Source organism: Paenibacillus sp. RC21 (genome assembly GCF_044907935.1).
Lineage (GTDB): Bacteria > Bacillota > Bacilli > Paenibacillales > Paenibacillaceae > Paenibacillus > Paenibacillus terrae_A.
The window spans coordinates 57,672-115,342 of the sequence record NZ_JBIYCS010000001.1 but is presented as its reverse complement, the minus strand read 5'-3'; the positions used below and the strand labels follow the sequence as shown (position 1 = coordinate 115,342).

The following is a 57,671-nucleotide window of genomic DNA, read 5'->3' as shown; positions in this document are numbered from 1 at the left end:
GACGGCAAAGTTCATGTGGGCTTCCTGCGCTGGGCAGATCCATCTATACATATCACCTCTCAACTCTACACCAACGAATCACTCATCGCCGTACTTCCCGCAACACACCCGCTAGCCCACCACTTAACCTTGTCTTTACGTTCTTTAGCGGAAGAATCTTTTATCTTGTCTCCACCTCATATGGGAGCGTCTTTTCATGACCTCATATTAGACTTTTGCAGACAACACGGCTTCCAGCCCCAAATCGTACAGGAAGCCGTTCAAATGTATACAATCGTTAACTTGGTAGCTGCTGGTATAGGCATATCCATTGTTCCCTCTTCCGTTTCTGTTTTCCAACGCAGTGATGTCGTATTTCGTTCTTTTCACGAAGATTCTCCGTCCGTCCCACTTTACGCTGCATGGAAAACAGATGCGTATGACGCTGTTCTGACTCGTTTTCTGGAGGTGGTTGAAGAAACAGCTTGTAGTGAGCAATTAGGCATGTAAACTACCATCAGCGCCTAATCTTAACCCGTTTTACTCGGATCAAGTTCAACAACGCCGTTTAAAATACTGTCAATTTGTCTCATAATCTCCCCTTCGAGACGGACACCCGCAGCTTTTACATTCTCCTTCACCTGCTCTGGCTTGGAAGCACCGATAATAGCTGAGGACACTTGCGGGTTTTGTAAAACCCATGCTACTGCAAGCTGTGGTAGCGTCAAACCATTTTCCTGTGCAATCGGCCGGATCAGCTCCACTGCCTGAAGGACCTCTTTACGTAACCATTGCCCGGCCAAGCGTTCGAAAAATGGTGAACCTGCTGTCGTAGAAGCACGTGAACCCTCGGGAAGCGGCTTGTCTACTGCATATTTCCCAGAAAGAATACCCTGTGCCAGAGGTGACCAAACGACCTGTCCAATTCCTTCCTGCTTACAAGCGGGAATCACTTCAGCTTCAATAATACGCCAGAGCATGGAATATTGGGGTTGACTTGCCACGAAGGGGACCTTTAGTTCTCTCGCTAAATCCGCTCCTTGCTTTATCTGGTCTGCTGTCCACTCGCTCACCCCTACATACAAAACCTTCCCCTGACGAACCAAATCGGATAATGCCAAAAATGTCTCTTCTAGCGATACGGTTGGATCAAAACGATGTGCATAATAAACATCAATATAATCCGTCTGCAAGCGTCGAAGGGAAGCATGGCAGGCCTCCATAATGTGCTTGCGGGATAGCCCTTTATCATTCTGTCCGGTACCTGTTGGATGAAAAACCTTTGTGCATAGTTCAATACTTTCACGTCGTATTCCCTTTAAAGAATGACCTAAAACCGTTTCCGCCATCGTTTCTGAATAAACATCAGCGGTATCAAACGTTGTGATTCCTGAATCTAATGCAGCATAGACACATGCTTTCGCCGTGGTGTCATCCACTTGTGCACCGTGGGTTATCCAGTTCCCCAATGCTATCTCGCTTACCCTCAAGCCGCTTTTTCCAAGTTTACGATATTCCATTTTGAATGCCTCCCTTCCATATAAATTTGATTATAGCAAGCAAATTTTAATATTAGAAATATATAATAAACTGATTATTAATACGAAAAACATATTAATTAATTCATTCAATACATTTGCATAATGATAGGTAGCTTCGAGTTTCCAAGTCAGGACATGAGTTGTTTCCACGACCGATGTACTGGAATAAATACGAAAAAACAAGTCTCCAGTGCTTAACGGAGACTTGCTTGTTTAAGTAACGACGGAAAAACGATTCACGCAATATACTTGTTTCGTATTTTAAGATTTGCTTTGTTCAATTTGCTCGGCCAGCTCGTTCAGATAGGTCCAGCGCTCCATTTGATGCTCCAAATGCTGTTCGGCCTTTGTTTGCTCAGCCATAAGCTCTTGTAGTCGTGCGGAATCATTGAAAGACTCTTCCATCTGTCGCTGGATGCTAGCCAACTTCTCCTCAGCCTGTTCGATCAATTCGTCAATTTGCTCATATTCCCGCTGTTCCTTAAAGGTGAATTTAAGCCTGGTTTTGCTAGTCTCCTTAACTGAATCCGAAGCATCCGCAGACTTAGACGTGGAAGACTGAGCAAAAGAAGTACCCGCGGGGACAGGCGGATTCAAAGCGGATTGAGCATTTTTACTGATCCATTCTGCATACTCGCTGTAATCGCCCACATGCACACGTACCTGTCCTTCTCCTTCGAATGCCAGTACCTTGTCTACTGTCCGGTCCAGGAAATACCGGTCATGAGAAACGATAAAAACAACACCCGGAAATTCATCCAGATAGTCTTCCAGCACGGATAGAGTCTGAATATCCAGATCATTCGTTGGTTCATCCAGTAACAGTACATTCGGTGCGGACATCAGCACACGCAGCAGGTACAAGCGCCGTTTCTCGCCCCCTGATAACCGGGAAATGACCGTCCATTGCGAGCTTGGCGCAAACAGAAAACGCTCCAGCATTTGCGCGGCTGTAATAGCCGAACCATCTGCTGTCCGGATCACTTCGGCTTCTTCCTTAATGTATTCGATGACACGCAGCGATTCGTTCATTTCCTGATGCTCCTGGGTAAAATAACCGAGCTTCACGGTCGGTCCCACAATCACACTGCCTGAATCCGGTTCTACGCGCTGTGCAATCATTTGGAGCAGAGTCGATTTTCCGCTACCATTGGGACCCACAATCCCGACCCGGTCACCGGGCACAGCGATATAGCTCAAATCCTGAATCAGCTTACGGGAACCTACCGATTTGGACAGGTGATCCAGCTCCAGTATTTTTTTACCAAGACGCGTCGAGGCTACCGACATGTCTACAGACCCGGAACGGGCTTCCGGCTGCTGATCCTTAAGCTGTTCAAATCGTTCAATACGCGCTTTCTGCTTGGTCGAACGGGCTTTTGCCCCCCGGTGAATCCAGGCTAGCTCATTGCGCAACAGGTTTTGCCGTTTTTGCTCCGAAGATGCTTCCCGTTCCTCACGTTCCGCCTTTAGCTCCAGAAAACGGGTATAGTTGGCCTCATAGCGGAAAAGTCGACCATGATCCAGCTCCAGCATGACAGTTGCCACTCTATCCAGAAAATAGCGATCATGCGTAATCATCAGCAACGCGCCGCGTCTTTTCTGCAAATACTGCTCTAGCCATTCAACCGACTCATTATCAATATGGTTGGTAGGCTCATCCAGAATGAGTAGCTCACAGGGCTGGATCAAAGCTGCTGCCAAAGCAACACGTTTACGCTGTCCACCAGAGAGCACTCCCAGACGTGCCTCAAACTGCGTAATACCCAGCCGGGTCAGTATGTTTTTGGCCTCACTCTCCAACTGCCATGCCTGGAGCGTATCCATTTGCTGGCTTGCCCGCAACAGGCGGTTTTGAAGCTCCTCGCTGCCCGGATTCAGCTCCAGCATCTCCATCGTTTCCGTATATTCGCGCACCGCCTTCATTTCCGGCTGGTTGCCGTGGAAAATATGTTGGAGTACCTTCACCTCGGGGTCAAACTCCGGATTTTGCGCCAAATATTGAATGCGTACACCGTTGTTGACCGCAATATTGCCATCATCCGGTGGCTCCAAGCCGGAAATCACGCGTAAAAACGTCGATTTCCCAGTGCCGTTCACACCGACCACTCCTATTTTGTCACGCTCATCCATGCCAAAGGAAGCATCCTCAAACAGCATTTTTTCGCCATAGCTTTTCGTTATATGTTCAACGGTCATAATATTCATACGGATTCCCTACTCTTCCCCTATTTTGTGATGCATCTTGTTTATTTTAACACAGTCACACCAAATGATTAAAAAAACCGTGATCTGAACGAAGTCAGTACGGTTTCTAGCTTTACAATATCACGATCTGCGTATCCCGCTGCCGGCTTCACAGCCGTACATAAACAAGTTAGTCGCAAATTCAGCCGTCTGATCCACATCGCATTCACAGAAATCTTTATCCAGTAAAATGTCCATTTTGAGGCGCTCCATCATGCCAATGAAAGCCTTCGCATGAAGCTCAGGCTGCTGCACACCCTCCAAAGCCAGTTTGTTTTTGACCATATCGGTATAATCCTGAATAAATCCGCGCATAAACTCCATTAAATCAGGGTCATTGTTCGGGGTCATAAAAAACAACTTGGTATGCTGCTTGCGCTTGTAGTAGTAATGTAAGTGCAGATTTGCCATTCGCAGCAGTCCCTCCTCCAAAGCGCGGTTAGCCAATGCGCCCTGCATTTCAGCCAGGTATTGCTCGCAATCTCTGCGCGTGACCGCTGTAAACAGCTGTTCTTTGCTTTTGAAGTACAAATATACCGTGCCTTTGGCGACACCCGCCTGTTCTGCAATCTCGGAAATCTTGCTTTCATAAAAGCCTTTGGTGCCGAAGACTGTGTAAGCGGCGTCCAAAATGGCCTCATATTTATCTCCATGTATACCGCCCATCTTCGCACCTCCCTGTACTAGAGTATAAACAGAATGCCTGCCAGAGCGACCAGCCCCCCGAAAATCGAACTGATGCTATTCACTCTATCATTGCTCATCCAACGCCAGCCCCGCACATAGACCGTCGGTTGTCCACAGTGCGAGTCTACCTCTACTTCCCGGCCGCAAACCGTGCAGGAACGCATCATTTGCACCGTAGCACCGAGATAGGAATCGGCGAAGGCCCCCGCACTACCAGATATTCCGCCGATCAGTGCCCACAGCCATAGCGGCAAGCCTGGCATTCCTATGGCGTGTCCAAAGACCCATGCTCCTATTCCAATCAGAACTCCCCCAGCCAAGGCCGCAGCTGTCCCTAGAACAGATACACCTCCCGAGGTTCCGGGTGCCAGCACCTTGCCATTCAGTATCGAGCGAGGCGGCTTGCGGCTCAGGCTGCCAAATTCCGTTGCCCACGTATCCGACGTGACTGTAGCCATGACGCCAACAAAAGCCAACTGCCAGGCAACATGAGGCCAGATCGCATAGCACAGGCATAACAGCATACCTAATCCCCCGTTGGCCCATACCTGACCAGCATCCCGATTTCCGGTTTTGGCATACGATTTTTCAAGCTCTGCCTTGCGCTCCTTTTTGAACCTCGACAGCAAGGTCGATGTAATGAAGAACAGGAGCAAGGTCCCGAACCAAAACAGGTTACCTGCACCATAATACACGGTTCCCATCAGCACAGCCGCCGCAAAGCCCGATAAGGTTAAGGATTTTTTATAAAAAGCAGCTCCCGCCACTACTGCAGCGCCAAGCAATCCGATGATCCAATCCATGATATACCCCCACTTTGAAATGAATCTCTCGTTTTTCATTTTTCAGTTCGTAATTTATTGTACAACGCTCTACACTTATATAAAAACCGTGTCCCATGCTATGGCACAGGACACGGCCCTTACATTCTTGCCTGCGGAAATCCCCCCATACTGCCCAACTACCAAGAGAACTCCCTTTTTAACCAACTTAATTGATGCAATCACACGAATTAACTTAACCAATTGTGCAGCTTCCTTGATGGTCAGTTCCCCAAAATAGCTCGAAGCGATCTCCACTCGTTGCAGGCCCTACACCTGCCGGAGTGCCTGTAAAAATAATATCGCCTTCACCCAGTCCATAATGGGTCGCTATGTAATCAATGATATGCTCGATGGAAAAAATCATATCCTTGATATGGCCACGCTGTACTTCCTGCCCATTTTTGAGCAATGAAAAATCCTGCTGCTCCAGCGTGTCCAGTTTCTCTAAAGGCAAGAACGGTGTAACGGGAGCAGAAAATTTGAAACCTTTAGCCGCCGTCCATGGGTGACCCTTTTTCTTGAGAACGCTTTGTACATCACGCAGGGTAAAATCAATACCAAAGGCAAATGCACTCAGAATCGTTTCCGCAGACATACCCGGTTCGTAATTACGGCCTACCACCACGACCAGCTCTGTCTCATAATGAATGTCTCCTTGATCTTTAGGAAGCTCCAGTGTTGCACCATCCAGCGGTACTACCGCATGGGAAGGCTTTAAAAAAATCATCGGTTCTGTAGGAACCTCATTTCCCAGTTCCTCGGCATGCAGCTTATAATTGCGCCCGACACAGTAGACATTACGAATTTCTACGTTCATTACGACCGTCACCCTTCCCGCGTATATAGTCCAATTATTTAATAAATAGATTACGTATATAGTGCCACATCCGGTGCTTGGAATGCAAAAAAACCTGCTCCCAGCGATCCGGCCAATTGGTACAAATCATCAATTCAGGATGTAATGAGGCCAATCTTCGCATAATGCTACGGTCATCCACTGTCCACGCCATGACAGTGATACCGCGTCCGGTCAAGTCTTTCATCAGCTTTCGGTCCAAACGCGGGTAGCCCATGGATAGAAAAGAGCATTGCAGCCCTTCCAACTGCTTTGCCAGATCATCCGGACGAGCATCAATAATCAGCCCGGTACGGATACCTGGAGCCAGCTCTTTGGCCCGACGTAAAGCGGAACGCTCAAAAGAGGTCAATACCACTTCATTCTCCATATCCCGCGCCACAATTTCACGGAGTACCGCCTTCTCCAGCCCCGGATACATATCCCCTGCGGTTTTTAGCTCAATATTGAGCGATACGCGGCCACGACACAGATCCAGCACTTGTGCGAGAGTAGGAATCCTTTCTCCTTGATATTCCGCGCTTTTCCAGCCACCAGCATCCAGACGTTTCAGCTCTTTCCAGTCCGTATCCTTCACTCGACCTGTGCCGTTAGTCGTGCGCTCCAACGTGAAATCATGGATGACCACCGGAACGCCGTCCTTCGACAGTTGTACATCCAGCTCAATCCAGCGCACAAACAGCTGATCGATCGCAAGCTTAAAGGCCGCCAACGTGTTCTCGGGAGCAATTCCCGAAAAACCACGGTGAGCCACGCACAAATGATCCATTCCGGTTATGACCTCCATCCACAAGTGGTAGCCTCAATACAGACCAGCCTCGTGTAAAAGATTTCCTTCGACAACTATCGGGCGGTTACTGAACCGTCTGCGCCTACAGAAACATTAGCCGGTGACATCGCCGCTACTCCTTGCAAAATTTTGCCGGCCTCCGCATCCTTCATTGGAACTGGTTGCCCCAGCTCCGCCCGGTAAGGAGTCAGCTTCATCCTGCAAGCCCCAGCCCGGGTACAAGTTGCCTGAAATATCGCTGTATCCCAGGTGGCTGGTACTGTAGATTTAGAAAAAATAAAATTGCCTGTGCTGTAAGCAATCCATTTGCCTTTATACTGCTCCATCCCCTGTAACACGTGCGGGTGACCTCCAATTACAAGATCTGCCCCTGCATCAACAAAAGCATGCGATAGCTCGGTTTGATGAGGCTCCAATACAGTCACGCGCTCCTTGCCCCAATGGGCAATAATAATAACCAAATCAGCCTGCTTGCGCGCCTCACGAATCGATTTCACGATCGCGGTCGAATCGTAGGCTCCTGCAACACCGGGCTGTTTGGCGCCTGCATTCCAGTTGGCCTCGGGCATAACCCGTGTGGCTCCCAACAACGCAATTTTAATACCTTTACGTTCAAAATAGTGCGGAGCATACGCTTCTTTTGCATTACGCCCGGCTCCGGTATACGCTATATCATTTTCTTTCAAATATTTCAGCGTATCCAGTAATCCGTCTGTGCCCTGATCCAAAATATGATTGTTGGCCAAATTTACAGCGTCTATTCCTGCCGCAGCCAACGCAGTCAACGCCTTGGGAGAAGACTTATACACATACGTTTTATTCAGCGCACCCACGCCCCCGGTTGTAACCGGCGTTTCCAGATTGGCTATCGTCAGATCGTCCTTGCGAAACAGATTTCCAAGATATTGATATGGAAAATCAAATCCGTTCTTTTCCAACCGCTGCTCAACCTTACCGGAAAACTGCACATCCCCTACAAAATGGAGCGTGACTGTCGGTGAAGCTGTTCCATCCGATGCCACGTTCTTTCCCTGCTCCGATTCGTTGGGGTCAGCAGAATTCTCGCTGTTCGATGCCCCCTTATTTGAAGAGCTGTTCGGTGATTGCCCTGCGTTCTCTGAAGATACTCCTGATTCTGACGAGTTGCCTTCGGGAATATTTGTGTCAGACGTTGTCACGGGGCGGCTGTCTGTATCTGTAGCAGTATCAGAAGAATGCTCCGTTTTATCGTCATCAGCTTGCTCGCCTCCATTGGAGCTATCGTCCATTTGTTCATTTGAAACGGCTGTAACGTTCTCTCTTATCGGGCTAGAAGACTGTCCTCCACCCGCAGAATCCGTTTTGGCCTTGTTCTCCTGTTGCAATAGTCCGGCGTTTTCCGCAAGAGAGCTACTCTCCCTGTGTTCAAATATGTAATAATATCCAAAAAGACCTACGATCATAAGCAGCAGGACAAGATTCGTAATGATCCAGGCCTTGCCTATTTTTCGCTTCCTTGCTTTCTTTCGACCTTCATTTTTCTGTGATCTGGGAGGGTACATTCTTCACTCCTTCTATGCTGTTGCATATGCATTACTTTCCTAAAATGATCCGGCGCTTTTGACACCTTCTCCATTATATATCAAAATTTGGTATAAATAGAACCCCTCGCTTGGGATTGCGAAGGGTTCGTTATTCAAGTTGCTCCATTCATTTAATTATACCTGTACCTCGACCGCTTCCCGTTCCGCAGCTTGGACGGCGACAGAGGCCCATTCCTTGGCCTGACGGATACAATCCGGCAAGCCGATAGCATCATAGCCGGCACCCAGAACATACACTCCCGGCATCGTTGTACGCAGTTCTTCCCGCAGATCGGCGATAGCCTGCGGGTGTCCTACCGGATATTGCGGCATGGAGTGGCGAAGACGGGTAATTTCCGTAAATAGTGGAGTCGCCGTAACGCCCATCATGTCCTGCAAATCCTTACGTACCAGCGCAGTCAGTTCATCATCGGGTAGCTCTACCGTTTCTTCGGCTCCAGCACGCCCCACATAACAGCGCAGCAGTACTTTATCGTCCGGACTGGTATGCAGCCACTTGGCGGACGTCCACGTACAGGCCGTCACACTGCGTCCCTCTTTACGAGGAACCAGAAAACCGGAACCATCAAAGACATTCTCGATGTCTTTTTTATGAAAGGCCATGACCACATTCGCCACGGACACGTAATTAACGGCTTCCAGTGCCGCCACCTTTACATGTCCCCGCAACAACGGCGCAGCGGCAAAATTCGGAGTCGTGATAAATAGATCGTCCGCCTCCAACGTCTCCCCATTATCCAGTACAACATGGTAGATGCTTCCTTCACCGTCTGCTGTCTTTGTGAACTCTGTAACAGCAACGCCTATACGCAAATCACAGTCATGCAAGTCATTCAGTAACGCATGTACCAAACTTTGCAGTCCTTGTCGGAAGGTCAGGAAAGCACTTTTTTTCGTGCCTGTATGCGTCTCGGCTGGCTTTCTTCCGGTCATCATCCCGTGAATGAGGCTTCCATATTGCTGCTCTACTTCAGCAAATTGCGGGAAGGTCGCCTGCAAGCTCAGCGTCTTCATATTGGCAGCATATATGCCAGCCAGCAGCGGCTCGGTTACATTTTCCAGCACTTCTTTGCCCAATCGGCGTTCGATAAAATCACCCAAGGCTTCATCACCGGGTATGCGCCGAGGCGGAATAACAAAGTCCATCATGGCCCGCAGCTTGCCGCCCAAAGAGATGAGCCCGCTTCGCAGAAATGGTTGCAGCTCCGTCGGAATTCCCAGTACCAGACCGGGGGGCATCGGATGAAGCTGACCTTCATGCAAAATGTATGTTTTTTTCGCCTCAGGATTCGTGCTTACCAGCTCATGATCCAGCTCCAGCTCTTTTGCCAGGTCGATCATAGCCGTTTTACGGGCCAGAAAGGAATCCGGCCCTTTTTCAATCACAAACCCGTCTTTATGCAACGTTTCGATTTTCCCGCCCAGCACCGGGGCCTTCTCCACCAGCGTAATCCGTGGTGTGTAGCCTGCTTCTTTGTACATTTTACGTGTATAAAAAGCTGCGCTCAGTCCGGTCAATCCTCCGCCTACAATCACAATATTGCGTAGTTTTTGCTCCATAATGTCCTCATCCCTTTTTCCATTGGTCTATGATGACATCGCTAAGCGTCTCCATGTACAATGGATCACTGTTAAGCGAATCAATCCGCTGGAAACGCATATCCAGTTCCTTCGCTAAAGCCTGCGCCTCAATATCCAGATCGTACAGTACTTCTAGATGATCGGAAACGAAGCCGACTGGCGCAGTCAGCACATATTCAACCTGCTCTTCCTTGAGACTATGCATGGTATCCAGGATGTCAGGACCGAGCCAAGGCTCTGCTGTGCGACCTGCACTCTGCCACGTAAACTGCCAGTTGGTGATTCCTGCCTTATCCGCAATTGCTTGCGAAGTAGCCATCAATTGTTCTACATAAGGGTCACCCATCGCCAAAATCCGCTCAGGCAAGCTGTGCGCACTGAACAATACACGTACCTCGTCCCGATTCGCCCCTGCCTCTTCGAAAAGCGCCAGTTTTGCATTCACACGTTCGGTCAACGTCTTGATCAGCTTTGGATGAAGATGATAGCTTTCCACAAACGATATAGCCAGCTCCAGTTCCTGTGCCTTGGCCTGTGCGCGCTTGATATAAGTGCCTACACTCATTACGGAATAATGCGGAGCCAGCACGATACCTACCGCTGTACGGATACCATCTTGCACCATAGCCTCCACACCATCCTCGATGAACGGCTTGGCATGTTTGAGTCCCTGATAGCAGACAAATTCAATATCCGGGTTACGATTTTCCCGATTTAAGGTTTCTTGCAGATTGTGAACCTGACGATCCGTATTTTGACGTAGCGGAAATACACCGCCCAAAATGGCTTCATAACGGTCCTTTAATTCTTTCAATTGCTCCGGGGAAGGAGCGTTACCACGACGAATATGCGTATAATAGGCTTCCACCTGATCCAAACTTTCCGGTGTCCCGTAGGACATAACCAGTACACCCACTTTGGTTTTCATCAGCACATCACCTCTTAACATTTTGGATTGATTACTTCTTTGTCAAAACGGAACGGGAATACTCGTGCACATACTCTGTAAGCTCTCTCAGCTTATCTAACGAAGCTTCTGGAAATAAACCGTGACCCAGATTAAAAATATATCCCGGCTCCAAAATTCCTTCATCCACAATCGTTTTCGCGTACTGTTTAATTACATGTATCGGCGCTGTGAGCACGTAAGGATCCAGATTTCCCTGCACACCAAAAGCATTCCCCAAACGACGGCGTCCTTCAGGTATACTCACCCGCCAGTCCAGTCCGATCACATCGGCTTTTACCCCGCCCAGCAGCGGAAGCAACTCACCGGAGCTTACACCTGGAAAATAAATTTTCGGTACGTCCAGATCGGACAGCTCATGGAAAATACGTGTAATCGTCGGCAGCACAAACGTTTGGAAATCATGAGGCGAAAGCGCCCCTACCCAGCTGTCAAACAGTTGAAATGCCTTGCCGCCGTTAGCGATATGGGCACGCACGTATGTAATAACCATGTCTCCAAGCTTGTCCATCAGCCGACGCCATAATTCAGGCTCTCCGTACATCATGGCCTTAGTGCGGATATATCCCTTGGACGGTCTGCCTTCTATTAAATAACTAGCAATTGTAAAAGGAGCTCCGGCGAACGTAATCAGCGGTACCTCCAGCTCACGGTCCAAAATACGGATCGTTTCCAAAATATTACCCAGATCTCGTTCTACATCAATCGGGCGCAGCTTGTCCACATCCGCCGCAGTACGAATCGGATTATCAATAACCGGACCAATATTTTTGACAATATCAAAATCAACCCCCAGCGAGGCCACCGGATTCATAATATCAGAATATAAAATAGCAGCGTCCACCCCGAGCTTGCGCACGGGCATTAAGGTCACTTCTGCGGCCAGCTCGGGCTGACGACAAATTTCAAGCAACGTGTATTTCTCTTTAATTTTGCGATATTCAGGATCATACCTTCCGGCCTGCCGCATGTACCATACGGGAATATGATCCACAGCCTGCTTGCGGCAAGCGCGGATAAAGGTATCGTTGTAGGTCATGACTTCAGCCTCCAGTTCGAATCGTAACTACTGTGTTTTATTATGCCCTTTTTCAAGAGTCGTAACAACCGCCACTGGCAGACAATTCATGACAAACCCATGACATTTGGATAAAGTTTCAATGAAGTGTGCTATACTAGAGAAATGGCTTTTTTAAAGCTCCGGGAAGTTCTACTTAGGATAAGTAGTTTTGCATCAGCAAGAAATGACAGAAAGGAAGTGAAAGCACATTGAAAACGTGGGAGACGTGGAAAGTCAATCTCATTGTGCTTTGGTTCGGTCAGTTTCTGGTCAATGCGGGTATTACGATGATTACTCCATTCCTCGCCCTCTATCTGGCTCAAGACCTTCATGTGAAGGGAGAACATGATATCGGGCTGTGGGCCGGAGTTATTTTTGCCGCAAACTTTTTGACTTCATTTATGTTCCAGCCTCTATGGGGCAAGCTGGCTGACCGATATGGACGCAAAGCAATGCTACTCCGCTCGGGTTTCGGTATGGCTCTGGTGATCGGCTGCATGGGTTTGGTCACCCATCCGTGGCAACTGTTGGCGCTTCGTCTGCTGAACGGTACGATTTCGGGTTTCAATCCGGCTTCGATTTCTCTGGTGTCGGGTACCACACCCAAAGAACGGACCGGTTTCGCTATGGGGATTATGCAATCCGGTCAGATGGCGGGTACGATTCTCGGCCCTCTGATGGGCGGTTTTTTGGCTGACTGGGTTGGATTCAGACCGATCTTTTACATTACAGGTGCTCTTATTCTTGTAGCCTCTCTCATCGCAATGTTTCTGGTTAAGGAAGATTTCAGCAAAGCCGAAGCTGCACGAATACCGCAAATTTCGGTTCTTGCCGGATTAAAGGAGCTAAGCCATACGCCCCAGCTTCCGGCTCTGTTTACCGTAACGTTCCTGCTCCAGTTTGCCATGATCAGTACGGTATCTTTGTTGCCGTTATATGTGCAAAAGCTGTATGGGTCGGCAGAAGGAATTGCGCTCATTGCTGGCTTTGTTACAGCCATTACCGGCGTATCCAATATGGTCGCTGCGCCGCTGCTTGGAAGATTGAGTGACAAGATCGGGGCACACCGCATTTTGACCCTCGCTCTGCTCGGAACAGCACTTATGCTCATTCCACAGGCTTTTGTCAATCAGGTGTGGCAGCTCGTCACGATTCGTTTTTTCATGGGTATATTTATGGGCGGTCTGCTGCCGAGCGTAAACGCGCTGATTCGCACGTATACACCGGAAGGCATGGAAAGCCGTTCGTTCGGCTTCAATACCAGCTCGCTGTCGCTTGGTAATATGCTGGGCGCTGTCATTGGCGGGGTGCTGTCCGGATTTATCGGCATCGAAGGACTATTCATCATGTCAGGTGTCCTGCTGATCGTCAACATATTCTGGGTACGTATGAAGCTCTACGATCGTAAGCCAGCACCTGATTTCAGGTAAAATAGCCCTCTCGTAAGGGCAACCTTCCAGAACAGACAAGAACCTCCGATCCACAATTTTGTGGACAAGGAGGTTCTTTTTTGTATAGCTACTTTTTGTATAGCTATATAAGTAGTATTACAACCTATTTTACTCGTGCCAATGCCAATCCGTCATAGGCTGGCAAAAGCGTACTAACCAGCCGTGGGTCCGTAGCTATCGTTTCGTTAAAGCGTCTCACAGCCTGTACGGCAGGGCCGTTCTTGTCGGTATTAAGCGTCCGTCCGCGAAGGAAACAGTTATCTCCCGCAATAATGGCTCCTGGATTCGCCAGAGCAATCGCATATTCCAGATACACCGGGTAATTTTCCTTATCGGCATCGATGAAGAAAAAATCGAAGGTCCTCCCCTCTTCCTGAAGCTCCTTCAGGCTGTCCGCTGCAGGTCCGAGACGATATTCGACACGGTCACCGTAACCGTTTTCCTCCATATGTCTATGTGCCAGTGCCGCATACGCTTCTTTCAGCTCCAATGATACAATGCGTCCCTTTTCTCCCAGCCCACGGGCCAGACATAATCCGCTGTATCCGCCTAATGCGCCAATCTCCAGTACCTGCTGCGCGCCGGATACCTCAATCAGAAAGGTAAGCAGCTTCCCGTAAGGATGAGCCACCGATACCTCAGGCATTCCCTCTCCAACAATGGCCTCCCTGATGCCGCGGAGCGCTTCATCCTCCTGTACCAGTTGGTCTACATATTGTTCAGGCGTCATATTGGGTGTAATTTCCACGTTTCATCTCTCCTTCTCGCTTTATCATAACGCAGGTTGAAAGCGATGTCCTTCGTAAATTATTTGCCTTAATTATTTGTCTCTTCGTGTACAATGACCTATACTATAGGGATTGAAACAAGCTTATATGATTATGGGGACGGAGTGAATACGTTTAATGACTCAACTGCAACTAATTGCAACTGCGCCGATGGGACTTGAAGCCGTCGTGGCTCGGGAGCTCAGAGAACTCGGATATGAGGACCTGACCGTCGAGAATGGCCGCGTCGTTTTTTCCGGTGATTATATGGATATATGCCGGTGTAACCTGTGGCTGCGCACATCAGACCGCGTTCTTATTAAAATGGGTGAATTTGCCGCAACCACCTTCGATGAGCTGTTTGAGGGCACCAAAGCTTTGCCATGGCAGGATTGGATTCCTTTGGATGGTGAATTTCCTGTAGAGGGACGTTCGCACAAATCACAGCTTAGTAGCGTACCAGCCAGTCAGGGAATCGTCAAGAAGGCGATTGTGGAAAAGCTCAAGGAAACCTATCACACGGATTGGTTTGAGGAGAACGGCCCTCGTTATGTTATAGAGGTCATTCTCTTAAATGACCGTGCATTGCTAACGCTCGATACGACGGGTCCGGGGCTGCACAAGCGCGGCTACCGCAAGCTCGTAACGGAGGCACCGCTCAAAGAGACTATGGCTTCGGCTCTTATTCAGCTTAGCCGCTGGACCCCGGATCGACCATTCTATGACCCGTGCTGCGGTTCCGGTACTCTGCTGGTAGAAGCAGCAATGCAGGCATGGAATATTGCCCCGGGATTGAGACGTACCTTTAACTCGGAGGACTGGCCTGTCATTGGTCGCGAGCTTTGGGATCAAGCTCGTGACGAAGCGATGGATTTGACCCGCGATGACATTCCTTTCGAGATTGCAGGCAGCGATATTGACCCGGGTGCCATCGAAGTCGCAGAGGCAGCTGTAAAGGCGGCAGGCTTCGCTAAAGATATCTCCCTAAAGGTAATGCCTGTAACGAAAGTCAGACTTGAAGGCCAATATGGTGTGATGATTACCAATCCACCCTATGGTGAGAGATTGAGCGAGCAATCCGAGGTGGAAAAGCTGATCCGTTCACTCGCACGCACGGCAGCGGAAATGAAGACATGGTCCTTCTTTGCTATCAGCTCCACCAAGCAATTCGAGCACTATTGGGGACGCAAAGCCGATAAGAGACGCAAGCTGTTTAATGGCCGGATCGAATGCCAATACTATCAGTATCTGGGCCCTCTACCGCCGCGCCGCAAAGATACTCCGCCGTTGCAGTCTTAAATAGATGATGCCCAGGCCAGGAAGCGAACCATCCGTTCGCCTCCTGGCCTGATTTGTGCTGTTCATAGGATAAAAATGTGGCTTTCCCCTGCTGTACTGGAAGGAAAATGCTGTATTTTCTTTACTTAATCATTGAAATGCGCGGGATGAGCGCTATAATAATTAAAGGCGATTTCGGTTTTAACATTACGTTAATATGTAGTTTATACTAGCCGAACATTTATGCCGAAGGGGGTAAAGTGTTGGTTATTCGCACGGCCGGTGCAAATCGCACTGGAAACATGTTCAGCAGAATGCTGCTGTCCCGATATTTTGGGTTTGGTCTGTTTTTTGTACTTATGATTGGCAAGCTCGTTCTGATCCACCATAACCTGCATGCCCAAAATATTGACATGAATCCGCTGGATTATGTCATCGCTATCGGTTCGCTCCTGCTTGTGAGTTTTTGGACCCTATGGCTGTCAAGGCGCGGACGTTTGGTCGCTCTTGTAGTGCTCGATATTTTGCTTACCGCTCTCATTTATTCTGACATGGTTTATTATCGGTATTTTCAGGATTTCATTACGATCCCCGTCTTGCTTCAAGCTGGACAAGTTGATTCCTTGGGTGGAAGTATCGCATCTCTGATGTACTGGTGGGATCTTTTCTTTTTTGCAGACTGGATACTGTTCATTCCGTATGTGATGTTCATGGCTTCCTTACGGCGTCGGTATGTAACAAGTGATCCTTACTTCAAAACGTCCCGCCGCTCATTCACCAAAAGCTTTCTGCTTCGCTTCTCCAAAGGAGCGCTGGCCTTCCTGATCGGCTACATTTTTACCTTTGGACCGATTAAATATTATACGTCCACGTGGGCAACCGGCATATTCGTCGGTAACTGGTGGTCGATGGCCCTGTACAATGTAACCGGGCTGATCGGATTTCACGGGTACGACATTTACCGCTATAGTCAGGATCATCTGGGATCCCAGCCTACGCTGGCTCAGGCGGAGTCCGATAAGGATAAGGAATGGTTTAATCAGCATCAAAAGCTGCTCCAAGTGAAAAATGACCTATCCGGCAAGTATAAAGGCAAAAATGTGATGGTCATTCAAGCTGAAGCGTATATGAACTTTTTCATCGGCAAAAAAATCAACGGTCAGGCCATTACTCCTAACTTTGACAAGCTGACGAAGGAAAGCATGTATTTTAACAATTATTATCACCAGACTGCGCAGGGCCGTACTTCGGACGCGGATTTCTCTACACATGCTTCTCTGCATCCGCTCCCTACAGGCTCGGTATTCATCCGTTATGCGGACCATAAATTCGATACGTTGCCTTCTATTCTAAAAGATACTGGCTACAGCCCTAATGCATTTCACGTATACGACAGCAGCTTCTGGAATCGCTATACAATGTATAAGGCAATGAACTATGACAAGTTCTACAGTAAAAAGGATTTTGAGATAGATGAGCCACTCGGCTGGTCACTGGGAGACAAATCCTTCTTCCGTCAAACGCTCAATGATCTCACCACTGAAGTAAAACAGCCGTTCTACGCCTATATGGTCGGAATTTCGAGCCACCACCCGTACAATCTGCCACCAGACGCCGTGGATCTGGACGTTGGTGAGTTTGAAGGGACCATGTTCGGAGACTATCTGAAATCCGTCCATTATGTGGACGAAGCACTAGGCGAGCTGGTCGATCAGATGAAGAAAGACGGATTGTGGGATAATACGATCCTCATGTTCTACGGGGATCACGACAATTCTATTAAAGATAAGGCACTGTATGAGAAATTTCTGGGTAAACCACTCACAGATCTCGACATGCAAAAAATCATGAACCAGGTGCCACTGCTAGTACATCTTCCCGATGGAAGCCGCGCGGGAACTTACACTGAACCGGCAGGACAGCTTGATCTGACACCTTCGGTGATGCATCTGCTTGGCATTTCAACGAAACCGTATTACTTTATGGGTAATGATCTGTTCAGCGAAAAGCCTCGTATGGTCGTGCTGCGCAGTGGCGCTTTCACTGATGGTCGTGTGTACTACATTCCATCTGAGGATGGCACGTTCTCCAAAGGAACTTGTTACAACCTCACCACAGGCCAGCCTACGGATGTGAACGCCTGCGGACCGGGGTATACTGAAGCACTCAATCGGTTGAACATTTCCGATCAGGTGATCACATATGATCTCATTCGCCAATGGGAACCGGAAATCAAAGAAGTCACTGCGACTCCTTCGACATCCAATTAAATTTTCTGAGGAAGGTTGCTTACACAGCACTCTTCCCAGATTCCCGGAAAGATAATACCAACAAGAAAAGGCCCGATCAAGCAGCATATGCTGATGATCGGGCTTTTTGTATTCTTGAGCTAGTAAACCGCGCTCATTTACATTTACGAATGCTTATGGGCGCAATGCTTTTTTGGCTTGCTCCAGCCGTTGTGCTTCTTCACCAAGCATTTCCTCAGCAACCTCTACCGCATCGTCGCCAAGGCTGTCCTTCGCCTGCTCTAAAGCATGCTCCGCATGAGTACGGGACTGCTCCGCCTGCTCAATCAGTTGCTCAGCCGGATGTGACAGTGCCTGAGAAACGGCATGGTGAAGCTTGTCTACCGAGTTTTGCGTTTGGGCCTCGACACTGTGATTGTCGAGATTGGAATCATATTGGGCCATGAGTCACTCCTCCTTCTGGGCAGTGGTCTGCATCCATTAGCATGGATCAGAAGAAGGGGAACTATACAAAGCTGTGAATGCTGCGTACTGGAATTATTTTATAAAACGCGCAGCCTTCTCCAATACTTCATCCTCTGTAGCTGCACTTATATAACGTCCGTTCACATATACAAACGCCCGCTTTCCACAAGGACCGCAATACGATTTGCAACCGATTTTGATCTCCGCATCCGGTGCCATCTTTTGCAGCTTGGGCAGGATCGTTTTCAAGCGAATATGATTGCATTCATCACATACGCGAATATCATTGGCCATCTGTCATCCCTCCGTGCTCCGGCTTAGTGGTCGCCGTGATTACCTTGGGAAGGGTTAGTAATGACAAATCCTTCTTCGGGGAAGTATAAGTAATCAATTTTTACACCATCCAGCAGCGGCTGGCCGTTTTCCAAAATAACATCAATGCCTTTATCTGTAGATACGACGGTATCTGTTTCTTTAGGCGTGTCCAAATCCAGCCCGTAATGAGCATGGTCTCCATGGGAATGAGTAATGACAACGCGCAGGCTCTTCCCTTGGTTTTCTTCTTTATCCAATTCAAGCTTCAATACTTTAGCTGCGTTGCGAGTAATTTTGCAATTCATCAACTTCATCTCCTTCATATTAATCAAATGAAGTGTGGTCCATCGGAGTATGAATATCCGTGCCACACAATTTAACAGGTAAATTCAACAACTACAAATAGCCTCTATACTAGAAAGGCAATATTCCTATTGTAAAGAAAATGGCGAAAAATCGCAATCACGAAATTCATAAGCTTTTATTCCTACTGGACACGTACGTGCTGCTTCTCAAGCACATCGGGATATTTACGTTCAGCGCGGGTCACAAACCAGTTCATCAGCAGCAGCGTCACCCCAATGTCGTCAATGGGCATAAATGGCATGACATCTGGCAACACCCAATAGAGCAATACAGGGACGGCAAACAGCAATTTTTCACCCAATGGAATCTTCGACGAAGTAATAAACCGGGGCATGCGACGAAACACATGTGACCATTGACGGAGAGACAGTAATCTTTTCCACTTCATAGGTTGTTCACTCCATTTCCAATGCTCCTAAGTATATATACCCCATTGAAGGGACATGTAAGAGGAACACTTGTAAAACACGTGCTCCTCCTAATACGTGCTGATAAACCATGGAGTTTCAGGCTAACCCTTTTACTATGAAAGCACCGTTGCCATTAACATGCCCACCTCTGCCGCAATATCGTCATAATCACGCATAGGCAGCGGATTTACACCCAGCCCGACTTCAACGGTAAAACCCGGTTTTCCAAACCGCTGTATAAACCAATCCTTATATCCCGCATCGCTGCCCCCCAGCTTTACCGCCCGGTATCCTGTTGCAGCCGCCAGCCGTGATGCCCAATCCCGACTCTCCTTTGGCTCCAAATCCCGGTAATTCCAATAGATTTCCTGTCCCTGACTGTGTATGGACAACACCATATCAAACTGTTCCCGCTCCGTCAGATCGACAAGCGCTTTAGCCTCCGGCTCAGACAAAGGCGCAGGGCCCGCATAATCCCTTCTGGACGGGCTTGTTTTACCGCGTCTGCGTACCTCTTCCTCCCAATACGCCGGAAACTGATCGTTAAGGTCCACACCGCGAATGTTAGCCTTCCATCCACGATAATCAGCACGGCCTTCATTCCACTTTCTTAAGTCATGGTACAGGGGATGAGACGGAAGGACACCTTGTTGAACCAGTTCCACCCCATCTGGATTGACCATGGGCACTACCCATAAAGAAGTGCGGTATAGCCAGGTTTGTGGAGAAACTCCATATATCCATAGAGGAGCCTCGCCTTGATCCTCACGCTCATCATGATGCTCCCCACCTTTATTTCCATTCGTACTGTCGACTCCTTGCGCATATCGCTCTACAAAACGCAGCAAACATGGTGTCGTCAGCCATTCATTGGCATGTACAGAGGCGTTGACGTGAATTTTCAGCGGGCCCCGTCCAATGCGTACATAGGGGATATCCTTCCCCATGACACTGGTGCCGATGCTGCCCACTTCAATAAACGGATACCTTTGAGCCAGGGCCGCAAGATCTTCTCTCAAGTCCTCGTATCCATACTCTCCACGCAAACGTACAATCTGATTCTGATGGTTTTCAGGTATAATAATGGTTTTTCCTTCCACAAAATCATGCTCCGCAAGTTCGGGATTGACCTGCCGCAGCTCATCAAGCTCCATACCAAACTGCTTGGCAATCTGTCTGGCATGCTCAGCGGCCTGAATAACGTATTTACGATCCATTGACGGACGAATGTACAGCACTTGACCACAAATCAGATAGGGTTGCGCGGCAGTCCACGGATTGTCTGCCATCAATGTATCTGCCGATAATTTAAAAGCCGAGGCGACCCGGTGCAAAGTATCTCCTTTTTGTACGATATATTCCCTCATCTTCTACGCCCCTTCCATCTGTCTTACTGCATGTTATGCAGACGCGGCGTGTCTTGATGTAACGAATACCAAAACAGCCGATTCTTTTGTCCAATGACAAAAAAATCGGCTGCCTCATCAATCCAGATTGGTAACCTGCCAAACAACAGGCGTTTGACGAATTTGCTCCCCAAGCCACTGTGCGGCAATGCTCTGGAACATTTCCGGATCACCGGAACAAAAAAGCTGATGCACAGGGGTTTCATCCCCGGCCTCTAACTTGCCCTTGTTATACAAAATCGTACTCGTCTCACGAGCCGTTTCGTCTGCTGAACTAATCAGCTTCACGTTAGGGCCCATCACTTCCTGAATCGTTTCCTTCAAAAAAGGATAATGCGTACAACCGAGAATCAAACAATCAATCGGGTACGCTTGAATCGGCTTCAACGACTCCTCTACGACCTCTGATGTTGTGTCTGAGCGGAACAGTCCCTGTTCCACCAAAGGAACGAGAGCAGGGCAGGCATGACTCAACACGTCTACATAGGGGGATAGTTGCTTCAGCGCAGCCGTATAGGCTCCGCTTCGAATCGTACCGACAGTCCCAATCACCCCGACATGCCCGGTGGCTGTTGCGCTGATTGCAGCACGTGCCCCAGGGTGGATGACTCCGATCACCGGAATGGATACCTTTTGGCTAATATAATCCAATGCCGCGGCTGTTGCCGTGTTGCAGGCAATAATAATGACTTTCGGATCAAATTGAATCAGAAAATCAACCATTTGCTCTGTAAATTTCTTAACCTCTTCCGATGGCCGGGGTCCATACGGGGTGCGCGCAGTGTCTCCAAAATAAATGATTTTTTCCCGTGGAAGCTGACGCATGACTTCTTTAACTACCGTCAAACCTCCTACACCGGAATCCAATATTGCAATCGCTTGCTGCACGTACACACCGCTTCCTTTTTTGTTCAAGTATGAGTCGTTCCCTCTCGGGAAGCTATCCGTTGCTACATACCTTATGTTGTATTCGAGTAAAAGGTACCCCCAAATATTACTCGAAAAAGGGAAAGCCATCAACAAAGAGGCTTCATCCCAACAGGAGAAGCCTCAAAGCGAATCCATATTCAGCTATATTATATTCATTTAGAGCTGATTACAGAGAATCCTTTTTCGTATCTTCTTGAACAGGAGCAGATGAAATGCTGACTTCGGGAAGAACTTCACTTTTTTTACGAAATTGTCCGATTTCATGAATGACCGCTGAGGCCGTATCCTTAATTTTATCGGTATACTCAATAGAGGCGTCTGTAATTTTCCCCGCCAGTTCCTGCCCTCTATCACTGACAAGACGGGCCTGATCCTTTATGTCCTGACGCAGATCACGACCTGACTTGGGGGCAAACAGCAGCGCAGCGAGCGAACCGGCAATGCTACCTGCTACCGCACCACGGATAAAGCTTTTGTAGTATTCTTTCATCATCATCTCTCCCTTATGCCCGGGCGAATGCCCATCTGTTAATGCATTATAAGCACGGAGAGCTTGTCATGACACAGCGAACAAGCCATGAAAGTACCTACATTTTTCGGGACCGGATACGATACAGGCAGCAACGTCCTCCATCCGCCAAGCAATCCTCACGAACAACCTCGGCATCAAGCAGCTCCTCGAACATTTGCTGCTCACATTCACAAGCCTTGCGGTAACGGCCTGCGATTTGAGAAATCGGACAATTGTATTCCACAATAGAGTAGCTCCCGTCCTCTTCTTCCCGCCACTCCGCCATATAACCGGAGGCGTTCTGAATACCGGAAAGCTTTTCCACACGTGAAGCCAGCGTGGTCTCGCGCTCTATCTGAGGGGCGTAACGCTTCATCATTTTGCGTTTTCTGCCGTCAAACAGAGAGTAAACAGCTTCCATTCCCCGCTCTTCATCCAGTTCCTCCAGCAGCTCCAGCAACAAATGATCATAATTTCGGGGGAACTGCTCACTTCCCTGCTCACTTAGACTGTACAAAAACGTCGGACGTCCCATCGCCTGCCGCACTACTGTAGCGACGATGAGACCATCCTGCTCCATCAATTTGAGATGCCTGCGCACCCCCATTTCAGTAATGCCCAATTGAGCTGCCAAGCTTCCGACGCCCACAGGTCCCTGGGTTTTCAATAGTGTCATAATCATGCGCCTGGTGGGCATTTCGGGTACGATATGCTTATCCGTCACTTTAGCCTTTACACTCCCTCGGGCTGCTGACCCAATTCCTTATTTAAGTAGTCATGCACACTGGATGCAAAACGCTCCAATAGCTCGGGCAGCTCAGGTGTAAGCGGATGAAGGCTCGTCCGGTCCCAATGGAAATACTCCTGCACCAAGGGTTTCCGCAAAGCTACCAGCTCCAGCAGCGGATTAAACACGGTATCATCCAGTACACCCTCTTCATGAATGATACCAATAATATCCTCATAGCTGCTGGCATCGCGCATAATAAATCCGTCAATGATATAGCTTCCTACGTCCGTCACCGTTTCAATCGCCAGATGAAGGCAGCGCTCCTGCACCAGCCCCTGCAACAAATCTCCGTTCCAAGCGGCCGATATGCGGCGGAGTCCTGCAACAATGTCGGTAACGGCCCCTAGCCGAAGCTCAATTTGCTCCCGGTTGACATAATACAAGATCCTGCACCTCCCGTAACCGCTTCAAATTTCATAATCAACTGCGATCGATACATCCTTCACTTCATTCATGTGTACAATGATCTCCTGATGCACAGGGTGTACCTGATACGTTTGCAAGTCCTCCAATGTTTCGACTACAGCCGTAAGGGAAATATCATAAGATCGTTCCGAACGAATCACATCCGTACCTATTTCGAGTGACAGAAGTTCTTTGATTTTACCGTTCATGCTGCGCAAAATGGATGCCGTATGCTCAATGCTTTCAGGGGAGCGGTCTTTCAATTTGAACAAAACAATATGTTTAATCATACGTATAGGCTCCTTATCTTTTAAAATGTTCTCTTCAAAATTTTATCATAACGCCCCACATACGGAAAGAAGCTTTATAATTCTAGCGATCTTTTCCACCATCTTTCCCACCAGACTCCTTGTCCTTCAGCAGAGCAAAAAAATTCTTGAGCTTTGGTGGAAGTGGCAAGCCCATGCGTGAGCAGTTTTCTGTAATCGAGATTAATTCGTTGGATAAATAAAAATACGTCGCCGCCCCTTTCATGATTTCGGTGCCCATCAGGAGATCCATATGATGTGCCAAAGAAATCACCATCAGCATCAAAGCCTTTCTCGTCAATCCCCAAAAACCGGCTTTGCTGCTCAAGCCTTGTCCAGTCTTAATCGCTGCGGCAACTCCTGTCACATAATCAACAGCCATCGCAACTGTGAACAGCACCATCAACTGATTCCAGCCGCCAAATGCAAATGTTATAATGGCACCTGTGGTAGCACAAAACATACTAAACATAGCCGGGTTAATATTCATACCTGTTCCTCCTCTCGGGGCGGTTACTGCAATATATGCAGCGACGTGGCAACCCGTAAAGTCATATGACCTGAACAGGGATATGTAATTCATAGATTCATATAAAATTTATGGGCAACGTAATACTTGTTTATCCAACACGCCTGATTTCTGCTTACCGCTTATAAAAAAACAGACCCCCCTCTTCAAAAAATAAAGTAGGGTAGCCTGTTTTTCTGACAGCTATTCAATTAACGATGATCATTCCAAAAATTAAGTGGAGTCAGATTGCCATTCAACGGCTCGAACGAATAACCTTCCTTCTGCAAAGCTGCCATGATCTGTGGAAGCACCTTGATCGTAGATGGCTTATCATGCATAAGAACGACAGGTGTTCTGCCTTGTTTCTTCAATCTTTTAATATCACGCAGAACGCTCTGTTCAAAATGCTCTGGATTTTTGGTATAACGCCAATCGTTGGAATCTACATTCCAATCCCAAATATGATAGCCTGCACCCGTCAGTTGATCACGGAATGCTTTATTCAAATAAGGTTTGCTGCCATAAGGCGTACGAATTAAAGAAGTGCGTTGCCCTGTTGCCTGGAATAAAATCTCATTATCCTGATTCATTTCTGCAAGCGCCGCTGCCGGAGAAGCATAGATTTTCTTCACCTGGTGCGTCATCCCGTGCAAGCCCAAACCATGACCCGCCTCTACCATTCTCTTCATAACTGCACTATGTTGACGAATTTCCGGTCCCAACATGAAGAAAGTCGCCTTGGCATTATATTTATCCAAGATATCCAACAGCTGTGAAGTATGGGCTGTAGGACCGTCATCGAAGCTCAAATAAATCGTACGGCTTGATGGGGAAGCGTTCCCCTTAGTTCCTGTATTGCCAGATTTTCCTGGCTTCACAGCAACATACTGTTTAATTTCTGCGGCAAATTTGTTCAAAAATTGTGCATCAGACAAGCTTGCATTCGCATTCTGAATCCGGTATACATTGCTTGAAGGTATCGTGATGGTAAAACCGAAGGCATCCGCCAATGTGCGAATCGGCACCATCGTACGTCCTCCGCGCTCAAAAACATCACCCTTGGTCACATCCAGCGTAAAGCTGCGATTATGTCCCGTCAACTGCAATGTACGTCCGCTGACCGAAGTCGAAATCCCCATCTTTTGACCTAATGTAACGATAGGTACATACAACTTGTCATTTTCCATCACCGGCTGAATCGTATTAGAATCCAGTAATACATCATTGACTCCCAGCAAAGGAGTCTTCGCTTGCGCACTTGCCGTATTCGTATGTATGCCCAACAGACCCAAACAACAGATTGCCATCAAACATACAGCCATCCATTTTACATTCAAAAACTTCATTACTTACACCATCCTGTGCTGTATTTTATATGTGCGGGAGCTATCTCTAGCTTGTCTATGAAGTTATACAGACATGACGGTATAGACATGGCAATATAGACATTCACTAAACATATAGAACATAAACGTATCTCAACTTTTTGAATCGGAACGCCTTTCCGTCCCCCCCTATATATATTAATAGATTACCAGAGTATAGTATGTAAATATAGTGAAACAATTCGACAACAATCTCGCAATCTCCCCGACCATCGAGATTACAAAGTTGTGAATAAATTAGCTGAGTTAAAATGCAAGCGATTAATAAATTCTTTTAGTAGAACTAGAGCTTATAAAACAAGCCTTTCATGAATTTTGTACTCAGTATTAAGTGGCTATAACAGACCACTCCCCTTTACAGTCATACAATAATTATTGAAACTTCATTAAGACATTCTTCTGAAAATAAGATAACTTCTTTTTTTCCGAACCTGCTCTTATTTTCATAAAAAAAGAAATCCCCTAGTCTTAATTCTCCTTATTGCTTCCAAGTTGTAGAGAACTCCTTCACCATCAATTGCATTATACTCTGCAATTAAACGTGACTCTACGGCAATAGTTTTAAATATATTTAATTCAGCTTTATGGCTGTACCCATTGTACTCTTATACTTCCCTATTATGAAATTCCCATATTCAATTCATCTGCATAAAATAACCCAATGAGTCCAATGCAAATGAAAAACCTTGAAGGAATTTATCCCTCAAGGCGAATTTGGCTTTACTCTGAACCAAAAATCTCTACTCTTTCACAATGTATAATGTTCTTCTGGTTAGTATAAAATATTCCGCCTTTAGTCGTAGGCATAAATTCTTGCCCGCTCGGGTCAACATACCCCAACGGATTATTCGCAACGCATGCATACAAGTTTAAGCTTTGCGGATCTCTTATCTCACCTTGACACGTATCCTCGCCATTTTGCGTACGTCCGATGATGTTTTTATTCCCATCCCGCTCATAACCAAATTGGTGCAGCGCTGTACTGTCTTGCTCCACCGTAACCCCAGACAAGTCCAGTCCGTTATAGCTGAATCGCGTACTCAGTCCTCTGCTTGAAGACTGACCTTTCAGCAGCCCGTTAGGGGCATAATCAAACGTCATGCTATCCAGTGATCCGCCCGCAGCAGCACTCGCCCCTGCCAAACTCTGCTTGTTGTACTCGTAGGTTATTTTCGTGCCGTCCGGGTATTTCAGTCCGGTCAACGACCCATTTGCTGGATCATAGGCATACGAGGTCGTTCCCTGCCCATCTGTCATGCTGGTTCTGCGTCCTGCACGGTCATAGGTATAATTGGTTTTAAAATCCGGTCCCGCCGCTTCGGTAACCAGCCCACCATAATATTTATTTACAATAACATGAAGTAAGCGCAATTAAGGACTGATAATTAAAAAAGACCACAACACGAAACTATATCGCATTGTGGTAAAATATTCAAAAATCCTATTTCAATATTTGCGCAGTCCCCGCCTCTACATCAATTAGAAAAACTCTGGGATCCATACCATACCTCCCATTATTATGTTCGTCCAGTGTAGACAACTCGTATTGATTCGGTACATATGTCGGTTTTAAAATACCCCAAGCCCAGTCCTCGCTACCTCCACCTGAATAGCCCTCATTTTCCTTTCTAATTGAAATAGGAATATTTTTTTCTTCTCCTGTTGAAATATTTTTTAAGTGTAATTGCTCCCTACAATTCCTCTGGAAAGGATTAATTAAATCAATACGATATTCATATTTTTGATCTGAAGTTAAGCGTACTGGATCACTATCAACATTATCATATAGCCATCCTCGAGTGGGAGTTCCATCTACTAAATAATAAGAAAAAAACAGTAAAGATGCCATCAATATTGCTGACACCACATATTTTATTCCACTAAATGGGGCCCATCCCTGCCAAATATACGTTAACGATATTAATACAATTATAATTGACGGAACTCCAAATAAAACCATTGTAGCGGTTCCCAAGATATCATGTCCATGTTGAAAGCCCCCCGTTGAGCCTAAAATAAACCATATGAAAGCCGCTATATTTATAAGAATAGGTATCATCCATATTATTTTGAACCAGATAGGCATTTTCATTTCCTTCCCTCCAGTCATTAAATTCTCACTAAAATGATTCCTCACATTGTAAAATAACTGATACTGATACTTGAATACCTCAAATACTTACCTTATTTAACAATAAATAAAAACTAGTATTTTTTAATATCAATATTTTCCTTCGTTAGTTGTAATCTTGACAAAGCAAAGAAAAAGGTGGCAACTTTCTGCTGCCACCCTCCAACTTAATATAAAGTTAACAAGAAGTCATAAACCTCTCCATCCAAAGTAAGGAGTAGCCTATATTCACCTACCACCTTCCCTTTATATTCAATTAGTAAATAAGAAATGACATGAACATAATCAAGCACCGGAAAATTATCCAACATTAAAGCAATTTTTTTTAGATATACATCCAAATATTTATCATCATAATCTCCAAAAAACATGTGAAACTCTTCTGCTTGTTCTTTCATATAATTATCGAAGTTTAGAAAGAAATTTTCTAGAGTTCTTTTTTCAACCTGATGATTAACTATCCATTCCTTCAGTTTCCCAACTTCCATCAAACACAAACCTTCCCTAATTAATGTGATTTAACAAATTTGGTAAATATAATATGGCCCGATTTTTGGTCAAGATTACCGTATACTCTTGCATTTCCATATTTACCAACTACTTTAATTTCATATTTATAATATGTGCTGCCTATTTTTTCTCCACTACCAGATAGTGCCTTTATACCATTATCACTCTTAGCACTATTTACAAATCCTTTTTTCATAGCATTTGAGAATTTATTAGCGGCTTCTTTTCCGAATGCATCCTGAATATCAGTATAGGTATCCCTTTTTATCCAAGCTTGCACACAGTTAGTGTTATGAACCCAGATATTAAGATCACTAACAAAATACGTATGGAACTCATCGACTGTCATATTGTAAACTGTGACGTGCTTCTGTTCCAGTTCAATGCTGTCTACCTTGAGTGTATTCCCGTCACTCTGAACAAGCAAGTCACCGGGTTTGAGGTCTTTGACGAACGTCCACCCTTTACCTTCAACATAAAACGGATGATTGAAGGTTGATTCATGACTTGGTAGCCCACATGGATGTTATAAATCTCATCCGTCTTATGGTTAAACGTTGCCGTAACCTCTTTGTAAGCTACGTCGCCAGTCGCTTCACCCTTGGAAAGAAGCTTATCACCGACTTCAATGTCTTCGATATTCTTCTCCCCTTTGTTAGTTATAAACTTGGTTCAGGGAAGAAAGAAGGTAGCAACTATTTCAGCTACTGCGATTGTATCATTAGCTTGCCGCCGTTCAGGTATAGCGATAAGACGGTATTCGGTTTTGTTCTTCAACATGCTGTAAAGGATGTTGACTAGCTATCGCATAATGCAGATGATTGCCTGTTTCTTTTTTTATCTGATGATTTTACGTTATAACGGGGGTGGAACATTAAAATAAAAGGGTATACTATTCAAGACTATACACGTGCCTACAGCTATATTAGAGAAATATTATACGAGGGTAATGAATGTTAAGTTCGATTCTAGGCTCATTCGATAATAGGTGCAGGTGAAAGGAAGACCTTGAGGATAATTCCTCAAGGTCAGAAAAATCAATCCAGTGAAAAATAATCATCATATACTACACCATCAAGAGAGAAAAACAATCTGAACAGCCCAATCGTTCTGGAATTATAAATAATTGGGATGTACGTTACAACATGAATTGATTCATATTCTGGATAATCACTAATCATCAGTGCTACTTGTTGTACTTTAATATCCAAAAACTGTTCACTAAAAGAATTAAAATAGATTTTAAACTCATCTGGAGATTCTTCCATATAATTATTAAACGCAATCCAGAATCCCTCTATTGAACGATGTTCGATATTGTTATTAATAATCCATTCTCTTAATTCCCCGACATTCATAATTATCAACACACCTTTTCTAATGCTTTCCTTTGTCAAATTTGTTAAATATAATTCGATTTAATTTCGCGTCATAGTTACCATAAACCCTCCAATCTCCATACTTACCTTTTATTTTAATTTCATATTTAAAGAAAGAACCTCCTACCTTAACCCCATCTCCTGAAAGGAGTTTGATTCCATTTGCCCCTTGTCCACTAACTAACCCCTTATTCATAGCATCAGTAAACTTGTCTACTGCATCTTTACCAAACTTATTACGAATTTCATTGTACGTGTCATGTTTTATCCATCCAGTACCACAACTGTTATGCGTCCAAATTCCAAGATTCGATACAAAGTACGTATGGAAGTCCTTTACCATAAAATTGTATACAGTAGCATGTTCCTTCTTAACCTCAATTTTCTCAATGTCTAATTCCTTGCCAGCCGAGGTTGTAAGAATATCGCCCACCAATAGGTCTTTGGATTTGACCCAACCTTTGCCGACAATCCAAAACGGATGCTCGTCAGTAGTCGTTATGATTTCGCCGCCGACAGTAATATTATATGTTTCCTTAACATCACGTTGAAAGAGCCATTCAACTTCCTTGTAAGCCATTTCTCCTGTCTCATCGTCTTTGGCTAGGACTCTATCACCTACCTCAATGTCCTCAATCGGTTTCTCCCCTTCATCTGTTTGAACCTCCGTACCCGCTGTAAAGCAATTACATTTACTTATTATATCTTTTGCTGTTTTGCCCGCACCGGCACCTTTACTTTTAGTCACTTTAGCTATGGCAGGTCCTTCTACAAGGGAACCACTTACAAAACTTGCACACTGTACATCATAGTAACAACCCATAACAGCATCAGATATACCTGATTTATCCCATGTAATCCGAGTCGCGCCTTTAGGATACCATGTCCCTTGTTTTACTCCTGCAGCGTAAATAGACCGACCAAAATTAATGGAAATGGAATCTGAAATATAGTCTGCATTTTTACCTGAGCCACTGCAATATCCAGGGTGAGAATAATATTTCCCCCTAACCGTCGCTGTACACCAATTCCCAGTTGGATCACTGTTAGTCAACGGATTATTATGCACATACGTATATCCATTCAAACTTAACGGCTCGTTTATTTCTCCCTGATACGTATCCTCGCCCATAAAACGCGCTGTGCCCGGATCATACCAGCGGGCTCGCAAATACTGGAGTCCAGTCGTGTCGTCCCAATACTCACCAGCATAGCGCAACACGTTCGGAACAGTCTCTTTCACCGTCTTCGGGCCGCCCCAAATGTCGTAGCTGTAGCTGTTCAGCTCCTTGCCCGCACTATCACTCAGGCCCACCACATCCCCGTGGCCGTTCAGTTGGTAATATTGCAGCTGTCCGCTGGCCTTGTCCTGTCTCGCCCACAGTTGACCGGACAAGTCATACACATAAGCATACGTGATCTTCGCCGCTCCACCTTCGACCTCAGCTTCCGCCATCAGCTTCGCTTCTTCATCATAGTAATACCGGGTCGTTTTGCCACCCTCCGTACGCTCGTACAGCAGCCCGTCTCCGTTATAGCTGTATCCGACCTCTTTGCCTTCACCGCTCACATGGGTCAGACGACTGACGGAATCATAGCCATAACTGGCGTTTTCCATACCGAACACTTTGCCGCTGCCTTCGGCGCTTCGGTTTCCATTCGGATCATAGCCGTAGGTCTTGTTCTTCTCACCTGCGGCTTCGCTGGCCATTCGGTTTGACGGGTCATATCCAAATTGATCCGTGGTTCCGTTTTGTGTACGTCCGATGATGTTTTTATTCCCATCCCGCTCATACCCAAATTGGTGCAATGCCGCACCGCCTTGCTCCACCGTAACTCCGGACAAATCCAGTCCGTTATAGCTGAATCGCGTACTTAGCCCTCGGCTTGAAGCCTGACTTTTCAGCAACCCATTCGGTGCATACTCAAATGTCATACGATCCAGTGAACCACCCGTAGCAGCACTCGCTCCTGCCAGACTCTGTACGCCCGCTGTCCCTGCTCCACTGCTAACGTCCATTTGAGTCACTTGGCCCAAACTATCCAGCTTGGATTGAACGTGCATAGACGTACCAGCACCATCGGTCAGCACATAGCCTGTGCGAGACTGCTTGTTGTACTCGTAGGTTATTTGCGTGCCGTCCGGGTATTTCAGTCCGGTCAACGCCCCATTTGCTGGATCATAGGCATAGGAGGTCATTCCCTGCCCATCTGTCATGCTGGTTCGGCGTCCCGCAAGGTCATAGGTATAATTTGTTTTAAAATCTGGTCCCGCCGCTTCCGTAACCAGCCCACCATAATATTTATTTACAATAGTTTGAAGTAAGCGCAATTAAGGACTGATAATTAAAAAAAGACCACAACACGAAACTATATCGCATTGTGGTAAAATGTTTAAAAATCCTATTTCAATATTTGCACAGTCCCCTCCTCTATATCAATTAGAAAAACTCTGGGATCCATACCATATCGCCCTCTATTATGTTCGTCCAGAGTAGACAACTCGTATTGATTCGGTACTTTTGTCGGTTTTAAAATACCCCAAGACCAATCATTTCCATCACCACCTGAATAACCTTTATTTTCCTTTATAATTGAAATAGCGATATTTTTTTCTTCTCCTGTTGAAATATTTTTCAAATGCAATTGTTCCCTACTATTCCTCTGGAAAGGATTAATTATATCAATGCGATATTCATATTTTTGATCCGACGTTAATCGCACAGGATCACTATCAACATTATCATATAACCACCCTCGGGTAGGAGTACCCTCCACCAAATGATAAGAAAAAAAGAGTAATGATGCCATAAACAGTACTGATACTATATACTTCATTCCGCTGAATGGTGCCCATCCTTGCCAGATATACGTTAGAGATATCAGCACAATGATAATGGATGGAATTCCACATACCATTAATATCACTGTCTCAATTAAATCTTGTCCTCGTTGAAACCCTCCAGTTGATCCTAAAATAAACCAGATTAAGGCTGCTATATTTATAAGAATAGGTACCATCCATATTATTTTGAACCAAACAGGCATTTTACTCATTTACTCCCTCCTGTCTATGTTTCATTAATTTTTACATTTCAATTTACATTAATCAAATCTAAATAGCGCTTACCGCTTAATGTGTAGCTCTATTCTCCATCAAATTTTTATACCTAGTTTCAGAAAAATTATGTTGTAACAAAAGAGGTTTGACATATTTATCCAGTATATTAGGATTACTGTGCATTACAGAATGGGCTTCTATTGGATGTTTAATAAAATACGATGATAATTTCACCTCAATATTTTCAGCACCAGGGTATTTACGTTTTGCATCTCCTAAAACCCAGATACTACCTCCATTAATTTGAACAATATCTTTATAGTTATAAACATTTATATGTTGTCCCACATTTGTTTCCAACCTATATCCCCTTATTGGGGTCGCTATAGTAATAAGTGTATCGACATGCACCCCACGTTTAGCCAAAATATTAGTTGCCATGATGGAAACATTACCTCCGTGACTATGCCCCATGATTCGTATAGGTTCTTTTGGATGAGCCTTGTGATAATTATAAATCTCATTCGCTACTTTTTCTGCACCTTCAACTCGGGCTCCATCACTATTCTTACCGCTCCATCGTGGAGTTTCAATCGGTTCATGAAAAAGCTCTTTTTTAATATACGTTTTACTATTATCCCATGTACTTGGATCAGAAAAAGTGCCATGAACTAGCCAAACTTTATGCCCACTTGGATCAATGTACTTCAATGGATTATTGGCTACATACGCATACCAGTTCAAGCTCTGCGGATCGCTGATCTCCCCCTGATACGTATCCTCGCCCATAAAACGGGCTGTGCCCGGATCGTACCAACGTGCGCGCAAATACTGGAGTCCAGTCGTGTCGTCCCAATACTCGCCAGCATAACGTAGCACGTTCGATACGGTCTCTTTCACCGTCTCCGGGCCGCCCCAAATGTTGTAGCTGTAGCTGTTCAGCTCCTTGCCCGAGCTATCACTTAGGCCTACAACATCACCGTGACCGTTGAGCTGATAATATTGCAGTTGTCCGCTCGCCTTGTCTTGTCTGGCCCACAGTTGACCGGACAAGTCATACACATAGGCGTAGGTGATCTTCGCCGCTCCACCTTCGACCTCAGCTTCTGCCATCAGCTTCTGCCATCAGCTTCGCTTCTTCATCATAGTAATACCGGGTCGTTTTATCGCCCTCCGTACGCTCGTACAGCAGCCCGTCTCCGTTATAGCTGTATCCAACCTCTTTCCCTTCACCGCTCACATGGGTCAGACGACTGACGGAATCATAGCTATAACTGGCGTTTGTCATACCGAACACTCGGCCGCTGCCTTCCGCGCTTCGGTTTCCATTCGGATCGTAGCCGTAGGTCTTGTTCTTCTCACCTGCGGCTTCGCTGGCGATTCGGTTGGACGGGTCATATCCAAATGAATCCGTGGTTCCGTTTTGTGTACGTCCGATGATGTTTTTATTCCCATCCCGCTCATACCCAAATTGGTGTAGCGCTGTACCGCCTTGCTCGACCGTAACCCCGGACAAGTCCAGTCCGTTATAGCTGAATCGCGTACTCAGCCCTCGGCTTGAAGACTGACCTTTCAGCAACCCATTTGGTGCATACTCAAACGTCATGCGGTCCAGTGAACCGCCCGTAGCAGCACTCGCTCCTGCCACACTCTGTACGCCCGCTGTCCCTGTTCCACTGCTAACGTCCATTTGAGTCACTTGGCCCAAGCTGTCCAGCTTCGATTGAACGTGCATAGACGTACCAGCAGCATCGGTCAGCACATAACCTGTGCGAGACTGCTTGTTGTACTCATAGGTTATTTGCGTGCCGTCCGGGTATTTCAGTCCGGTCAACGACCCATTGGATGGATCATAGGCATACGAGGTCGTTCCCTGCCCATCTGTCATGCTGGTTCGGCGTCCCGCAAGGTCATAGGTATAATTTGTTTTAAAATCCGGTCCCGCCACTTCCATAACCAGCCTGGCCACGTTATATTGAAAGGTGATCGCTTGTTTTTTTGTAAATATATAGATAAATTATAATAATAAAATAAAAAACCACAACACGAAACTATATTGCATTGTGGCTAAATGTTTAAAATCTTGTATAGAGAAGAAAGAGCTTGTAGGTGAGACTCTTGGAAATTTTGTCATTTCCCTTTTAAGGTCTTTCACATTTAAGTTTGTATCAATTTATTAAGAGAGTGATACATATTTTCAGTCATAAATACTCCAGTTATCCTCTCATTTACAAAGCGAACTATATCGAGTGGATCATAATCAATATTGGAATCTTTATAAATTAATTTAACGTTTGATACTCCCTTCCGAATCAATGTTTTTCCTAATTCTTTATCTCCCTTATCTAGATAGTGCTTTCCCAAATCAGTGAAGTTAGTAACATGTTTTGGACACTCTTGTATCGACTCATTTAATAATGAATCAAATTTACAAATGTCCATACCCTTGTAATGCCATGCAAGAATGTAAGACAACATGGAGGAAACTTCATAATTTACTGTACTTTTTAGTTCGAGTGCTTTCCTTATCATCTTTTCATCTAAACCGCCTAAATACCAATCGGAGAAGAACAACATTAAAACAAAAAATAACAAATTATCCTTGTGAAAGGCTAGAGCATTGGTGAGATACTTAGTAGCTCGTTCATAATCTTCAATCAAAGAAAGTGTCTCCAAAATGACCAATCTAGCCCAACCATCAACATCATTTGGATTTACTTTCACATAGTCTAGCATTAGCCTTTCTGCTTCCTCAAGAGAGTCCCGACTAACAACTAATTTTGATATAGTTTCTTGCAATTTTATATCTTCCATTTTATCACTCCAATTTATTTAACGAAGTTTCCAATTACCCTGTCAGCAGTTCCCATAAAGGTATTCACGTTAATAACTGTACCATTTTCATTAACGTAAAGTCTTATCGTAACATCATATCCGTTAATATTAGTATGCATTTGGTTTGAACCTTGTTTTAACTTAGAGGAATCTACAGAGCCAATTTTTCCAGTTATACTGCTGCATATTGATTGTTTATCTTTTCCTAACTTCATTATCCCGTATTAATATGGTCGGATGAGAATACATGGCCCTCATATCGCTTAAACAAATCTGTCTTGAAGCTGATTTTTGTAAAGCCTGTTGTTCTTCCCTTACCAGACTTCCCACCTGAATTACCAATCATGCCCATCGCCGCTATCCCAAGGACTTCGGCATCTGTCCAATTTTGGTATGCACTTAACAACTGGTCATACCCCTTCCAAGGTGTTTCAAATGAGATTACTTAAGTCTTTTTGAGCTAAATCAATAGCTACTGCTAATTTGATTTGGTTATTTTTATTTAACTATACAGCTTGAATCCTTGTCATTAATCTAGGTCCACCCTTAATTGTACCTCCTCACTCGACATGTATTGAATGTTATCGTATTCCCATCTCAAATGTCGGTTAATAGCCTTCCCCACTTCATCCCAAGTAGGACGGATACAATCCTTTAAAATCTTATTTACTTCTAGCTCCAACAAAGCTAGGTCAAATTTACTAACAATGAATGTCGCCCTTCCATCAAAAATATTATTTTCACTTAAAAATTTCGCTAGATATTCTGGTGAAACCACTTGGAAATGAAAGCAGTCCGCACCCTTATCATTTACTTCTGAAGTATAAGCTGTTGCTCTCACATTAAAATTAGTCTGCTCTTCTGGATTCCTAACAAAATCAATACCTTTAAGCACAGGTATTATCACACGAATTCCACCTTCAAATCATTTAACTTTTATATGGAAATTTCCACCAATGTTGTTTTCTAAGTTCAATTCTAGTGATCCATCTTTCTTATAGCCATATCTAACAACAAAGTCTGATGATTTTGAGGTTTTGATGAAGCAGGAAGTTACAAAGAAAAGGGTATAAAATTCAATTATTGAGTAGTTTTGTGCGCACATGACATTTTGAGGAAAATTCATAGGTGGATTACGAGGGTTAGGTTAGCTTGGAATTAGTAGTCCGATTCATTCGGCACTGGGTGGGGATAAAAGAAAGACCTTGGAGTCACTATCCACCAAGGTCTCACTAATTATTTAATCCATATTGTTATAATGCAATAATAGCTTTGACACTACTTCGTCGGGTATTATATTACCAAAATTTAATGATACCAAATCAGAGATAGCTGTATCAATTGTTAAACAAGACTCGCTTTTGTAACTACTTATTTCCTCACTTAAACCTACAATACAGATACCGTAGCTCCTTTCTCCCCAAATCGCCCACTTCATTGAAGGTGAAAGCCAAACAACAACTTCCGAATTAAACACAATTGCATCAGCAGGGCTTTCCTCAGGACTTGACTCAATCATTTTCCAGTATTCATCAGCTGTTGCATCCCTTGAAAGGATAAAAAAATTGTAACGTGAAAACTCTTTATAAAAATAATCTACCGGATGTGGGTCTAATACAGCCATGAGAATAAATGGGTCATTTGATAGATTAATGAGCCGCTCAAGTTCATGCCAAAAGGAATAACTCATTGCTTTATCGAAGTCAAATACACATGTTTTTTGAAAAGGCACATTAAAAATTTGCTCAGGTAAACGCTTTTCATGGTCAAACGCTCTTTTAACCAAATTTACTGCTTCTTCAAATTTCTCTTTATCCGAAATTAGTTTGCTCATTTAGGTGACCCCAATCTAACCTTAGTAGTGACCTCCGAAGCTCCCTTAGCCCAAAACTCTGCTGTTTGTTGCCCTTGATTCGACGTGTCACGAACAGTATATCTAGCTCCATCTTTAGAGTAGATAGAAACTTTACCATCTTTACTAACTGCTTTTTTCCAACCATCATTCAAAAGACTCTTCTCGAAATCTGTTCTCGTAACGTCAGTTGAAATATTTCTTACACTTTTCCCTACTGTTATGTCTTTATAACTACAATTCGTATTATGCACCCAAATCCCAAGGTCACTAACAAAATAGGTATGGAACTCATCCACCGTCATGTTATAAACAGTAGCTTGCTCATGCTCCAGTTCGATGCTCTCTATCTTGAGTTTATTCCCATCGCTCTGGACAAGCAAATCACCGACTTGAAGGTCTTTGACGAACGTCCATCCCTGACCGTCCACCCAGAATGGATGGTTAAAGGTAGATTCAATCACTTGGTCGCCAACATGGATTTTGTAAATTTCATCCGTTCCCGTTTCGTGATTGAAGGTCGCCGTAACCTCTTTATAACCGACCTCCCCAGTCTCTTCATTCTTCGAGAGAACCTTATCTCCGACTGTAATGTCTTCGATATTCTTCTCCCCTTCGTCTGTTTGAACCTTCGTACCTGCGGTAAAGCAATTACACCCTCTTGATGATTTTACTTTACTCCCTTTTCCACCAACTTTTACATCACCAATCATCCCCATCGCCGCTATCCCAAGGACTTCGGCATCTGTCCAATTTTGGTATGCACTTAACAACTGTCCTCTTGCCCAATCTGACTTGCCTGCACTATTCTTATAGCCACTCGTTCCCGTTAACAGGTCGTATAAGTAATTATACTGGTTTGCTCCTCCAAAAATGGACACAAAATCGTATCGTTTTCGTATGAAGTCCTTGTATACCTGATAATCCTTATTTTTTGTGGAATTCGTTCTAACTCTTGCATCATTTAATAGTATCCGAAGTTCTTGATAATCAAGGGTCTCAAAAGAATGTCCACTTGGATCAACATAAATTAACGGATTATTCGCTACATACGCATACCAGTTCAAGCTCTGCGGATCGCTCATCTCGCCCTGATACGTATCTTCACCCATAAAACGGGCTGTGCCCGGATCGTACCAACGTGCGCGCAAATACTGGAGTCCGGTCGTATCATCCCAATACTCGCCAGCGTAGCGCAGCACGTTCGGAACAGTCTCTTTCACCGTCTTCGGGCCGCCCCAGATGTCGTAGCTGTAGCTGTTCAGCTCCTTACCCAAGCTATCACTCAGGCCCACCACATCACCGTGGCCATTCAACTGATAATATTGCAGCTGTCCGCTTGACTTGTCTTGTCTCGCCCACAGTTGACCGGACAAGTCATACACGTAGGCATACGTGATCTTCGGCGTTCCACCTTCGACCTCAGCTTCTGCCATTAGCTTCGCTTCTTCATCGTAGTAATACCGGGTCGTTTTGCCACCCTCCGTACGCTCGTACAGCAGCCCGTCTCCGTTATAGCTGTATCCGACCTCTTTTCCTTCACCGCTCACATGGGTCAGACGACTGACGGAATCATAGCCATAACTGGCGTTTTCCATACCGAACACTTTGCCGCTGCCTTCGGCGCTTCGGTTTCCATTCGGATCATAGCCGTAGGTCTTGTTCTTCTCACCTGCGGCTTCGCTGGCCATTCGGTTTGACGGGTCATATCCAAATTGATCCGTGGTTCCGTTTTGTGTACGTCCGATGATGTTTTTATTCCCATCCCGCTCATACCCAAATTGGTGCAATGCCGCACCGCCTTGCTCCACCGTAACTCCGGACAAATCCAGTCCGTTATAGCTGAATCGCGTACTTAGCCCTCGGCTTGAAGCCTGACTTTTCAGCAACCCATTCGGTGCATACTCAAATGTCATACGATCCAGTGAACCACCCGTAGCAGCACTCGCTCCTGCCAGACTCTGTACGCCCGCTGTCCCTGCTCCACTGCTAACGTCCATTTGAGTCACTTGGCCCAAACTATCCAGCTTGGATTGAACGTGCATAGACGTACCAGCACCATCGGTCAGCACATAGCCTGTGCGAGACTGCTTGTTGTACTCGTAGGTTATTTGCGTGCCGTCCGGGTATTTCAGTCCGGTCAACGCCCCATTTGCTGGATCATAGGCATAGGAGGTCATTCCCTGCCCATCTGTCATGCTGGTTCGGCGTCCCGCAAGGTCATAGGTATAATTTGTTTTAAAATCTGGTCCCGCCGCTTCCGTAACCAGCCCGTTCGTATTATATTCAAAAGTGATCGCTTGCGATTTCCCTGTCAGCATACGGGTGATATTGCCATCCGTATCGTAAATATTTAGCGTCGTTCCTCCACTGGATTTCTCCAGCAGCATGCGTCTGCCCAGCTCATCATACGAGTACAGATTCTTTTGCCCGTCAGGATACTGAACGGTCTTCAAATTTCCAGCCAGATCATACATATAGCTGGTCTTTTGTCCAGATGGATCTGTCACGGAGGTCATTTGTCCCAGAGCATCGTAATCATAGGTCATACGTTGGCCGTTACCGTCCGTCCGGCTAGTGACCCTACCCGCATGATTGTAAGCGAACGACTCCAGCGGCTGAAAGGAGCCATTGTTAGCTTCTTGAGTGGAAGTCACACGGCCTAAAGCATCCGATACCTCACGCACACGATAACCAGCTGCATCCGTATAAGTGACCGTACGATCTACCGCGTTGTACGCCACGGTATCTGCTGTTCCATCCGCATAGGTCGCCTTCACAGGCCGTCCAAAAGCATCGTAGGCGTAGCGAGTGGTGGCTTGCTCGGCATCCGTACTTTCTACCCTATCTCCGTGATCGTCGTAACCATATCCATAGATCGCGTCATCCACCTGCTGCTGGAGCAGCTGTCCGAATGGATTATACAATCTTTCCGCGCTCACGCCATCCGGCCCGGTGACGGTGACATCGTTCGTATCATCCTTGTATACCACAACCGTTTGAGTACCATTCGGATAAGTAACCCTCGTTACACGCCCCAACGCGTCATACACATAGGACTCCGTTTTGCGCTTGGCATCGGTTTGGGACTTGATTTCTCCGGTCGGATAGTAGTCATACGTATACTCAACACCTTTAGGCAAAAGCTGCCTTGTCGGGAGCTGAGAACCATAGGAAGATTTATAATCTATAGAAACATCCGTATAGTTTCTGTCGTCAATGAGAACCTTCTGACTGCTTACATTCCCTTTTGCATTGTAAAAAGTATAGCTGTGTGATAAAAGCTTCCCCTGCGCTGTGCCTTCATAGTTTTTTAGTTCATTCAATGTGCCCTCTGCTTTATAGGTTCGAACTGTCGTTCCGGTTTTTCCTTCACTGATTTGGCTAACCGTCTGAACGGGTTGTACCCAGAAAAAAGGCTCACTAGAGGTTTTATACGTATGAACCGTCTCCGACCCCGTACTTTGGGATATTTTCAAAGGGAGACCATATTCATTGTACTCATAAGAGGTCGTGACAGGCTCGGATGAAGAACCCCCCTCCGTATAGGACTCTCGCATTTGCGCAGGCAAATTCCAGTCCATGGCGTCCTTATACGTGTAGTCTACATGATACCCGGTGGAATCTCCCTCTTGATCATAGCGGTTAAGAACCGATTTGTCGGGCGCATGCTCTCCTCTAAAGGTTTTAGCGAAATGGAAGGTTTCTGTTGTACGTGTTCCTGTAGCAACCACCGTCCATTCAGCGTTTTTGCCATAGCTGGCTAGATCTTCTCCCGAATAGGTGAGATCGGTTTGATTTAAAAAACGGTTACCTGCCGTTGTACTGTACACATCTGCACGTGAAATCACTTTAAACACGCCTTGTGTACCGTATACGCCTATCTGCTTGTTATAGGCTTCGTAACGAATGTCTGTCATGGACGAAGTCGATCGTGCAATTCTGGTAAGCAGCGCAGTTGCATTTTGCTGTAGGGCTCCCGTTTTCCCTTCACTATCTGCTACCAAATTAAACGGAGCATCCATGAAGGTATACGTATAGCTTGTGCTTCGTGACAGGGAATCCAGCACTTCCGTTAGCACCTTGCTGCTTCCCTCGCCACTTTGACGATAGGTGTACTGATGGTCCGTGCCCTGCTCTTTGACGACAAGCTGTCCGGCATTGTAAGTGAAGTCAAGCTCTCTGCCATCATTGTTTCGAATCGAACGAATGAGCTTAGCTCCACCAGAACTTGTATAATCCAATTCCACACGATTCTTATACGCATCCTGGATTAATATCAAATAACCATCCTGATCGAGATAAAAGTCGTTTCCATTCAGCTCTGATATTTTGTATTCACTTCGTATTCCCTGCACGCTTGCGCTTTGATCTGTACTGATCTTCAGATCTTTGTATGCATATCCTTCAAGCTTCAAATCATTTTTCAGTTCATAGGAGCCTGTTCCCGGCATGTACAAATGCCGTTTACCGTCCTGTTTCTGCATATGAGGAAGATCCCATTTCCAGCCTCGTCCCAGACTTGAAGCTGCTTCCTCCTCGCGGATGACACTTGTGTTTGTGTACACCCCCTCATTTTGCTGCACACCAATCTGGTTATTCGCCAATGAACTGTTATACACACGAGTCAGTGCAAAGGGCAATGACCCGGGCAGCACGAAGTCTGTATTTTGAACGATAAGCTGTCCAGAAGCGGTGGATACACTGTTGTCACCGTAATCCAGCCCATAACGCGAAGCATCATCATTTAACCTGCTTTGTGCAAGCGCCGCCTGATCAAAAGGAGCATACACATCTGTTGTAGCAGATACCTGTAGCAAGCTTTGTTTAAGTAAAGCCTGCCCGATCAGGCCGTTTTCTTCTGGAATCGGTGCATACACGGAATCATGTACGCTGGGTAAGGATGGTATACCTGCCTCAGTCGTCTCAGGGACCAGCGATGGTTCCTCACCCTGATCCAGCGGTTTGGGATTCACCACTTCATCCTGAACGGGCTTTTCACCTGCCTTTAGTTCAGCCGGCTCCTTGGACGGTTCCATCTTCGCTTTTGTGCTCAATTCAAGCCCATTTTGCTGTACCCACAAGGCAGGACTTTGTTCCGGTAATGAGTTTTCCCCACCATCTTTTTGCCATGCTTTATAAATATCATATAAAGTATAGCCCTTGGATAACTGTGCATTGACCCAAGCCTGATCCTTGCCTGTTTGCTGTGCAAGCCACGCTCTGGTAATAATCTGTGGAGTGGAAGACGAAGAAGCCTGAGAAGCCGCTGCCTCTCCTTTCCCTTCCTCTCCATATGCCCATGTACTCCATGTACTCCATGTACTCCATGGACCCAGCAACATTGCCACACATAATAGACTACAAATATAACGTTTAAACACATGCTCACCCCTATTTAATTTGTAAAAGGAAATACCTTTTTCAGCCGCATACTGACGTTTCCGTTTAAATCATAATGCAGCTCGATTTGATCTCCGGTGGAAAAAATAACTTTATTCAGTCGGTTCCCTTTGCCGTATTCATATGAAGTATCCTTGCCAGGCGCCATATGTGCTGCCTTAATTACAGTTTGCAATGCGCCGCTATTGGCTTCTGTCAGCTTTACATAAACGGTTTGTCCTGCCTTCATCTCAAACTCTAAAACAGTGAAATTCCAACCATATATTTGCTCTTGCTCTGTTGAGGAGACAAGCTGATTAGAAAAATCAGGGTCCGTAAATAAAGCTACAATAGGCTGCTGTTCAGCATAGTTGGATTTTTCCTTCACCGCAAAACGGTATATTCCGTCTTCTTTGGGCGTAAAACGATATTTTCCTTGCTGACCTACTGTAAAGCCAGCTTCCTTTTCTATGAGCTCAATGAGCTCGTCCAGCTTGCTGTCATCTTTATTTTTGATAGCAAACAAACGATAAGGCGCTCCAAAGTTAACAGCAGGAGTAGCTGCTGCTACGGCAAGATGAATGTTTGCTTTACCTGGCACTTGCTGTAGATTATCTGTCGCCTCTTTATGTTCACGAATCACTTTTCCAGCCTGATCCGTAACAGTATATTGATACGTTCCACCAGTCGTCTTTGCATTCGTCAAGACAGGGGCTGCCTCGCTTCCGCGATTGATCCATACTTCCTGCTTTTCGCCGGACAAAGACGTTTTTAACAACGCAGGTTCTGGGCTTGGCTCCGCTTTAATGTCATTGTTGAAATAAAAGGTCACAGCTTGCGGTGAAGTGACGGTCACAACGAGCGTACCTCCAGCTCCAAGTGAGATTTTGGGTAAAGAAGCATCCATTCCTGCTCCATCCACCTTGGAATTCACACCGCTACCTGCTCCATATACGAGATAGTCATAAAGGCGACTTTCGTTTGAAGCATCTGTGGTCAACGAGGAAGCCTGTGAGCCAGTATTATTGAATACATAGCTTTCTCCCTGCTTGACGGTAATCTGATTGCCTGTCGGTACCTCGGCAGCCTCAACATCGAATATCCCCCATACGGCTCCAAAAGTCACAGGTATTTCCGATACCGTCGTAACGATGGCATAGCCGCCAGCCTGAACTAGTGGCAACTGAGTCGTATCAATCGCTTGACTGTATATCGTCCCATCTTCCAGATAGTTAGTGTAACTCCATTTCATCCCGGTGGAAGAAAGTACGTCCAAAGCCTTGGCATTCGGACTTCTGTTGATAAATTTCCGGCTTTCTCCCTGCTTTAACGTAATCCGATAAAATGCCATTTGCGCGCTGAGTAAAGCCTTTACCTTAGTGCTATGGCTAAAGGTGATAGGCCGATCCGAAACATTCGTTACAATACCAACACCATTCTCGATAATTTCCGGGTCAGCCAAGGTATTAAAATGATCGGCTGCGAGTAGCCTAAGTCCCTTGTAGCTGGCAAAATCAAATCTAGAGCTTCCACTGCTTTTGTTACGACGCAGCGTTTGCGATGTATTGTCATGATTCTCAAAAATATAGGAATCCCACGGCTGCAAAGTCGTTTCCTGAAGTGGGTCACCATCATCTCCTTGACCATGGAAGCTCCGATAAATACCGCCGAATGTAATCGGCGTATCACCTGTTACCGTAAGAAGAGCTGTCTTTCCAGCACCAACCTGAGGGGCTGTACTTGTATCACTGCGCCTGGATTGCTCTGTACCATCCACTTTATACAGAACCGCTTCAAATTTACCTTTAACGGTTTTGGCGGTGCTGTGCAGATTCCTTAAACGATTACTGATATTGGTATACGCATAGCTTTCACCTTTCGACAGTGTTACGCGTAAAAAGGCAGGATCACTGCTCGTTTCCCAGGAAAAATCGTCCGTATAGTCAAAGATAATGGGACTCGGGCCAATCACAGTCACAATGGCATATCCCGAAGCCGGGATCATAGGACCTGCCTGACTGTTAAAACCGTAAGTGTATACCGTTCCATCTGACTTATAGATAACATAATCGAACAAATTTCCAGTCTTTCTGGAGTTATTGTAGATCGGATTCATCAGCGTGCCGTTATTATGGAAAATGTAACTCTTGCCTGCCTCAAACTCGACGCGGCTGATCGCATATCCGCCCACAGGACGGGCAATAAAGTTACGATAAGGAGCGCCGTATGTAACCGGATTGGCAGTGACCTGAGTAATTACCGCGTATCTGTCCACACCAATCTGCGGCTTCCCCGAAGTGCCACTACCGCGTGAAGACTCCGTTCCATTTGCCAGGTAAACAACGTAGTCAAGCTTATCCTTGGTTGTCCCATCGCTCTCAATCGTGTCCAATCTAGTTCCCACATTGATAAACTCGTAGCTTTCTCCTTGATTTAAGGTAACCCGTGCATAAGCCGGCTCTCCTGTGTTTTCTATACTGTATTTGCCATATGGAAATCCGAAGCTAACCGCGTTTGCAGTGGAGCCTGTAATAATCAGCTCTTCGTCATCCGCAAAAGTGGGGTGAGCAATACTATTAAGACCCGATGCGACTAAAGCTCCATTCTCCTTATATTTTGCATAGTCAAAACGGCGATTGTCCGCGCTCGAAGCATTATGCAAAATGGTACGGCTGCCCGCCCCCTCATTTACAATGCGATAACTCTCGTCCTTAAAGACAGTAATGCGCTCCAGTGCCGGATTCTCGGAGGTGCTATAGGTAAATTGAGGCTTAACCGATATGACCAGAGGCCCTGATCCTGTAGCCGTTATAAAAGAAGAACCTCCTCCCGGAACCACAGTTGAAGTGGAAATGTGATCCAGATAGGCTACATTTATAGATCCATCTGCTTTATAAGTGACCAGGTCATAAGTAATATCATTTTTTGCTGATGCATTACTCGTTATTGCTCTTCCAGCAGTATCTATATTCTCAAATTCATAGGTCTCTCCGGGATGAATGACGAGCGTCGTGTTATCTACCGCCGCCAAGCTCATCATCAGTGCGTTATAGACGCTGTTTGTCGCAGAAGTGGACGGGGTGAAAGAAACGGTTCCATCAGGAACCTCAAGTTCCTCCAGTGCCTCATCCGCTTGATCCAGTTGCATTCCGTCCCTTAAATCTTGTTCCTCCGCTCCTGCCACACCAGGCAAGCACAGCAAAGTGTTTGCTGCCAAAAGTGCTGTCAGAAACCATACCATTATCTTTTTACAAAACATCTGACTGGATAACCTCCTCTTGTCATTCAGGAAATAGTTGGGTATACTTCAATTCCCCTATCCATTTCTCTCTCTTATAAGCCTTACAATCATAAAAAAAGAATACATTCCCTCCGATTCCATAAAAATAGACACAACTTAATATATCGGCCCCTTATACGCCCCTTTTCATAGGTCAAATGGACCTTATTTTCCATAAACCGGTTAAGCCCATGGGATTAAAAGAAAATCAGGAGGGGAGTCACTTGCAAAGCCCCCTTCGGGTATAGTAGTATGTGGTTAAAAAAATCGGAGGATATATGCCTAAACAACAAGATAAACATTCCATTCAGGCGTGGTCTCTGATCAATCGCAAATATTTGGGAAAAGGTGTGCGCGTCAAACGTTTTCGCAAGCCGACACGCTGTCAAGTGCGCAATCGTGTTCTGCTAGCCGTTTTGATGGCTAATGACATTAAACTGTCTCAGCTTGCCGAGGAGCTTTCCATTTCCTCCCGTAGCGTCAGCGCGTGGGTATATGAAGGTCGTATTCCCGGCAACACTAATCTGGAAAAAGCTTGTAATACACTTGGTTATCCGCACCATATTCTGTTTAATGAAGAGGTTGTCCGGCGTTCACCGCTCATCTGTCAGCCATCACCGTCCCGTTTTATGAAACGGACTGTGACTCGTTCCCCGGTCAAAAACCGGATTTTGGCGGGTCTATGTATGGTCCATGATATTTCGGTGACCGATGTCAGTCATTGGATTGGCGTTCATCCCGGCACATTTCGAAAATGGTTGCACCAGGGTACCGTTCCTTCTCAAACCTTCCAGGATCAGGCGGAACAGTTTTTCCGCATTCCAAAATCCATCTTGTTTGCTGATGCCATGCTGAAAAAGTGAGAATGCCCGTTAAACCTAAACGATTGTACTTTACCTGAAAGTCTATGAAAGGAACGCATTACCATCTTTCATTTCATAAGACTTTCGCCTGTTGCAAATCATGGAATATAAGAACAAAGAAAGCACAGTCTGCCATTTTCCCGGCGTACTGTGCTTTTTTAGAACCCTTATCTTTTTAAGAATGAGTGCTTGCCGCTTGTGTAGAACGTCCGGCTTCTTCCTTAATCGCCTTCAGCTTCTTCATCACCGGATTGCCTCCACGTCCAAAGTAGTCGTGAAGACGGCTGTATTCCTCGTACAGCTTATCATAGACGGCCGCGTTCTCCGGGATCGGTTTGAAGCTCTCGTCCCGTACACGAGCCATATGGCGCGCTGCTTCGACGATATCGTCATACCCTCCGGCCTCTGCTCCCGCAGCCACTGCCGCGAACATCGCTGCGCCCAGGGCAGGGGTTTGAGTAGAAGCCGCCACTTTGATCTCCCGTCCGGTTACATCGGCATAAATTTGCATCAAGAGACGGTTTTTCTGCGGCAATCCACCGCATGCATACAATACATCTACCGGCACGCCGTTGTGATGGAACGCATCGACGATTTTACGTGTACCGAACGCTGTGGCTTCCAGCAATGTACGATACACTTCCTCCGGCTTCGTCAGCAGCGTATAGCCGACAATAAGACCCGTCAGGTTCGTATCCACCAGCACAGAACGGTTGCCGTTCCACCAATCCAGCGCAAGCAATCCGGTTTCGCCCGGTTTGTACGCTGCCGCTTTGCGCTCCAGCCACACATGGACGTTCACGCCTTCTGCCGCAGCCTGCTCCTTCACCTCACCGGGAACAGCATGCTCAACGAACCATGCGAAAATATCTCCTACCGCCGACTGACCAGCCTCATAGCCGTAATAGCCCGGGATAATTCCGTTTTCTACAACACCGCACATGCCTTCGACTTCTTTTTCTTCCTCACCGAGCAGCATATGACAAATAGAAGTTCCCATAGACATGACCAGCTTGCCTGGTGTAACGACACCTACCGCCGGAACAGCCGCATGTGCATCCACGTTACCTACTGCTACTGCAGTTCCCGGATTCAGCCCGAGCTTTGCAGCCATGTCCTCTGTTAATCCACCTGCACGGCTACCCAAGTCATAAACTTCACCACGCAGCTTCGTATCTGTCAAATTTTCCAGACGAGGATCGAGCGCTTTGAAAAACTCACGGTCCGGATAACCGTCACGATGATGGTAAATGGACTTGTAACCCGCTGTACATTGATTACGTTTCAGTTCTCCACTAAGCTGGGAAATAACCCAGTCGGTCGCTTCTACAAAGCGATCTGTCTGATCATAAATATCCGGCGCCTCGTTCAGAATTTGCCAAATTTTTGCGATCATCCATTCGGATGAAATTTTACCACCATAACGGGGCTGAAATGCCTCTCCGCGTTGTGTGGCAATTTCATTCAGACGATCCGCTTCATCCTGCGCTGCATGGTGCTTCCACAGTTTTACCCAGCTATGCGGGTTATCCTTCAGGTTCTCGTCAAAACACAATGGTTGTCCCTGCGCATCGATTGGCAGCATCGTACATGCTGTAAAATCAATCCCGATCCCGATGATGTCGTCAGGAGAAATCCCCGTCTCCTTCATGACAGCAGGTACAGAAGTCGTCAGCACTTCAATATAGTCAGCCGGATGCTCCAGCGCCCAGTCCATTTCCAGCTTGCGTCCGCTGCCAGGCAGCACTTCATCAATAACCCCATGGCGATATGGTGTTACGTGTGTAGCAATTTCAGCTCCGTTAGAGAGGTCAACAATGACCGCGCGCCCGGACTCTGTTCCATAATCGACACCAATGGTATACTTGCTCATTTGTGTGTCTCCTCCTTTTTCGTTTGACCATAGTAGGCGTTCGCTCCATGCTTGCGCAGAAAATGCTTATCCAGCAGCGCCTGATCCATAGAGGTTAATTCCGGGTTCAGCGCGAAGGAACGGTACGCCATCTTGGCTACTTCCTCCAGCACCACCGCATTATGAACGGCATCATCGGCATTTTTCCCCCAAGCGAACGGTGCATGCTGATTAACGAGTACACCTGGAATATCCGCTGGACTAATATCCTGAAACGTCTCAATAATCACATGTCCCGTCTCCAGCTCATACTCTCCGGCAATTTCCTCTGAAGTCATCGCGCGAGTACACGGAATCGTTCCATAAAAATAATCACCCTGTGTTGTCCCTAATGCAGGAATCGCGCGTCCTGCCTGTGCCCAGCTTGTGGCCCAAGAGGAATGCGTGTGTACAATACCACCGATTTGTGGAAACGCACGGTACAGTGCCAGATGTGTAGGTGTATCTGATGAAGGACGAAGGTCCCCTTCAACAATATCGCCTTGCAAATTGAGTACAACCAATTGCTCTGCTTTCAGCTCCTCATAGGCCACACCACTTGGCTTGATTACAACCAGTCCCTGCTCACGGTCGATACCGCTTACATTTCCCCACGTAAAAGTAACCAGACCATGCTTGGGAAGAGCCAGATTGGCCTCCCATACTTCCTGTTTTAATTGTTCTAACATGTATAAGACACTCCTTTTACTATCATTTCTGAAATGGAAGTGCTAAACCCAGCTTCAAATGGAAAACCACAAGAGGATCATAATGTCCCTTATCCTTGGTTCCGCTTTCATTATACACTTGTACGTACAACTTAGCCAGTGTTTTTTTATACGTTTTTTCACTGCGTAACTGTTTATGTTTTCAGAAAAAACATAGCAAAAACAGCCTATTTTCTGCAATCCAGAAAACAGGCTGTACGATAAGGCGAGTAGGCAGGCCGATACGCTGTGAGGTGTCAGAACTACATTTCTTCCAACTTGTCCTTACATGTATCCAAATAAAAACTCGCCCATATTTATTAGGTTCTTATACGTCACTGGCAACAGGACCCGTAGATTCACGGATAATCAGCTCAGGTGGAATAATCCACTGGCGATCCTCTTCGCGGAAGCCCTTTTCTTCGATCATCGACAGTATCGTATCAGCGGCGCGAAGTCCCAGCTCTTCTTTGGGATGGCGGATTGTAGTTAGCTTGATTTCCGTTGCCGTTGCCAAAAAAGAGTCATCAAACCCCACCAGCGACAAATCGCCCGGAATGCTCAGACCCGCCGAACGCACAATGTCCAACAAACGCACAGCCAGCTCGTCATTATAGGTTACCCATCCGGTAGGGCGCTCTTCCGGCTCCATACTCAACAGTGCAGACGCACGCTGTAACGGAACTTCATTTTTTTCTTCTGTCCGGTAGGTGGTCACTGCATTCGGATGCAGCGTAACCCCATATTTACGGTGGGCGGCCACAAATCCCTTCATACGAAGAATTCCCTGCATATCATCTGTCTTGAAAAACCCGGCTAACCGCCGATGTCCCAACTTAATTAGATGCTCAGCCGCTAAAAATCCGCCCTTCTCATCATCCACACGCAGACATGGCGCATCCATTTCCTCATACCGGGCATTAATCATTAAATAAGGAATTTGGCGGTTTTCCACGGTCAGGTAATAATTGAGATTGGGGTTGCGCTCCCCACTTTTGGTCGGCTCAATAATAATCCCGCTCAATGGCTGACTAAGCAGCATTTCCAAACACTGCCGTTCCTGCTCAGGGTCATTGCCTGTGCTTGACAGCAGTAGCTTATAGCCCTGACGACTTAATTTGGATTCAATTCCCTGCACAATCGACGGAAAAATATAATCCGATATATAGGTCGTAACGACCCCGATCGTCCGTGGGTCCTCGGGCTGCTTGCTATCCCGTGTGGCGACAAAGGTCCCCTTGCCCTGCATGCGAAACAGCCAACCTTCCTGCACCAGCTCACCTAACGCCTGACGCACGGTTTGCCGACTAACCGCAAATTGCTCAGACATTTCATGCTCAGATGGAAGCTGGCTTTGAGGCTCCAGCCTGGATGAATGAATCCATGACAAAATTTCCTGTTTAACTTGTATATATTTGGGCGCCATAATTTCCTCCGTCACTTGCAATATCGTGTACCCTTTTGTATTTCACGATTATAGCATATCGTTCATTTGTACATACAAATGTTACAGGAGCAGGATATCGTTGTATAGCTGCCGGAGGCGTAAACCCATTCGCTAATCCCTTCCATGTTACAAGTGCTTGGTTATCCTGTCTAAATACCGCTTCTGTAAATGTGCATTTTATGAGCGAAGCAATTGATGATCGTTCATATACTTGAGCCCTGTATAGCGATTACGCAGGGTATGAGCCGTGCGAAGTGCGCGCGCAAGCTGCTCCTCGGTTACGCCCAGCTCGGCAATCGTAGACGGACCACCGACCTGAGCCAGCCATGCACGCATCTGCTCCGACGTGGGCAAGGTTCGATATACCTCAAAAGCATCCACAGCTTGGCTGGCAACCAGGTCCCTGTACAAGTCCGCCAGTAAAGCAGAAGCTACGCCCACTTTGGCACCATGCAAAACTTGCTTGCGTCCCTCCGCAATAAAATCCATTTCAATTCGGTGAGAAATGTGGTGCTCTCCCCCCGATGCTGGACGGGAATGATCAATCATCAGCATGGAAATGCCGGATGCGATCAGCGCGTTCATCAGCACTTCGACACCTGCCTGGCTACCCGCCGCAATCTCATCAACATGCTCTACACAGGCCCGCAGCGCCTCCTCCGTAATTCGATTAGCCAAAAGCGAATACGGTTCGCCCCCCAAATCCCTGGACACATGCCAATCGGCTAATGAGGTGAATTTGCCGAGCATATCGCCAAAGCCTGCAGCAGTCATCGCTTGTGGCGCATTCGCCAGTACGGATAGATCAGCAAAGATCGCTTCCGGTGGAACAGCCTGGAATGTCTGCTTGCTGCCGCCCACAATCAACGGCGCGCCTGCCGATGTGAATCCATCCACAGAAGGGGCCGTCGGCACCGACAGGAACGGACGATTCATTTTATAGCATGCGAAGCGAACCAGATCATGAATAGTGCCGGAGCCTACGGCCAGTACAGCCTGACTCTCATCTGCCACGCCCAACAACACCTTTACGATATAGCCCTCATCTGCAATCACATCCCCCACAGCATTGGGAGGCAGCCGAACCACATCGACCACCAAACCTGCGTCACGTATCCGTTGTGTCAACTTTTCCCCTGCCGCCGCAGAAGTATGTTCATCCTCTACCAGCGTCATATGACGGTAATTTTGTTGCTTCAGATAAGGGACGACGGCTTCAAGCGCTCCATCACGCACCTCAATAAACAATTCGACCTTTCGGTAAGGGTGATCGGTGTAGTTTGCCTGTGCTTCTTCGTTCCACTGCTTGATCTGCTCATTCATATTCATTTGATCTACCTCCTGAAAAGGAATAATTTGCACAAGAATGATCCATACTATTAAAAAGATTCTCTTTGAAAACGATTTCTATTTAATTGTACGCACAAGTTCCTGTCCAAGTCCAGATGAAAAGCACAAGTTGCTTTTCAAATCCTGATTCCGAAAGGAAAAAAGCTTATGAAATTCAGAACAGACATCGCTTGCGCACTCGGTTTACTGGCAGGCACAACCTTTGGCAGTGGTATCGCTTTTTTATTCGGCTGGCAAGCCTACCAGGCTTTGACCTCCGTATCTGTATTTGGCGTTGCCGGGATCATGATTACCATCGCTGTTTTTCGTCTGCTTCATCACAAATCGGTTTCTACGTCAGATCCCCGATAGTTTCAGCTACTGAAACAAGAACACTTTGCTTGTACAGCACCATTCCGCCTGCTCCGTTTGCATGTACCTTTTTTTAGTTCAGCTTATATACATTTGCCTAACATATGAGGATTTTGCATAAATCCTGATATAAAAAAACGGGCCTCACAAGCGATTTATTTCGCTTGTAAGTGCCCGCTTTTATTATGTGTGTAGTACAATTCGAGATCAGCCATGATTCTACTGAATATCTGGATTTACATCCAAATCATAATCAATTTCATCAAACCCGAATCCAAACAACTGAAGGAAATCGAGACGATATTGTTCAAGGTCGCCCCGTTCAGACACATTTTCTGTAGTAATCCCGGACCAAGCCTCTTGGACAGCCTGCTGGACATCCGCTCTCATTTCCCAGTTGTCCAGACGAATGCGCCCTTCCTCATCGGTTTCCACTGTCGATCCACTATATAGCTTTCCGAACAGACGCTGCGCTTGCTCGATACAGCCCTCATGCAAACCCTTTTCCTTCATAACCTTAAACAGTAAGGAAATATACAGAGGTACAACTGGAATAGCCGAGCTGGATTGTGTAACCAAAGCTTTATTTACAGAAACGTAGGCTTTTCCATCATAATGCTCCAGTTGCTTCGTTAAGCTGTGCGCTGTGGCCTCCAAGTCATTTTTGGCTTGGCCAATGGTTCCTTTACGGTAAATGGCCTCCGTGATCTCTGGACCAATATACGAGTAAGCCAGTGTGGTTACCCCTTCAGCCAGCAGATCAGCTTCTTCCAGCGCTTTTAGCCATAAGGACCAATCTTCGCCCCCCATTACCGTTATCGTATTTTCAATTTCCTCCTCTGTAGCCGGTTCCAGCGTAATCTCCGATACGACACCTGTATTGGTATTCACCGTTTTATCAGAAAAGGGCTGCCCGATGGGCTTGAGAACGGAGTTGAAGGTTTCACCCGTATCGGGATGCGTCCGTCGTGGTGAAGCGACACTATACACAATCAGATCTACCTTGCCCAGCTTCTCCTTAACCAGTTTCAACGTTTCCTGCTTGATTTCATGGGAAAAAGCGTCTCCATTAATGCTTTCTGCTATGTAGCCAGCCGCTCTAGCCGATTCCTCAAAGGCTACAGTGTTGTACCATCCAGCTGAAGCTGTGCGTCCTTCTGAAGCAGGGCGTTCATAGGATACACCTATGGTATCAGCTCCCATACCAAAGCTGGCAGCAATGCGGGAAGCCAGTCCATAGCCGGTGGAAGCTCCGATCACAAGCACCTTTTTGGCTCCTTGTATTGAAGGACTTTCTTTGATGTAGTCGATTTGACGATTGACATGAGCCGCACATCCTCCTGGATGCGCAGTAGTACAGATAAAGCCACGGACTTTCGGTTTAATAATCATTGCAAGGGCCCCCTACTTTGGCATTCATTTTATATAGATGGAATGGTTGTCCAGTCATAACTATATAGCAAATCAGCTTGAGGCTCAACCTTTTACGGGCGTAATACAGCAGTCAACATCTCTTTAAAGTTTGCTGCTACCTTCAAGCCGGGATCTAAATCGGGGTCTAGTATAGCCACACTCATGCCTACTATTTGAGGTGATTTCAGTAAGACTCTAAGAACATCTGTGAGTTCCTTCCACTGCAAGCCATGAGATTCCGGGCAATCCACACAGGGCATGAGCGTTTTGTCAAGCACATCTGCATCCAGGTGAAGCCAAAAACCGTCAACCTCTCGCTGATGAATGAAATCATTCAAAAAATCCGCAGTCCTGGCACCCCCTTCCCGAAGAGAGCGTTCCGCACTGAAGCAGGTAATGCCCTCCGTCTTTGCCTCTTCTATAATGCTCTGCTCCGGATCTGATTCGCGATAGCCGAAGGTCAGGACATTGGAACTCTGAATATAAGGTTTTCGGTTTTCCAGATTGGTTAAAATATCTGTTCCTTTACCCGTAACAATAGCAAGGTCCATACCAGCCACAACGGCTTTATCACTATTTCCTTTATGGTAATAATCTGGATGTGCGTCTATATGAACCAGTCCGTAATTCCCCTTTCGCGCCAGCGCCAAGGCGCTTCCCAGCAGCACACTGCAATCGCCGCCCAGAACAAGAGAAAACGCAGAGGTGCTCAGTACCTCCTCCACCGTATCTGCCAATTCAATGGAAAAAGCGGCCACCTGAGCCCCAAATAAGGCGCCGTCGTTGTATGTATACTTCTTCGGATATGCAGGCTGAGACAGCCTTGTCGCGACTTGTGCTCCGATCGCTGTGTGAAGACCCAACTCCTCAAGAACAGCGGGAAGCTTCCAGCAGCCTCTTTCTCTACCGTCCGGATGCCTGCTAAGGCCAAGATTGGTGGGGGCATGAATAATGCAGATTTCTTTTTCCATCGACAACCAACTCCTTTACCTTCGATTATGAGGCATAGCTATTTGCTAAAATGTAATACATAAAATATACTTTAAGCATTACTATATCCCTCAACGTGTAAGGAGTCAAACTGAATTGGAATATTACAACGAACTCTGGTTTTCTTTCACCTTCGATCTATTAAATAGTTATGATCCCTACTATGAAGAACCGGAACGGCTTGACAGTCCGGAACAATTAAATGATTTGCTACAAAAGTATGGAGTGTTATGCGATGAAACGGTAGCTCTGAAGGAGCTAACAGCCGTGCGTGCTTACCGCGACAGACTGCGCGATTTGATTATGAGTGGAAGTGATGAGCAACTGGGAGAATTTCTGACGGAGAGTGAATTGCGTTCCCCCCTGCGCCCACGATTAAATGCACAGGGAGACGGCAGCTTTCGTTATGTTTACAGTCCACCTGATAAAAACACAGGCAGCTTGGCCGACCGTATTCTGGCGGTCTGTTCGCGTACGCTCGGAAGAGAACTGACCCTGTACGGAAGACCAAGACTCAAAGTCTGCGTTTCAGATCCTTGCCGTGAAATATTTTCCGATCATTCTAAAAACAGACTACAGCGGTTCTGTAGCAAACGTTGCTCTACCCGTTATCATGTCAAGAAACACCGGGAATCACAATGAAATACACGCCCGGGTAAATGGCTAATGCTACGCTCATCCCTTTGATATTACTATCAGCGCTATAGATAACATAAAAAAGGTTCATCATTGCTACAATGAGCAATGATGAACCTTTTTTATGTTAATGATGCGGTCGAGAGGACTCGAACCTCCACGGGGGTTAGCCCACACGGACCTGAACCGTGCGCGTCTGCCAATTCCGCCACGACCGCATAGTATGTAATCATGCCGATGTTTATCTATGTAACAGGGCCATAAATAATGCCCAGTACATATAATCACCGTAATTAAGATTATATCGCTCATAGAGAATAAAAGCAAGCCATTCTTATATTATATTTTCTATATATAATTCCAGAAAACATGTGAAAACAACTGGATTTCTCATACCATATATGGTAATATGGACGCATCAGGAAAGGAGGTGCGTCAACATTAGTAATCAGATGTTGAACGTGTCCCTTACCCGGTCCGCCATTCTCTAATTCTCAGAGATGACGGAGGCGCGGGATACGGATCAAAGCTTTAAATAAGCGCCACGGGTAGAAAGACCGTCTACGGACGGTCTTTTTTATGTTAAACATCATACTATTGTAATCACATTACATACCGGGAAAAGGAGTCATTCTATGTCTATTCAACCAGGAAAAGTGGAAGAGTTTAAAGATTTAGCAGCTATATGGCTGGAAGCTTCCATAGAGGCCCATCATTTTATTGATCCACAATATTGGACATCACAGGTTGGCGAAATGGAAGACAAATACCTTCCTCTAGCTCAAAACTACGTTATTATACAGGACGATCACACTATTGGTGGCTTCGTTTCCATGATAGATGGATATTTGGCGGCCTTATTTATACGAGTAGGTTCCCAACGAAAAGGCTATGGCAAGTTACTACTAGATTGGGTTAAGAAGCAATATGAGCAGATCCAATTGAAAGTATACCAGTCCAACACGAAGGCATTTAACTTTTATACCAGAAATGGATTTATCATTCAAGAGGAATCCATTGATCCAGAAACCCGTGAAAAGGAATTTGTAATGGTTTGGACAAAGCACAAGTAACATTAAGTTACATTATCTCAATGAAGTCAAAGGCTCTGCTCCCGTATAAATACGGTAAAAGCAGAGCCTTATATATTTTACCTACACTAATATATATGTTCTCTCATTTCAGCCCGTAAACCTCGGTATATAAAATTTGTCTAAACGGCGCAAAATCCTGCTCTGTCAGCGCATACGGATAGCTCATAATTTGAAGCCTCAGATCGGCCTGTCCTTCCCTCAAAGGAGGCTGTACATACTCAAAATCGTTGAGATGGAATCCCAAGCGTTCATAAAAACCAATTCTTCTCCGAGTCCATTCATCCTCAGGTGGCTCAACCTCCAGCACTACCAGTTTATCGGACTGTGAAATAAATCTGCTCATGAGCTTTTTACCTAACCCGCCACCACGTATAGCCTGATCTACCGCAATATGCTCTACAAACCGAAAATGTGTAAATTCCCAGCCTGCCAGAAAAGCGATCGTATGCCCTTGCTCATCCTTTTCAGTGATTAAGCGATAACAAGGATGAGTAAGCAGTGCCTTTTGCGACGCAAAGATTCTACATTCCGTTTCAGGAAAAGAGGCTTCCATAATCGCATACACTTGTGAGAATTCAAGTTCATTCATTTTATATTCCCTGCTCCTTTAATTCTAACTTCCCTTTCCAGTTCAATTCAATCTGACCAAATCGTTGAAATCAATTTTCATACCTTGTGTAATTCCGTAAGCGTCAGCAAAATATGCTCCAATAGCTCGGGGATATCCTCCATCTGATCTTCATTAATTTGTCTGGAAAATTGAAGCTCAATCTTGTTTTGGTATGTAGCTGCCTTTTCTCCGTAAACAAAGCTGAGCGTTTGGAGCGGCCTAAGATC

55 protein-coding genes, 1 tRNA gene and 1 pseudogene (2 of these 57 cut by a window edge) are annotated in these 57,671 nt (G+C 46.0%); 8 read left to right on the top strand and 49 right to left on the bottom strand.

Annotation, left to right across the window (positions count from 1 at the left end; genetic code table 11):
• Positions 1-489: the 3' portion of a LysR substrate-binding domain-containing protein gene (locus ABIA61_RS00560; protein WP_404580186.1), read on the top strand. It extends 411 nt beyond the left edge of the window; 489 of the gene's 900 nt are visible here — the last part of the coding sequence; its start codon lies beyond the left edge, outside the window; its stop codon occupies positions 487-489.
• Positions 490-509: 20 nt separating this feature from the next.
• Here the strand turns inward: ABIA61_RS00560 and ABIA61_RS00555 are convergent, their stop codons facing one another.
• From ABIA61_RS00555 to hemE, 10 genes are all read right to left on the bottom strand, one after another.
• Positions 510-1,499: an aldo/keto reductase family protein gene (locus ABIA61_RS00555; protein WP_404580185.1), complete on the bottom strand. Its 990-nt coding sequence runs from the start codon at positions 1,497-1,499 to the stop codon at positions 510-512.
• 282 nt (positions 1,500-1,781) lie between these two features.
• Positions 1,782-3,728: an ABC-F family ATP-binding cassette domain-containing protein gene (locus ABIA61_RS00550; RefSeq protein WP_404580184.1), complete on the bottom strand. Its 1,947-nt coding sequence runs from the start codon at positions 3,726-3,728 to the stop codon at positions 1,782-1,784.
• A 120-nt stretch (positions 3,729-3,848) separates the two neighbouring features.
• Positions 3,849-4,433, bottom strand: a complete 585-nt coding sequence (locus tag ABIA61_RS00545) for a TetR/AcrR family transcriptional regulator (RefSeq protein WP_283655463.1) — start codon at positions 4,431-4,433, stop codon at positions 3,849-3,851.
• Positions 4,434-4,450: 17 nt separating this feature from the next.
• On the bottom strand, positions 4,451-5,257 hold the full coding sequence (locus tag ABIA61_RS00540; RefSeq protein ID WP_283655462.1) for a DUF92 domain-containing protein: 807 nt from the start codon (positions 5,255-5,257) through the stop codon (positions 4,451-4,453).
• Between the two features lie 214 nt (positions 5,258-5,471).
• Positions 5,472-6,095 (bottom strand): fumarylacetoacetate hydrolase family protein, encoded by a 624-nt coding sequence (locus ABIA61_RS00535; protein ID WP_404580183.1) that lies wholly within the window; start codon positions 6,093-6,095, stop codon positions 5,472-5,474.
• A 34-nt stretch (positions 6,096-6,129) separates the two neighbouring features.
• Complete coding sequence (locus ABIA61_RS00530) at positions 6,130-6,903, bottom strand: glycerophosphodiester phosphodiesterase (protein WP_404520963.1); 774 nt, start codon at positions 6,901-6,903, stop codon at positions 6,130-6,132.
• Positions 6,904-6,977: 74 nt separating this feature from the next.
• Positions 6,978-8,465 carry a CapA family protein gene (locus ABIA61_RS00525; RefSeq protein WP_404580182.1) on the bottom strand — a complete coding sequence of 496 codons (1,488 nt, stop codon included), beginning with the start codon at positions 8,463-8,465 and terminating at the stop codon, positions 6,978-6,980.
• 156 nt (positions 8,466-8,621) lie between these two features.
• Positions 8,622-10,067, bottom strand: a complete 1,446-nt coding sequence (gene hemG, locus ABIA61_RS00520; protein ID WP_283655459.1) for a protoporphyrinogen oxidase — start codon at positions 10,065-10,067, stop codon at positions 8,622-8,624.
• 7 nt (positions 10,068-10,074) lie between these two features.
• Positions 10,075-11,016, bottom strand: a complete 942-nt coding sequence (hemH, locus tag ABIA61_RS00515; RefSeq protein ID WP_283655458.1) for a ferrochelatase — start codon at positions 11,014-11,016, stop codon at positions 10,075-10,077.
• A gap of 31 nt (positions 11,017-11,047) precedes the next feature.
• Complete coding sequence (gene hemE / locus ABIA61_RS00510) at positions 11,048-12,094, bottom strand: uroporphyrinogen decarboxylase (RefSeq protein ID WP_404580181.1); 1,047 nt, start codon at positions 12,092-12,094, stop codon at positions 11,048-11,050.
• 230 nt (positions 12,095-12,324) lie between these two features.
• Between hemE and ABIA61_RS00505 the strand changes: the two genes are divergently transcribed.
• The gene (locus tag ABIA61_RS00505; RefSeq protein WP_044646322.1) at positions 12,325-13,545 is read left to right on the top strand and encodes an MFS transporter; all 1,221 of its coding nucleotides are present in this window, start codon (positions 12,325-12,327) and stop codon (positions 13,543-13,545) included.
• Positions 13,546-13,669: 124 nt separating this feature from the next.
• On the opposite strand, the gene ABIA61_RS00500 is transcribed toward ABIA61_RS00505, so the two are convergent.
• On the bottom strand, positions 13,670-14,314 hold the full coding sequence (locus tag ABIA61_RS00500; RefSeq protein ID WP_404520966.1) for an O-methyltransferase: 645 nt from the start codon (positions 14,312-14,314) through the stop codon (positions 13,670-13,672).
• Positions 14,315-14,471: 157 nt separating this feature from the next.
• On the opposite strand from ABIA61_RS00500, the gene ABIA61_RS00495 reads away from it, so the two are divergent.
• Positions 14,472-15,632, top strand: a complete 1,161-nt coding sequence (locus tag ABIA61_RS00495) for a THUMP domain-containing class I SAM-dependent RNA methyltransferase (RefSeq protein ID WP_404520967.1) — start codon at positions 14,472-14,474, stop codon at positions 15,630-15,632.
• 239 nt (positions 15,633-15,871) lie between these two features.
• Complete coding sequence (locus ABIA61_RS00490) at positions 15,872-17,881, top strand: LTA synthase family protein (RefSeq protein ID WP_404520968.1); 2,010 nt, start codon at positions 15,872-15,874, stop codon at positions 17,879-17,881.
• A 153-nt stretch (positions 17,882-18,034) separates the two neighbouring features.
• On the opposite strand, the gene ABIA61_RS00485 is transcribed toward ABIA61_RS00490, so the two are convergent.
• The 29 genes and pseudogenes from ABIA61_RS00485 to ABIA61_RS00345 all read right to left on the bottom strand — a co-directional run bounded on the left by ABIA61_RS00485 (position 18,035) and on the right by ABIA61_RS00345 (position 46,071).
• Complete coding sequence (locus ABIA61_RS00485) at positions 18,035-18,304, bottom strand: hypothetical protein (RefSeq protein ID WP_404520969.1); 270 nt, start codon at positions 18,302-18,304, stop codon at positions 18,035-18,037.
• Between the two features lie 93 nt (positions 18,305-18,397).
• Entirely contained in the window at positions 18,398-18,619 is a 222-nt protein-coding gene (locus ABIA61_RS00480) for a YuzB family protein (protein ID WP_014280826.1), read from the bottom strand.
• Between the two features lie 23 nt (positions 18,620-18,642).
• The gene (locus ABIA61_RS00475) at positions 18,643-18,945 is read right to left on the bottom strand and encodes a heme biosynthesis protein HemY (protein ID WP_014280825.1); all 303 of its coding nucleotides are present in this window, start codon (positions 18,943-18,945) and stop codon (positions 18,643-18,645) included.
• Positions 18,946-19,127: 182 nt separating this feature from the next.
• Positions 19,128-19,394, bottom strand: coding sequence for a hypothetical protein (locus ABIA61_RS00470; RefSeq protein WP_283655453.1), 267 nt, complete (start codon positions 19,392-19,394; stop codon positions 19,128-19,130).
• Between the two features lie 135 nt (positions 19,395-19,529).
• The gene (locus ABIA61_RS00465) at positions 19,530-20,783 is read right to left on the bottom strand and encodes a M14 family metallopeptidase (RefSeq protein ID WP_404520655.1); all 1,254 of its coding nucleotides are present in this window, start codon (positions 20,781-20,783) and stop codon (positions 19,530-19,532) included.
• 117 nt (positions 20,784-20,900) lie between these two features.
• A complete protein-coding gene (racE, locus tag ABIA61_RS00460) occupies positions 20,901-21,710 on the bottom strand; it encodes a glutamate racemase (RefSeq protein WP_044646372.1) in 810 nt (269 codons plus the stop codon).
• A gap of 208 nt (positions 21,711-21,918) precedes the next feature.
• Positions 21,919-22,242 carry a YtxH domain-containing protein gene (locus ABIA61_RS00455; protein WP_404580180.1) on the bottom strand — a complete coding sequence of 108 codons (324 nt, stop codon included), beginning with the start codon at positions 22,240-22,242 and terminating at the stop codon, positions 21,919-21,921.
• Between the two features lie 97 nt (positions 22,243-22,339).
• Positions 22,340-22,987, bottom strand: a complete 648-nt coding sequence (locus ABIA61_RS00450) for a helix-turn-helix transcriptional regulator (RefSeq protein WP_044646315.1) — start codon at positions 22,985-22,987, stop codon at positions 22,340-22,342.
• An 8-nt stretch (positions 22,988-22,995) separates the two neighbouring features.
• Positions 22,996-23,436 (bottom strand): DUF86 domain-containing protein, encoded by a 441-nt coding sequence (locus ABIA61_RS00445; RefSeq protein ID WP_283655450.1) that lies wholly within the window; start codon positions 23,434-23,436, stop codon positions 22,996-22,998.
• 24 nt (positions 23,437-23,460) lie between these two features.
• Positions 23,461-23,748: a Dabb family protein gene (locus ABIA61_RS00440; RefSeq protein ID WP_250267997.1), complete on the bottom strand. Its 288-nt coding sequence runs from the start codon at positions 23,746-23,748 to the stop codon at positions 23,461-23,463.
• A gap of 82 nt (positions 23,749-23,830) precedes the next feature.
• Positions 23,831-24,256: a phage holin family protein gene (locus ABIA61_RS00435; protein ID WP_014280817.1), complete on the bottom strand. Its 426-nt coding sequence runs from the start codon at positions 24,254-24,256 to the stop codon at positions 23,831-23,833.
• A gap of 230 nt (positions 24,257-24,486) precedes the next feature.
• Entirely contained in the window at positions 24,487-25,623 is a 1,137-nt protein-coding gene (locus tag ABIA61_RS00430) for a polysaccharide deacetylase family protein (RefSeq protein ID WP_283655449.1), read from the bottom strand.
• Positions 25,624-26,382: 759 nt separating this feature from the next.
• Positions 26,383-27,033 (bottom strand): RHS repeat-associated core domain-containing protein, encoded by a 651-nt coding sequence (locus ABIA61_RS00425; RefSeq protein WP_404580179.1) that lies wholly within the window; start codon positions 27,031-27,033, stop codon positions 26,383-26,385.
• A gap of 70 nt (positions 27,034-27,103) precedes the next feature.
• Positions 27,104-27,754, bottom strand: a complete 651-nt coding sequence (locus tag ABIA61_RS00420) for a hypothetical protein (RefSeq protein ID WP_283655447.1) — start codon at positions 27,752-27,754, stop codon at positions 27,104-27,106.
• Between the two features lie 206 nt (positions 27,755-27,960).
• Complete coding sequence (locus tag ABIA61_RS00415) at positions 27,961-28,281, bottom strand: hypothetical protein (RefSeq protein ID WP_283655446.1); 321 nt, start codon at positions 28,279-28,281, stop codon at positions 27,961-27,963.
• A gap of 20 nt (positions 28,282-28,301) precedes the next feature.
• Positions 28,302-28,583: a hypothetical protein gene (locus tag ABIA61_RS00410; protein WP_404580414.1), complete on the bottom strand. Its 282-nt coding sequence runs from the start codon at positions 28,581-28,583 to the stop codon at positions 28,302-28,304.
• 21 nt (positions 28,584-28,604) lie between these two features.
• Positions 28,605-28,966, bottom strand: a pseudogene (locus ABIA61_RS00405) (polymorphic toxin-type HINT domain-containing protein); the annotation flags it as partial.
• 374 nt (positions 28,967-29,340) lie between these two features.
• Positions 29,341-29,661, bottom strand: coding sequence for a hypothetical protein (locus tag ABIA61_RS00400; RefSeq protein WP_283655445.1), 321 nt, complete (start codon positions 29,659-29,661; stop codon positions 29,341-29,343).
• Positions 29,662-29,680: 19 nt separating this feature from the next.
• Positions 29,681-32,014 (bottom strand): polymorphic toxin-type HINT domain-containing protein, encoded by a 2,334-nt coding sequence (locus ABIA61_RS00395; protein ID WP_283655444.1) that lies wholly within the window; start codon positions 32,012-32,014, stop codon positions 29,681-29,683.
• 71 nt (positions 32,015-32,085) lie between these two features.
• On the bottom strand, positions 32,086-32,739 hold the full coding sequence (locus ABIA61_RS00390; RefSeq protein ID WP_283655443.1) for a hypothetical protein: 654 nt from the start codon (positions 32,737-32,739) through the stop codon (positions 32,086-32,088).
• A gap of 76 nt (positions 32,740-32,815) precedes the next feature.
• Positions 32,816-33,856 (bottom strand): RHS repeat-associated core domain-containing protein, encoded by a 1,041-nt coding sequence (locus tag ABIA61_RS00385; protein ID WP_283655442.1) that lies wholly within the window; start codon positions 33,854-33,856, stop codon positions 32,816-32,818.
• Positions 33,843-34,712 (bottom strand): hypothetical protein, encoded by an 870-nt coding sequence (locus ABIA61_RS00380; RefSeq protein WP_404580178.1) that lies wholly within the window; start codon positions 34,710-34,712, stop codon positions 33,843-33,845. The genes ABIA61_RS00385 and ABIA61_RS00380 overlap by 14 nt, the downstream gene beginning before the upstream one ends.
• 188 nt (positions 34,713-34,900) lie before the next feature.
• Positions 34,901-35,557, bottom strand: a complete 657-nt coding sequence (locus ABIA61_RS00375) for a tetratricopeptide repeat protein (protein ID WP_283655440.1) — start codon at positions 35,555-35,557, stop codon at positions 34,901-34,903.
• A 14-nt stretch (positions 35,558-35,571) separates the two neighbouring features.
• The gene (locus ABIA61_RS00370) at positions 35,572-35,793 is read right to left on the bottom strand and encodes a hypothetical protein (RefSeq protein WP_404580177.1); all 222 of its coding nucleotides are present in this window, start codon (positions 35,791-35,793) and stop codon (positions 35,572-35,574) included.
• Positions 35,793-35,984, bottom strand: coding sequence for a hypothetical protein (locus ABIA61_RS00365; protein ID WP_283655439.1), 192 nt, complete (start codon positions 35,982-35,984; stop codon positions 35,793-35,795). Before ABIA61_RS00365 ends, ABIA61_RS00370 begins: the two co-directional genes overlap by 1 nt.
• A 123-nt stretch (positions 35,985-36,107) precedes the next feature.
• A complete protein-coding gene (locus ABIA61_RS00360) occupies positions 36,108-36,485 on the bottom strand; it encodes an Imm8 family immunity protein (protein ID WP_283655438.1) in 378 nt (125 codons plus the stop codon).
• Between the two features lie 333 nt (positions 36,486-36,818).
• Positions 36,819-37,412 (bottom strand): hypothetical protein, encoded by a 594-nt coding sequence (locus ABIA61_RS00355; RefSeq protein ID WP_283655437.1) that lies wholly within the window; start codon positions 37,410-37,412, stop codon positions 36,819-36,821.
• Positions 37,409-42,814: a polymorphic toxin-type HINT domain-containing protein gene (locus ABIA61_RS00350; protein WP_404580176.1), complete on the bottom strand. Its 5,406-nt coding sequence runs from the start codon at positions 42,812-42,814 to the stop codon at positions 37,409-37,411. Before ABIA61_RS00350 ends, ABIA61_RS00355 begins: the two co-directional genes overlap by 4 nt.
• 14 nt (positions 42,815-42,828) lie before the next feature.
• On the bottom strand, positions 42,829-46,071 hold the full coding sequence (locus ABIA61_RS00345; RefSeq protein ID WP_404580175.1) for a hypothetical protein: 3,243 nt from the start codon (positions 46,069-46,071) through the stop codon (positions 42,829-42,831).
• A gap of 299 nt (positions 46,072-46,370) precedes the next feature.
• On the opposite strand from ABIA61_RS00345, the gene ABIA61_RS00340 reads away from it, so the two are divergent.
• Entirely contained in the window at positions 46,371-46,955 is a 585-nt protein-coding gene (locus ABIA61_RS00340) for a helix-turn-helix domain-containing protein (protein ID WP_014280814.1), read from the top strand.
• A gap of 175 nt (positions 46,956-47,130) precedes the next feature.
• Here the strand turns inward: ABIA61_RS00340 and ABIA61_RS00335 are convergent, their stop codons facing one another.
• From ABIA61_RS00335 to ABIA61_RS00320, 4 genes are all read right to left on the bottom strand, one after another.
• Complete coding sequence (locus ABIA61_RS00335; RefSeq protein WP_283655431.1) at positions 47,131-48,828, bottom strand: ribulokinase; 1,698 nt, start codon at positions 48,826-48,828, stop codon at positions 47,131-47,133.
• Positions 48,825-49,535 carry an L-ribulose-5-phosphate 4-epimerase gene (gene araD, locus ABIA61_RS00330; protein ID WP_404520660.1) on the bottom strand — a complete coding sequence of 237 codons (711 nt, stop codon included), beginning with the start codon at positions 49,533-49,535 and terminating at the stop codon, positions 48,825-48,827. Before araD ends, ABIA61_RS00335 begins: the two co-directional genes overlap by 4 nt.
• A 346-nt stretch (positions 49,536-49,881) precedes the next feature.
• Entirely contained in the window at positions 49,882-50,979 is a 1,098-nt protein-coding gene (locus ABIA61_RS00325) for a GntR family transcriptional regulator (RefSeq protein ID WP_283655430.1), read from the bottom strand.
• Positions 50,980-51,177: 198 nt separating this feature from the next.
• Entirely contained in the window at positions 51,178-52,329 is a 1,152-nt protein-coding gene (locus ABIA61_RS00320; RefSeq protein WP_404520661.1) for a sn-glycerol-1-phosphate dehydrogenase, read from the bottom strand.
• 168 nt (positions 52,330-52,497) lie between these two features.
• Here ABIA61_RS00320 and ABIA61_RS00315 point away from each other — a divergent pair, with 168 nt between their 5' ends.
• Positions 52,498-52,701, top strand: a complete 204-nt coding sequence (locus ABIA61_RS00315; protein WP_283655428.1) for a hypothetical protein — start codon at positions 52,498-52,500, stop codon at positions 52,699-52,701.
• A gap of 219 nt (positions 52,702-52,920) precedes the next feature.
• Here ABIA61_RS00315 and fabV read toward each other — a convergent pair whose 3' ends face one another.
• Positions 52,921-54,093: an enoyl-ACP reductase FabV gene (gene fabV / locus ABIA61_RS00310; protein ID WP_283655427.1), complete on the bottom strand. Its 1,173-nt coding sequence runs from the start codon at positions 54,091-54,093 to the stop codon at positions 52,921-52,923.
• Positions 54,094-54,185: 92 nt separating this feature from the next.
• Positions 54,186-55,085, bottom strand: coding sequence for an arginase family protein (locus ABIA61_RS00305; protein ID WP_404520662.1), 900 nt, complete (start codon positions 55,083-55,085; stop codon positions 54,186-54,188).
• A 115-nt stretch (positions 55,086-55,200) separates the two neighbouring features.
• Between ABIA61_RS00305 and ABIA61_RS00300 the strand changes: the two genes are divergently transcribed.
• Complete coding sequence (locus ABIA61_RS00300) at positions 55,201-55,746, top strand: CGNR zinc finger domain-containing protein (protein ID WP_283655425.1); 546 nt, start codon at positions 55,201-55,203, stop codon at positions 55,744-55,746.
• A 128-nt stretch (positions 55,747-55,874) separates the two neighbouring features.
• On the opposite strand, the gene ABIA61_RS00295 is transcribed toward ABIA61_RS00300, so the two are convergent.
• Positions 55,875-55,958 (bottom strand) — tRNA-Leu (locus ABIA61_RS00295).
• A gap of 417 nt (positions 55,959-56,375) precedes the next feature.
• Between ABIA61_RS00295 and ABIA61_RS00290 the strand changes: the two genes are divergently transcribed.
• The gene (locus tag ABIA61_RS00290; protein ID WP_283655424.1) at positions 56,376-56,813 is read left to right on the top strand and encodes an N-acetyltransferase; all 438 of its coding nucleotides are present in this window, start codon (positions 56,376-56,378) and stop codon (positions 56,811-56,813) included.
• A gap of 103 nt (positions 56,814-56,916) precedes the next feature.
• On the opposite strand, the gene ABIA61_RS00285 is transcribed toward ABIA61_RS00290, so the two are convergent.
• Both ABIA61_RS00285 and ABIA61_RS00280 read right to left on the bottom strand, forming a co-directional pair.
• Positions 56,917-57,423, bottom strand: coding sequence for a GNAT family N-acetyltransferase (locus ABIA61_RS00285; RefSeq protein WP_404520663.1), 507 nt, complete (start codon positions 57,421-57,423; stop codon positions 56,917-56,919).
• Between the two features lie 77 nt (positions 57,424-57,500).
• A protein-coding gene (locus tag ABIA61_RS00280) for a hypothetical protein (protein ID WP_404580174.1) crosses the window boundary here: on the bottom strand, positions 57,501-57,671 show its end. It continues 345 nt past the right edge of the window; 171 of the gene's 516 nt are visible here — the last part of the coding sequence; the start codon falls outside the window, past its right edge; its stop codon occupies positions 57,501-57,503.

What these genes read in the sequence shown, in the direction of transcription:
- ABIA61_RS00325 (WP_283655430.1), bottom strand. Translation starts at nt 50,979, where the DNA reads ATGGCGCCCAAATATATACAAGTTAAACAGGAAATTTTGTCATGGATT.
- ABIA61_RS00525 (WP_404580182.1), bottom strand. Translation starts at nt 8,465, where the DNA reads ATGTACCCTCCCAGATCACAGAAAAATGAAGGTCGAAAGAAAGCAAGG.
- ABIA61_RS00535 (WP_404580183.1), bottom strand. Translation starts at nt 6,095, where the DNA reads ATGAACGTAGAAATTCGTAATGTCTACTGTGTCGGGCGCAATTATAAG.
- ABIA61_RS00375 (WP_283655440.1), bottom strand. Translation starts at nt 35,557, where the DNA reads ATGGAAGATATAAAATTGCAAGAAACTATATCAAAATTAGTTGTTAGT.
- ABIA61_RS00430 (WP_283655449.1), bottom strand. Translation starts at nt 25,623, where the DNA reads ATGAAGTTTTTGAATGTAAAATGGATGGCTGTATGTTTGATGGCAATC.
- ABIA61_RS00440 (WP_250267997.1), bottom strand. Translation starts at nt 23,748, where the DNA reads ATGATTAAACATATTGTTTTGTTCAAATTGAAAGACCGCTCCCCTGAA.
- ABIA61_RS00435 (WP_014280817.1), bottom strand. Translation starts at nt 24,256, where the DNA reads ATGAATATTAACCCGGCTATGTTTAGTATGTTTTGTGCTACCACAGGT.
- ABIA61_RS00555 (WP_404580185.1), bottom strand. Translation starts at nt 1,499, where the DNA reads ATGGAATATCGTAAACTTGGAAAAAGCGGCTTGAGGGTAAGCGAGATA.
- ABIA61_RS00385 (WP_283655442.1), bottom strand. Translation starts at nt 33,856, where the DNA reads ATGGCAGAAGCTGAGGTCGAAGGTGGAGCGGCGAAGATCACCTACGCC.
- ABIA61_RS00470 (WP_283655453.1), bottom strand. Translation starts at nt 19,394, where the DNA reads ATGAAGTGGAAAAGATTACTGTCTCTCCGTCAATGGTCACATGTGTTT.
- ABIA61_RS00320 (WP_404520661.1), bottom strand. Translation starts at nt 52,329, where the DNA reads ATGAATATGAATGAGCAGATCAAGCAGTGGAACGAAGAAGCACAGGCA.
- ABIA61_RS00465 (WP_404520655.1), bottom strand. Translation starts at nt 20,783, where the DNA reads ATGAGGGAATATATCGTACAAAAAGGAGATACTTTGCACCGGGTCGCC.
- ABIA61_RS00475 (WP_014280825.1), bottom strand. Translation starts at nt 18,945, where the DNA reads ATGAATTGCAAAATTACTCGCAACGCAGCTAAAGTATTGAAGCTTGAA.
- ABIA61_RS00315 (WP_283655428.1), top strand. Translation starts at nt 52,498, where the DNA reads ATGAAATTCAGAACAGACATCGCTTGCGCACTCGGTTTACTGGCAGGC.
- ABIA61_RS00495 (WP_404520967.1), top strand. Translation starts at nt 14,472, where the DNA reads ATGACTCAACTGCAACTAATTGCAACTGCGCCGATGGGACTTGAAGCC.
- ABIA61_RS00485 (WP_404520969.1), bottom strand. Translation starts at nt 18,304, where the DNA reads ATGGCCCAATATGATTCCAATCTCGACAATCACAGTGTCGAGGCCCAA.
- ABIA61_RS00340 (WP_014280814.1), top strand. Translation starts at nt 46,371, where the DNA reads ATGCCTAAACAACAAGATAAACATTCCATTCAGGCGTGGTCTCTGATC.
- fabV (WP_283655427.1), bottom strand. Translation starts at nt 54,093, where the DNA reads ATGATTATTAAACCGAAAGTCCGTGGCTTTATCTGTACTACTGCGCAT.
- ABIA61_RS00370 (WP_404580177.1), bottom strand. Translation starts at nt 35,793, where the DNA reads ATGAAGTTAGGAAAAGATAAACAATCAATATGCAGCAGTATAACTGGA.
- ABIA61_RS00355 (WP_283655437.1), bottom strand. Translation starts at nt 37,412, where the DNA reads ATGAGCAAACTAATTTCGGATAAAGAGAAATTTGAAGAAGCAGTAAAT.
- ABIA61_RS00415 (WP_283655446.1), bottom strand. Translation starts at nt 28,281, where the DNA reads ATGGAAGTTGGGAAACTGAAGGAATGGATAGTTAATCATCAGGTTGAA.
- ABIA61_RS00545 (WP_283655463.1), bottom strand. Translation starts at nt 4,433, where the DNA reads ATGGGCGGTATACATGGAGATAAATATGAGGCCATTTTGGACGCCGCT.
- ABIA61_RS00400 (WP_283655445.1), bottom strand. Translation starts at nt 29,661, where the DNA reads ATGAATGTCGGGGAATTAAGAGAATGGATTATTAATAACAATATCGAA.
- ABIA61_RS00390 (WP_283655443.1), bottom strand. Translation starts at nt 32,739, where the DNA reads ATGAGTAAAATGCCTGTTTGGTTCAAAATAATATGGATGGTACCTATT.
- ABIA61_RS00305 (WP_404520662.1), bottom strand. Translation starts at nt 55,085, where the DNA reads ATGGAAAAAGAAATCTGCATTATTCATGCCCCCACCAATCTTGGCCTT.
- ABIA61_RS00345 (WP_404580175.1), bottom strand. Translation starts at nt 46,071, where the DNA reads ATGTTTTGTAAAAAGATAATGGTATGGTTTCTGACAGCACTTTTGGCA.
- hemE (WP_404580181.1), bottom strand. Translation starts at nt 12,094, where the DNA reads ATGACCTACAACGATACCTTTATCCGCGCTTGCCGCAAGCAGGCTGTG.
- ABIA61_RS00540 (WP_283655462.1), bottom strand. Translation starts at nt 5,257, where the DNA reads ATGGATTGGATCATCGGATTGCTTGGCGCTGCAGTAGTGGCGGGAGCT.
- ABIA61_RS00420 (WP_283655447.1), bottom strand. Translation starts at nt 27,754, where the DNA reads ATGAAAATGCCTATCTGGTTCAAAATAATATGGATGATACCTATTCTT.
- ABIA61_RS00455 (WP_404580180.1), bottom strand. Translation starts at nt 22,242, where the DNA reads ATGAAAGAATACTACAAAAGCTTTATCCGTGGTGCGGTAGCAGGTAGC.
- ABIA61_RS00290 (WP_283655424.1), top strand. Translation starts at nt 56,376, where the DNA reads ATGTCTATTCAACCAGGAAAAGTGGAAGAGTTTAAAGATTTAGCAGCT.
- ABIA61_RS00530 (WP_404520963.1), bottom strand. Translation starts at nt 6,903, where the DNA reads ATGGATCATTTGTGCGTGGCTCACCGTGGTTTTTCGGGAATTGCTCCC.
- ABIA61_RS00335 (WP_283655431.1), bottom strand. Translation starts at nt 48,828, where the DNA reads ATGAGCAAGTATACCATTGGTGTCGATTATGGAACAGAGTCCGGGCGC.
- ABIA61_RS00480 (WP_014280826.1), bottom strand. Translation starts at nt 18,619, where the DNA reads ATGGCCAATGATATTCGCGTATGTGATGAATGCAATCATATTCGCTTG.
- hemG (WP_283655459.1), bottom strand. Translation starts at nt 10,067, where the DNA reads ATGGAGCAAAAACTACGCAATATTGTGATTGTAGGCGGAGGATTGACC.
- ABIA61_RS00550 (WP_404580184.1), bottom strand. Translation starts at nt 3,728, where the DNA reads ATGAATATTATGACCGTTGAACATATAACGAAAAGCTATGGCGAAAAA.
- araD (WP_404520660.1), bottom strand. Translation starts at nt 49,535, where the DNA reads ATGTTAGAACAATTAAAACAGGAAGTATGGGAGGCCAATCTGGCTCTT.
- ABIA61_RS00285 (WP_404520663.1), bottom strand. Translation starts at nt 57,423, where the DNA reads ATGAATGAACTTGAATTCTCACAAGTGTATGCGATTATGGAAGCCTCT.
- hemH (WP_283655458.1), bottom strand. Translation starts at nt 11,016, where the DNA reads ATGAAAACCAAAGTGGGTGTACTGGTTATGTCCTACGGGACACCGGAA.